The sequence below is a fragment of the Pleurocapsa sp. CCALA 161 genome (genome assembly GCF_003003995.1).
Taxonomy (GTDB): Bacteria; Cyanobacteriota; Cyanobacteriia; order Cyanobacteriales; family Xenococcaceae; genus Waterburya.
In genome coordinates, this window is the sequence record NZ_PVWF01000002.1 from 57517 (window position 1) to 115187 (window position 57671).

Below are 57671 nucleotides of genomic sequence, written 5' to 3' on the forward strand. Positions count from 1 at the left end.
AAACTTTGAATTATTGAAGATAATAAATCTTTTCTCCAGATTGCGGCTGATCAAAAAAAACGCCTTTCTTAGGAAAAGCGCCTTTGAACCCAATCAATTAAAGTTATAAAGAGGTAAGAAAAATCTTTAACCGTTGATAGCAGGGGCAGTCATTGCTACAGGTGTAGCTTCACCACTAGCTAAATCAAGAGGAAAGTTGTGAGCATTGCGTTCGTGCATTACCTCAAAACCAAGGTTAGCGCGATTGAGTACATCAGCCCAAGTATTGATTACATGACCTTGAGAATCCATTACGGATTGGTTAAAGTTAAAACCGTTAAGGTTGAACGCCATGGTAGAAATGCCCATCGCCGTAAACCAAATCCCAATTACAGGCCAAGCACCAAGGAAGAAGTGTAAAGAGCGTGAGTTGTTAAAAGAAGCATATTGAAAAATCAGACGACCAAAGTAGCCATGAGCAGCAACAATGTTGTAGGTTTCTTCTTCCTGACCGAATTTATAGCCATAGTTTAAGGACTCGGTTTCGGTTGTTTCACGAACTAGAGAAGATGTTACCAACGAACCGTGCATTGCCGAGAACAAAGCACCACCAAAAACACCAGCTACACCGAGCATATGGAAGGGGTGCATCAGGATATTGTGTTCAGCTTGGAATACAAGCATGAAGTTGAATGTTCCGCTGATTCCCAAAGGCATTCCATCTGAGAAAGAACCTTGTCCCAAAGGATAGATTAAGAACACGGCGGTTGCTGCGGATACAGGTGCAGAATAGGCTACGCAGATCCAAGGACGCATACCAAGGCGGAAGCTGAGTTCCCACTGACGACCCATCCAACAAAAAACACCGATCAGGAAATGGAAAATAATTAGCTGATAAGGACCCCCATTATAGAGCCACTCGTCTAAAGATGCGGCTTCCCAAATAGGATAAAAATGGAGACCGATCGCATTACTTGAAGGCACAACTGCACCAGAAATAATATTATTTCCGTAGATCAGTGAACCAGCTACAGGTTCACGAATACCGTCAATATCTACAGCGGGTGCTGCCACAAAAGCGATGATAAAGCAGATGGTAGCAGAGAGAAGACAGGGAATCATGATCACGCCAAACCAACCTACATAAATACGGTTGTTAGTGTTAGTGATCCAGCGGCAAAATTTTTCCCAAAGACTATAGTCTCTGTCTTGGCGAATAGTAGTTGTCATAGATTATATATAGCTGAATATGTTTTACATCATTTATTGACGATAGAGTAACTATCTTATTTTCTCAGTATATTTACATCTCTTCTAATTTAAACGTATAATTTAGTAAATTTTTTCTACCTTATATTAAGTAATTAAATTACCCTGAAATAGTTAGTAATATATCGACATTTTGTCGTTGATAGTTAATAAAAATAAATGAAATAAGATATTTATTTGAAGTTAAGTAACGCTTTTGTTTCATTAGCAGATAATTCGCGCGATTCTCCAGGGTTTAAGTTAGTTAAATCTAATTTAATCCCATTACCACCGATCGATACTCTCACTAACCTTAAGGTGGGAAAGCCAACCGCAGCCGTCATTCTTCTTACCTGACGATTCTTGCCCTCGGTGAGAATCATTTCTAGCCAGCACGTAGGTATAGATTGGCGATCGCGTATTGGTGGCATACGCGGTGGTAAATTTGGTTCAGGAGATAGTAAGCGTACCTTAGCTTTTCGAGTACGATAGTTTTTAATTATTACACCATTACGCAGTCGATCTAGTACCGATTCATCAGGAATCCCCTCAACCTGAACATAATAAGTACGGGGGTGGGCAAACTTAGGATTAGCTAATCGGTTTTGCAGTTGACCATTATTAGTTAGTAATAATAGTCCTTCACTGTCTCTGTCTAATCTACCTACAGGATAAATTTCAGGAATAGAAATATAATCTTTTAGAGTTGAACGAGGATGATCACTATTGTCGGTAAACTGACACAATACTCCATAAGGTTTATAAAACAAAAGATATTTCATAGCGATCGCTGATAATTAGATACTCATATCACTAACGCTTATGAAGGCAAAATTTCTCCTTGCTCTCCCAGTTGAGGATATGTTTTTCCCTGGCGATAATACATAGCTGCGATCTCAGGATATCCCCATTCAAATGCCGTTTGCTGGTAAATTTCTGGAGTTAAACGAACTTGATCGTAAAAGCCAGCCTGCAAACGTTGTCGTTGGGCTTCAAACAACACTACCGCATTAGCAACGGAGACATTAAGAGACTGCACCATACCCTGCATGGGAATAATAATATGTCCATCTACCAAATCCGCAGCTTCATCGGTAACACCCCATTTTTCTGTCCCCAAAAGAATTGCCGTGGGTAGGGTATAGTCAACTTCTCGATAGTCAATAGCGATCTCGCTTAAATGAGCAGCGTATACCCGATACTGCTGCTGTTGGAGATGTTTAATAGCAGTTTTGATTTCAGGATAGGAATGCAACTTGACCCATTTCTCGCTTCCTTGGGCAACCTGAGAATAGGTTGGTGTCTCACTATAGCGATTTACGGCATGAACGGCAAAAATACCCACTGCATCACAGGTGCGCATAATTGCCGAGAGGTTATGAGGCTTATGAACATCCTCCATTAATACCGTCAAATCTGGCTGTCTTTGAGCTAAAACTTGTTTGATACGTTCATATCTGCGAGGAATCATGTACTTTTAATAACTTTGATCATATTTTTAAAGTCTTACACTGAGCTTGGTTGTACAGTAAGCGATCGCATAATACTAAAGCTACCATAGCTTCAACCATCGGTACGGCTCTAGGTAATACACAGGGATCGTGTCTACCTTTGGCAGCTAAGACAGTTTCTTCCCCACCTTGAGTAACGGTTTTTTGTTCCTTCCCAATAGTTGCCGTGGGTTTAAAGGCCACCCGAATAACAATATTTTCCCCGTTAGAAATACCGCCTTGGATTCCGCCAGAACGATTGGACACCGTGCGAGCCTCACCATGTTCGTCAATATAAAATTCATCGTTGTGTTCACTTCCTGTCATGGTAGTGCCAGCAAAACCTGAGCCGATTTCAAACCCTTTGGTAGCAGGAAGAGACATCACTCCTTTAGCCAGATCTGCTTCTAACTTATCAAAGACAGGATCGCCTAAACCCTTGGGTACATGACGCGCCACACATTCGACTACCCCACCTAAAGAATCTTGTTCTTTTCTGGCTTGCTCGATCCGCTCAATCATTACTTCTGCGCATTCGGCATGGGGACAGCGGACAATATTGCTTTCCACTTGTTCTAGGGTAACTGTATTAGGATCGACTTCTGCCTCCAAGTCTTTGATCCGTTTAACGTACCCCACGATTTCCACCCCAGCAACTAGATGCAGAATCTTTTTGGCGATCGCTCCTGCTGCCACTCGACCAATGGTTTCCCGCGCCGAAGAACGCCCACCACCTTGATAATTACGAAAACCATACTTGGCATCATAGGTAGCATCAGCATGGGAAGGACGATATTTAACCGCCATCTCATCATAGTCTTGCGATCGCGCATCTTTGTTTCGCACTAAAATTGAAATTGGCGTACCCGTAGTTCTACCCTGAAACACTCCAGACATAATTTCACAGGTATCGCTTTCCTTTCTAGGGGTGGTGATTTTACTTTGACCTGGTTTACGGCGATCTAAATCTATCTGGATTTCCTCTGCGCTAATCTCTAGCTGTGGGGGGCAACCATCAATGACTACCCCAACGCCTCCACCGTGAGATTCACCATAAGTTGTGATGCGAAATATCTGCCCGAACGTGTTCCCCATGATGCCTATTGCGTCGTATTAAAACGACTTGTATTGTATCGCAACTTCAGCAGTCGTTGTTATTTTACAAGGTGAACTCGATCGTGATTTTGTTAGTTCTTGAGGGCATATACATGTAGTTTTTAGTTTTAGTTCTCATGATTAATTTGTGGGCAAAGAGCCAATCTTAAAACGTTGTTGCTCTCAGTTATTGTTTGTCCATCCTCCCAAAGCGCGATCGCTCTATGTTTATTTTTACTGCTTTTACTAATAGTGCGATCGCCAATTCTTTTTAATGTATCAACACAGTAAAGTATTCTTAAAAAAAATACTTAATCAAAATCTTAAATAAATATAAATAAGTAATAATACGGTTGATTTTAGTCTTAATAAACAGCTTAATGTAAACTATAATATTTGGTCAAAACGAAGTTTTCGCGCAAAAAATTTAGCTAAATATGTATCAAAAGATAGATATCTTTTGATTCTTGAAAAACCCCAGAATATTAATTGAGTTAGAAATCGAACTATGGCGATCGCCTTTAATTAGTAATCCGTTGTTTGATCAAAAAAAATTACAATTTTAGCAATTTATTCATTACAAGCAGTCTATTATGAAAATCCACAACGTAATCGGTATTGATGGCTATACATTGATAGTTTATTGTTCGCTCGATCAGCTATATCGTTTCAGCATTATTGACTGTTCGGGAATTGCTTTTAGCTTTGATAATCTTTTTTTGACTGCAGAAGAAGCAAGTATTAAAGGACGTGCTGCTATAGAAATTGCTTTTGATTTTGATAGATATCCTCAGTACTAAAACTAATCAATTGTTCAATCTTGAATGAGCGTGCGCTCATTGATAAGTAATGCTGCTACAAAATAATTAAGATATGTGAGTTTTTTGAAGTAACATTTTTTATATAATTAAAACGATTAAAAGCAAATTTTTATTCGGCAATTTTATAAGATATGGTTTTTACGGTTAAATCAGCCAAATCAATTGATTATAGTCAAATTCGCCCTGAAATAAACAAGTTGCAGTCCAACTTAGTTGAGTGGCGACGCAAGCTACACCAAAAGCCAGAGTTAGGTTTTGAAGAACAAATAACCTCCGAGTTTATTCAGCAACAGCTTCAAATCTGGAATATTCCTCATCAAGGGGGAATTGCCAAAACAGGTGTTGTGGCAGTGATTGAAAGCGATCGCCCAGGCAAAGTATTGGGCATTCGTGCGGATATGGATGCCTTGCCCATTCAAGAAGCTAACGAGGTAGCTTATAAATCTCAACATGAAGGTAAAATGCACGCCTGCGGTCATGATGGTCATACAGCGATCGCTTTAGGAACAGCTTATTATCTCCAGCAGCATCGCGATCGCTGGCAAGGAACGGTGAAAATTATCTTTCAACCTGCGGAAGAAGGACCTGGAGGCGCAAAACCGATGATTGAGGCGGGAGTGTTACGCAACCCAGACGTTGATGCAATTATTGGTCTACATCTTTGGAATAATTTGCCTTTAGGGACAGTAGGAGTTCGTCCTGGGGCATTAATGGCTGCGGTGGAATGTTTTCGCGCTTCTATTTTGGGACAAGGTGGTCATGGGGCGATGCCAGATCAAACCGTAGACTCGATTGTAGTTGCCAGTCAGATTGTTAATGCGCTGCAAACTATTGTGTCTCGTAACGTTAAACCATTGGATGCTGCGGTGGTCACAGTGGGGGAATTTCAGGCAGGGACAGCTTTAAATGTGATTGCGGATACAGCCAAGATCGGCGGGACAATTCGCTATTTTAATCCTGAACTAGAAAGCTTGATTAGAGAGCGCCTAGAGGCTATTATTGCTGGAGTTTGTCAGATGCATGGTGCAGCATATCAACTCGATCACTGGCAACTATATCCTCCCACAATTAACGATCGCGCGATCGCTGAATTAGTTTCTTCTGTAGCTATGGAAGTAGTCGAAACTCCCGTAGGAGTAGTTCCAGAGTGCCAGACTATGGGGGGAGAAGATATGTCTTTCTTTTTGAATGAAGTACCAGGATGTTATTTCTTTCTAGGTTCGGCTAATCCTGAGAAGAAGCTAGCTTATCCCCATCATCACCCTCGCTTCGATTTTGATGAAACTGCCTTGGGGATGGGAGTAGAAATGTTTGTCCGCTGTGTGGAAAAGTTTCTGGTCTGATTTATGATACTAATGGTTTTTAGCTATAAACTATAAGCTTTTAAAACATTTTACCCTTGTCCTAAAGGACAAAGGCTTGAGCTGCATGTAGCTTCGAGACCGTAGGGAATCCTTTAGGGCAAATGGTATACCTTAAATCAGCAACGCCTTAATTTCTAGTCAGCCATTTTTGAGCATTTAGGCGCTGAATCGTATACATTACCAACAGCTCTAAATTAACTCTCTTTTCGTCAATCATAAAAGATTCAATCGTACTAGGAGCATGACCATAAGTAGAACTAGAAAATGCTTTTTGTCCTGAAATGTCTTCATCAGGAAAGTAAATATTAAATTGGCGATCGCCGTTTTGCCACTTACCCACTACCTGCCAACAGGGTTGGTTAGAACTTGCTCCTTTGATGGGAACTTCTTGCTGAACAAAAGTTAAATTTACATGATCAATTCCTGCTTTTGCCATTGCTTCTTTGAGACTAGGCAGATAATGCTCTTGAATAAATTCGTGGAAAGGCTTGTCTTCAAGCTTAGGCGGTTTTTCTTTTTTTGCTTTGGCAGCAGGTTTAGCATCTGCTTTCACTTCTGTCGTCGGTTTTACTTCTTGCTTGTTTGTTTCCTCTGCCATGTTTCACCAAATTTACAGCTTAAGCTACAGTATCCATTAGATGTAAATTATTCTATCACGGCTGTTTATAACCAAATTGATTTAACCAGAATCCAAGGTGACTTAACTAGCTTTTAAAAATAACGTGGCGATCGCTTCTCGAAAAAAGAAATATGCATCCCAAATAATCAAGCTATACAGCGCAGTTAGAGCGATCGTCATTCCTAGCTTTTTTATTGTTAATATGCCTGCACTGGCATAAGCCAACCAGTAAATCATAAAAGGAGTGGTTAAATAGCAGAAAAAACCATAACCCAAAGATTTAAGAATTACTTGAACTATTGTATAGTCGATGCTGTTGGCTATTATTAGGACAATGCCAAGAGATAAAATACCAGCGACAAACTGCAGAATATTGTTTTTTAGCAGTATAAATAAAATACTTGGATTACTTGGCGAGTTTTTCATGAGTAAATAGCTCTCTATCCCTAGCTTTTAACCAAAAAAGATACTTGTATTATTTGTAGTTACTCAGTAATTATATCTAAGTATTTCTCGGTATTTTTTGAAGAGTTGAACAAGTTGATTAAGCGGATGTATAGTTGTGATGAGGATCTATCTAAGTAGATTTAATTAGATAATTAGACACAAAAAAAACCGAACTTAGAAAGGATTTCCAGTTCAGCTTGATTAATTAATTGAAAAAATATCTAATCTTTGTTTGTCTCGAAGCTGATTAGACTTGGCTCGTATTTTGTAGACTTTGAATACAGACCGCACAAGAACAGCCAAAATGATTCATTGAGGTATCTGTGTTGCTGGCTTGCAGAACAGGACTAACAACATTTAAGCTAACAACAGACGATCGCCAGTGATGATCGATGGTTAGAGGAGTAGTGGCGGTCGCTGGATTAATTACCAACAATAAAGCTACGAAGCTAGCAGATGCAGCCAGTAAACGTAAAATGTTTTTAAGCATAAAAATTTAATTGAGGAAATACGTAAAGTTATTTATAGGTTAATGCCAATAATTATAGCGGTTGCGCTCAAAATTTCGTAGTTCAATTTAGACGAATATTATAGTTATATGATGCACGGCTTTATTCCTCCTCAACGCTATTTTCCCTATCTTACCTGGTCAGAAATTGAGCAGATGCCTGACAAGGAGAATGTAGTAATTATCCAGCCTCTTGGGGCGATCGAACAACATGGACCTCATTTACCCATTGCCGTAGATTCCGCGATCAGTTTGGGAGTATTGGGGAAAGCTTTATTAGAATTAAACGATCATATTCCTGCCTATGCCTTGCCCTGTCTTTATTATGGGAAATCAAATGAACACAGTGGTTTTCCTGGCACAATTACTCTTAGCACCCAGACTCTTTTAGCCGTAATTAGCGAGATGGCTCTGAGTATCTATCGTTCAGGCTTTCGCAAGCTCGTACTGATGAATTCCCATGGAGGACAGCCTCAAATTATGGAGATCGCTGCTCGGGATCTCCATCAAGAACATCCAGACTTGGCGGTGTTTCCTTTGTTTACCTGGCGTGTTCCTCATGTTGTTGGGGAGATGTTAACACCACAAGAACAAGAATACGGCATTCATGCAGGAGATGCTGAAACCAGTATTATGCTGTCACTATTGCCACAGCAGGTTCAAATGGACAAGGCAGTCAAAGAATACCCCCAAGGCTTACCAGAAAACAGCTTACTCGACATGGAAGGCAAACTGCCATTTGCTTGGGTAACCAAAGAATTGAGTAAGAGCGGAGTCATGGGAGATGCTACCGTTGCGACTAAAGAAAAAGGCGATCGCATTTTAGAATCTTTAGCTAAGGGTTGGGTTCAAGTAATTGAAAATGTCTATCAATTTCAACAACCCAATGTTAATTGATAATCCTTTAGGAATGATTATCAATAGTTGTTTATTGCTCATTGCTCATTGCTAGTTGCTCACTATCCGCATCGCAATGTTGTTGAATCACGGCATAACATTCCTCGACGGAGGCTCTAGCTGTCATTGCTGCTACTAAAGCTTCATAAGATTGCTGGTGTCGAGTCAAAAGATTAGTCGCTTGTAGTTGCGCCCAACGTTCTTTTTGAGGATATCCTATCTCTGGTAAACCCGCCATCATTAAAGCCTGCTGGAGCTGCTGTCTGTCTTCTGCACCTCCTTGGGAGTCGCCATAAACCATTTTTTCCGCAGCAATTCCTGCCATCCAAACAGTACAGAAGCGTTCTAAACTGAGACGCATTTTTTCTAGTTCAAAAGGTTGAGCAGTTAGAGATTTGGTATCAAACCCCACTCCACCTCTACCTAACTTGCCTTGTTTGAGAACTTCCCAAGCAGTTAAGGTGTAACCAGTGATGGGAATGCCCAAAAAATAAGCGGTCAAGAAATGCCCTGCTTCGTGATTGATGATGCGTTGACGTTGTTCGGCAGAAGCAAATAAGTCTAACAGCAAAGAAACGCCTCGACTATTCCAGCTTAAAGTATCTGCGGTCGCTAAACTGAGGATACCGAAGGTAAGAGCAGCAGGAACTACAGGAGAAATATGAAAAATCGGCCCGAGTAAAGAAATCATAGTCATCAAAAAGATTCCTATGGCAATTAGATTTAGAGCAGTTTGGGGCATTATTAATATATTTATTTAAAATTTTATTTCAAATCTTATACATATATTAAGTATATTGATTTTAGCTAACAAACTGCATTTAATTAGTTTTGCCCAGGTTCTTTAGTCGGGAGTTGATTCTGAGTTCCTGTTTCTGGCTGAGTTTTAGTAGTTTGATCTAGAGGAGCCGATTTAGTTGGGGTGGTTTTGGGAACAGGAATCATAAACAATGCACCCGCAGCAAAAGCTAAACTCGATATACCAATGGCAATGGGAGTTAACCTTTCGCTTAAGGGTTGTTCTGGTTTACGATAGCGTTTGCTAACTGGCTTTAGTTCTAGGGTCATATTCGGCAAAACAGAACGATCCGCATAAAATTGATCGATCGCATCAACTAAATCGAAAAGTTCTACAGTGGTAATGTCAATTTCGGTTTTGGCTTCCCCCTGATCGGGTTGAGGTTGTAGGGTCAGACGATGTAGATGTTGGTCTGGTACTTTGCTAATAGATACTTGAGGATATTCAGCAGTAGTTTTATCAGTGTCGGCTGAAAATAACCCGCTTAAAAATCCTTGAGCATAATTACTGACGGCGTAAGCAAGATTAGTTAAAAAAACGCTCCCACCACTCAACTTTTGATTCGACTTGAGTAAATGACATTCAGCATTGATGAGAATAGACATTGGCAGTTGTCCGCTCAAAATGTCAGCACTTTCTGCATGAACATCTTCAATACCTTCTAAAATCAGATTGCAGCTAGGCAAACTATACTGTCTTTTGGTACTCATAATTAAGCTACTTCTCCATCAAACAAACTATACCAAACACGCTGCATACCCCTCGTCCCAGTACAAAACAAAAGCTTGTCCAACAAGGATAAAGCCAATTCGTTGAGCTGTTCTTCAGAGGCAATATAGGCCGATACTTTAGCACGACGAGAGTTCATCCGACTACGAAAATGAGCGCGAAATCTTTCTAAATATTCAGAGAGACGAAAATGATTATCTAAGGGAAGATTTTTTTCGCGCATTTGTTGTTCTGCCAACAATAGCTGTCGAATTACGACCATTAAATCTTTAGCTCTAAAGCCAGCAATAATTACCAGCGCCTTTGCCTGATCTAAGCTCAAATAATCTCTAGTGTAGGAACGCCGCCAAGGATTACTACAGCGCAAACGCCAAAGATTAACCCGATGTTTGACAACTCCATCAATGCCCAATTGTCTGGCTGTCGCCAGCATGTGTTCTGATGCCCCTAATTCCAAAGCTTCTAATGCGAGTAACAGCAGATCTATTTGCTGTTGAGTGCGAGGAGAACAAACCTTAGTAGGAAGAGATATGTCTGGTAAAGTAGTTAAAATTGAGGCTGGGCTGTCTTCTAAAGATTGATGTTCCGATTCTAAACTTGCAGATTGGCTCATTATAAAATTAAGTCCAAATTTAAATTGCCGATGATTGTTCTTTGTCGAGGATAACAAATAATTCTCTGGTGTTATGATGCCATAGCTATTCGACTCAAAAACCAGTCTAGCCTGATTTTTTGCAGTTTATCGATCAAAAAAAGTATGCAACTTCACTCTTTAATCCGCGATATTCCCGACTTCCCCGAATCAGGAATTTTGTTTCGGGATATAACTACTCTTTTAAACGATGCCCAAGGTTTACGCCATACTATTGATCGCCTGTGTGAAGAATGCCAAATAGCTAATTTAACACCTGATTATATTGTTGGCATGGAATCAAGAGGATTTATTTTTGCCACTCCCCTGGCATATCAACTCAACGCGGGGTTTATCCCTGTACGTAAGCCAGGAAAACTTCCTGCCCCTGTTTACTCAGCTACCTATGAGCTGGAATATGGCACAGATCGACTAGAAATTCATCAAGACGCGATCGCTCCTGGAGCAAAAGTGCTAATTGTTGACGACTTATTAGCCACAGGAGGAACGGCTAAAGCTACGGCACAGTTGCTGTCACAACTGCAAGCTGAAGTGGTTGGATTTGCCTTTGTGATTGAGCTATTGGCGCTTAAGGGAAGAGATAAATTACCGACTGTGCCGTTGATTAGTTTAGTTAAATACTGATTTACCTCAAGCTGTAACTTGTTTGGTTGTATATTATTTCAAGCAAATAAGTTACAAAATTTTGACAGTTTAATCTTAATCTAGAAGCAGTGATCATAAAACTTGGCAAAGAGTATAAAATTGTCTATGTTTTAAGGCCATAGATTTTATTATCTGGCAGCGGAATCAGGTTAATCGAGACAAATCATTGTTCAAAAACAAGTAGAATTTGCTGCCCAAACCGTCGCCTATTTTAAGATCTTCAGTCAAAAATTATGTTAATTATTAAATTGAAGGAGTGAGGAGTGGGTCAGAAAAATAAATTCATCAAAGTAGTTGGGGTTAGCACAGCGATCGCGCTAAGTAATATTATCACCACTGTTGCTCAAGCACCTAATGTTACTGCTCAACAGATTGCTCAAGAAAGTGATCTGCCAGATACAGATCGAGAAATTGAATCTGGTCAACAGCCTGTCTCAGATGTTAAAAAGCTTAATCCTAGCGGTAATCCCCTGTCATTTCCAACTACACCAGAAGAAGTTCAAGTAGATGCTCAAAAACCGATTACCTTAGAGCAAGCACTACAACTATCCTTGAAAAACAATAAAGAAATTGAAGAAGCGAGAATACAGGTAGAACGAGCTGAGGCCGAATTAAAACAGCAAAAAGCAGCTCTGTATCCTAATTTAGATTTGACGAGCGGATTAAGTTATGGAAACGATCTGTTTCTCGATAGTGTTACTGAGCAGAGGATCGATCAAGATGTAGAAGATACCTTAGATCAAGCCCGCGCTCAGGATCCTAATCTTACAGATGCAGAACTTGGGCAGATAGAAGACAATGTCAGACAGAGCGCAGAAGATCAATTTACTGATACTAGCTCCGCTAGCTTTGATTTCCAGGGTGGTTTGGGCATCAACTATGATATCTATAATGGTGGTCGAAGAGGAGCGTCGATCCGTGCTGCGGAAAAGCAATTACGCAGCACAGAGCTGGATTTAGAGAGAATTGTCGAAGAGGCTCGTTTTGAAACTGCCAGAGATTATTTCAATCTACAGAATGGAGATGCTCAAGTCGAGATCCAACAAGCAGCTGTGCAAGACGCGACTCAAACCTTAAAAGATGCTCAACTTCTACAAAAAGCAGGACTAGGCACTAAATTTGAAGTATTGCAGGCACAGGTAGAATTAGCTCAGGCAGAACAACAGTTAACAACGGCGATCGCTAATCAAAATATTGCTCGTAGACAGTTGGCAGAAACATTGAGCGTATCCCACAGTACCGATCTTGCTACTGCTGATCAAATCGCGGAAGCAGGAATTTGGAATTTAAAACTACCTGAAACTATTGTCCAGGCTTTTAAAAACCGTGCTGAACTAGAACAATCCTTGTTACAAAGAGAAATTAGCCAGGAACAGCGCACTATAGCTCTATCCCAAACTAGACCAAACCTCAGTGCTAGTGCTAACTATAGCCTTAATGATGATTTTGAAGATGATTTTGATATTACCGATCAATATCAGCTAGGCTTAAATTTACAGTGGCGACTATTTGACGGTGGCGCGGCTAGTGCAGGAGCAGAACAGGCGGACAGAGATCGTGAAATTGCCGAAACACAGTTTGCTAACCTGCGCAATCAAATTCGTTTTGCCGTAGAACAAGCCTTTTATCAATTGAGGTCTAATCAAAATAACATTATTACTACTACCAAGGAAGTGGAGTTAGCAACAGAAAGTCTGCGTTTGGCTAGACTACGTTTTCAGTCAGGAGTTGGAACTCAAACTGACGTAATTGATGCTCAGACTGCGTTAACTAGAGCTCGGGGAGACAGACTTAGCTCGATTATTGATTACAACCAGTCCTATGCTGATTTAATCAGACAAGTTTCGAATACTCCTGATAATGGCTTACAGGATTTACCATAAAGTCTTGTAAGCTCTAAGCTCTAAGCTTGTAGTTCATAATAAAATGTGGTTGAGTAAATTAAAAAATACGAATAATTGGACATGGCGCTGTTTTTGTGTCAGTGTCCTTTTTTTGCCGCTTTTTCCTGCTTTAGGAGCATTAGGATTAGTAATTGTTTTGGGCATAATTTGGCGAGATAACTATGAGCAAATTGTCCACAATGATCTTAATCGAGCCTTCGGTATCTTAGCTGGTCTATTAATTATTAGTTCGGCATTAGCAAAATATCCTCAGTCAGCATGGTTAGGGTTAGCTAATTTCCTGCCTTATTTTGCCTTATTTATGGCGCTTAGATGTTTGATTACCGAACCTAGACAGCTTCGCTACTTATCTTGGCTTTTAATACTTCCTTCTTTACCGATAGTGCTGCTTGGTTACGGACAACTTTTCTTGGCTTGGGATACAAACCCTTTAATAGAAAGTATTTTTGGTTGGCAGTTAATTCCCTTGGGAGTGCCTACTGGCAGAATGTCATCGGTGTTTATTTACACTAACTTTCTGGCAATTTATCTGGCGATCGCCTTTACTCTAACATTAGGACTATGGTGGTCAACTTGGCGAGAAAAAACAACTAAATTAAAAGCTGCTACTCTATTCTCTTTGTTGCTACTGACGCTAATTTTATTTGCCGATATTAGTGGTTTAGTTCTGACTAGCTCTCGCAATGCTTGGGGATTGGCTGTATTTAGCTTTATGGCTTATGCTCTCTACTTAGGGTGGAGATGGTTAGTATGGGGCGTTACTAGTGCTGCTACGGCTATTCTCTGGGCTTCTTTTGCCCCGAATCTTGGCGGGACACAATTACGTCGAGTAGTACCTGCTTTTATTTGGCTCAGGCTATCAGACCAGGCATATGAGCGTCCTGTAGAAACTTTGCGCCTTACTCAGTGGCAGTTTTGCTGGGATTTAATTACAGAGCGTCCTATTTTTGGTTGGGGACTCCGCAACTTTACACCCCTTTATGAAGCCCAAATGAATCTCTGGCTAGGGCATCCCCACAACTTATTTTTGATGTTTGGTGCAGAAACAGGAATTATCTCTTTACTGTTGTTTTTAGCAATTATTGCCACAATTATGTTTCCAGTTGTTAAGCTATGCTCAACCTGGTCTAGTCAAAAATCTGACCTGATTGTATTTAGCTATTTAGTGGCTTTTATAGCCTATATTTTTTTTAACCTCACAGATGTTACCGTTTTTGACCTGCGCGTAAATACTATTGCTTGGATCTTATTAGCAGCGATGAGTGGCGTAACTAATGCCAAATTAAGCAAACCTAAAATCAAATAGTCGAGAATCAAAGGTAATATTTTTTTATGGTCATACTAGTAGAGCTATCAAAATTATCAACAGTCTAGTACTAAATTTGACTCTAATGGAAATTCTAATTATTGAGGACGAACAGGAAATCGCTCAATTAATTGAACAAACCTTAACCAAAGAAAGTTTTTCCTGTCGTGTTGCTAACGATGGATTGACGGCATTAGCTATTTTGAAGCAGCAACAACCTGATGTCGTTATTCTCGATTTGATGTTGCCTGGTTTAGATGGATTAGAAGTCTGTACCCGTATTCGCCAGCAGCCTTACGATAAAGATCCCTACATCATGATGCTGACTGCTAGGGGGGAAGAAATTGACCGAGTTATCGGACTTTCTACAGGTGCAGATGACTATTTAGTCAAACCCTTTAGTCCCAGAGAACTAGTTGCTAGAGTCCGCGCCTTGCTGCGTCGCAGTCTGCGCCACGAAGTATCTGAAGACAATCAAACTTATCGCACCAAACATTTTACTGTCGATTTAGATCAGCACCTAGCAACTAGACAGTTAGATTCTCAAACCTCGGAAGAATTAGATCTGACTACCTTAGAATTTAATCTTCTCTCTACTTTTCTTAGCTATCCTGGACGAGTTTGGAGTCGTACCCAGCTAATTGATCGACTTTGGGGTAATGATTTTTTTGGGGATGAACGAGTCGTGGATACTCATATTAGAAGACTGCGTAAGAAGATTGAGCCAGATTCAGCAAATCCCACCTTTGTCAAAACTGTGGTTGGTGTTGGTTATAAGTTTGAAGATGACCACGTTTAACAACTTTAACGTCAGACAATTTGTGCAAAGTTTGTAAAGTTTTCACCGCTTCTGCAATATCTCCTCGAAAATCATTAGATTTGTTTATGATTTCTTACCAAATAGTCTGATTTTTAGCGAAAAATGAACGATTTAGCTATGGTAAGAATAGGTCTGAGGGTCAGCTTATTTTTTATCTTATGAATAATAGTCTATATCAAGATATTCGCGAGTTTTATGATGCTTCTAGTGAACTATGGGAGTCTATCTGGGGCGAACACATGCACCACGGTTACTATGGTAAGAATGGTAACTACAAGCTTGATCGCCGTCAAGCCCAAATTGAACTAATCGAAGAGCTATTACTTTGGAGTGGTTATCACGACAATAATCCTCCGCAAAACATTATTGACGTTGGCTGTGGTATTGGCGGTAGTACTCTACATCTAGCACAAAAATTTGGTTGTAAAGCCACAGGCATTACTCTTTCTCCTGTTCAAGCATCAAGGGCAAAAGAAAGAGCCTCCACCGCTGGTTTAGAAAGTCGAGTAAATTTTGAAGTGGCTAACGCTCTAGCAATGCCTTTTGGGGACGACACTTTTGACCTCGTGTGGTCGTTAGAAAGTGGCGAGCATATGCCAGATAAGGCTAAGTTTCTGTCTGAATGTTATCGAGTTCTCAAACCAGGGGGGAAAATGATTTTTGCTACCTGGTGTCATCGAGAGACTGATTCCTTAGCAGGAGATTTGACTCCTAGTGAGGTGGGTCATCTTAAAGAGATTTATCGAGTATATTGTTTGCCTTACGTTATTTCTCTTTCGGAGTATCGGAAAATTGTGACAGAGTGCGGTTTTCAAAACATGAAATCCGATGATTGGTCGATCGCGGTTGAGCCATTTTGGGATGTGGTGATCGATTCGGCGATCGCCCCTCAGGCAATTGCTGGTTTGTTTAAAGCAGGTTGGCAAACGATTCAAGGAGCATTATCTCTGGGCTTAATGAGTCGTGGTTATGCTAGAGGATTGGTTCGCTTTGGCTTGATTTGTGCGAGTAAATAAAGAGGCTAAATAAACACGCCAGCGGTATTTTTATGAAGATCGATCATGTTCATTTCTACACCAGAAATGCAGCACGAACAAAAGACTGGTTTATCCGCAATGTTGGCTTTCAAGCGATCGGCAACTGTATTAGTCAACATACCCATACAGAGTTAATTGCTATCAATTCAGCTTATTTTGTCATTTCTTCTCCCCTCAATTCGACAAGTCCAGTAGCTCAATATCTCAATCATCATCCAGAGGGAGTTGCCGATGTTGCTTTTAGGGTCAAAAATTTAGCTGCCACGATTGAGCGTAGTTGCCGTTTAGGAGTAAAAACTGTCCAGAATATTCAGCTATGGCAATCATCTTTAGGCAAGTTTAAATTTGCGCAAATTACTGGGTGGCAAGATCTACAGCATACTTTGATTGAAGAGACAGGACAACCTGACTGCTGTATTCCCATTGCTTTAAAACCCTATGAAATTAAGCATACTAGTAAGTCTAGTCAGTCTCATCTTACTCAGATTGATCATATAGTTTTAAATGTGGGTCAGGGTAAATTAGACCCTGCGGTTAAACTCTATCAAGAGTTATTCAACTTTGAAGTTCGACAAAGCTTTGAAATCCAAACTAGTAGTTCGGGATTAACTAGTCAGGCTTTAATTGATGATGAGGGGGAAGTGCAGTTTAATATCAATCAACCCACTACAGCTAATTCTCAAATTCAGGAATTTATCAATTTTAATCGCGGAGGGGGTATTCAACATTTGGCATTGCGATCGCAAAATCTAATTGCTGATGTTGCTCAATTACAGCAGAAATTAAAGTTTTTAACTGTTCCCCAGGCTTATTATAATAACCTCAAACCATTGTTGTTTTTGAATGGGGCAGAAAGAACAGCCGTTATTGAACAGCAAATTTTAGTAGATAGCGATCGCCGCACTTCTCCCCAGTCGTTATTAATGCAGATCTTTACGCAACCTATTTTTGAACAGCCAACCTTCTTCTTAGAATTGATTGAACGAAGACATTCTGCTCAGGGTTTTGGTCAAGGTAATTTTAAAGCATTATTTGAGGCAGTAGAAAGACAAAGCAATGCTAACTTAGAAATCTCCTAGTAATGAAATATCTCAATCAACACGCGATTATTACTGGTGGTTCTAGCGGGATTGGCAAAGCAGTCGCTAAATTACTCACACAGCAAGGAGCAAACATTACCTTAATTGCTCGCGATCGCCATAAGTTAGCCCAAGCGCAGCAGGAATTGCAGCAAGTAATGGTTAATCAAACTCAGCAAATCAATATTGCCCAGGCTGATGTGGCAGATCGAGCATCGATCACCTCTGCGTTAGAACAAGCGATCGCCACTTTAGGCTCCCCTAAATTATTAATTACCTCCGCTGGGATAACTCATCCTGGTTATTTCACCGAAATTCCTTTGGAGATTTTTGAACAAATTATGTCGGTCAATTATTTTGGCTCTCTATACAGTATCAAAGCTGTCTTACCCGCTATGATTGAGCATCCCCCAGGGCAGATTGTGCTGATCTCTTCGGGAGCGGGCTTGATCGGTATTTACGGCTACAGTGCCTACTGTCCCTCAAAATTTGCCCTGAGAGGGTTGGCAGAATCTTTACGGGGAGAACTCAAACCGAAAGGAATTAAGCTCACGGTGGTTTACCCCCCCGATACCGATACCCCTCAGTTAGCTGCGGAAAATAAAATTAAGCCCCCAGAGACGAAACAAATTACCGCTTCAGCTCAAGTTTTGACTGCTGAAGCGGTAGCTCAAGAAATTTTGCAAGGAGTAGCCAAAAATAAATTTGCGATCGCTCCTGGCATGGAACTAATGACTCTAAATCGTTGGCATAGCTTACTTTCTCCCTTACTTAATTGGTACTTTGACAGAATTGTCGATAAAACTGTAGATAGAACTAATCAATAGTAGATCCAAGGTGATTAATTATTAATAGGGGCAAAATATACACATAAGATATATATCGAGACATTAGCATCGCCAACTATTCTAAGAAGAAGACTTATTTACCTCAAAGCCTCCAAAGTTTTGGTCAAATTTCTGTTTGGTCATTGGCTGACTAACCATAATTCCTTCTTCTCCTAAGTTTTCCAGCGGCTCCCCTTCAACACTAATCCAAATAGGGTCTTGATCGGTAGCAGCACTGGCAGTATAAATAATCTGAGCCAGTCGACTACTCATCGAGGCACTACCTCCACCAGAGACAAATTCTTGAGATAAGTTAATATGAGTTCCTTTTTGATCCTTGGATAAGCTCAGTAAATTAGTTCCTTGAGGTATGGCAGTAGTATATTTGGCATCTGCGGGCGGTTGAGCCAGCAAAGTTTCTAATGATGCTTTTAAAACGCTCTCTGGCTTAACTGATTTTTGAAAAGTCATTGGTTTAGAAACCAATTCAATACTCTCTTGTGTGGGATTGAGCCAGTAAATTTCGACCATTAGATCTTGCGTAATGGCTGCTGGTGCGGGGAGATCAGTTTCTTTTTTCTCGATAGGAGAAGGAACGGGTTGAACATTTTGCGTTTTTTGGTCTAAATTAGATTTTGCCCACCAAGCAACCCCCCCTCCTGCTGCTAAGATAACTCCTGTGATGGCAGCCATCACGGTGATTGAAAGACGATTTTTATTGCGATCCTGCATGGACTATGCTCCTGATACAAGGAAATGTCTGGGTTTAAACTGAAGATTATGGCATCTTTGTTTCTAGTCTAACGAAACTGATTAGCTGTAAATTATCTTCATTGATTTCTAATTGTAGGATACGGGCTAGAATTCCGTCTGCTGACAAAGTATTTAGGTTCAAGCGATCGCTAATTCCAGTCGCAAAACCATTGAGCAGTCTAGACGACATCGGACGACCATTAACTGTTCCCTGGGGATCGAGCAAACGAACCCGTTCGCCGTCAATAACTTTGAGGGTTAATCTTAGACTAATAGCTAATTCTCTAGAGGGATTTTTTGCCTCAGAAGTTCCAATTGAACTCGTCGTTAGAGGAAGACTTGGTCTTGGTCTACTCAATTTAAAACTTATTTGCAGACGATTTTGAGGTCTTAGTTCAAGCTGCACATCTGATAGTTGATAACTAATGTTAGTTGAGCCAGCCTTGCTCGCTATCAGCCGATTAAGAGTGTTTTGGAGTTGAGCTTGAATCTCAGTTGATTGCAGAGCTTGATTGAGATCTTTTTGGGTAAATACTACCTTGACTGCTCCCGCAGCAGGCGCAGCCAACGATTCTCTCAGGCGATCGATGTTGCTCAACTTTATTTTTGCCAGCTTAACGGCTAAAGGATCGGTTTCTAAATCGAAGGAGGCAATCCGAATCCCTGGCTTGATTCTAATCCCTCTACTAGCAATTCTGATCCGAGCTAATTTTCCCAGAGCAGCATCATAGTTGGGTTGATTATCAATTCTAACTGCCTGTTGCTCGACACTAATTACCTGAGAGCTAATTTCGCCTTGAGCAATTCGATCTAGGATTATTCCTCCGCTAGAACCTATGCCCAGCAATCCTGCCAGCACAATCGTGAGAATTTCCATAACCTTAAGTTCCTAATTGAGGCAGAAGATTATTGTTGATGTTATGTTTGCTCTGTTTTAGCCTCATCCTTACTATTTAGCCAGGCTTGACTCGCATTAAAACTTGACCAAACTCTACCGGTTCGCCATTTTGTACCATTATTTCCATAACTTGTCCCGTCACCTCTCCTTCAATTTCATTCATGAGCTTCATCGCCTCAATGATGCATACTGTATCCCCTTTAGTAATGCGATCGCCTACTGCGACAAAGGGATCTTCATCAGGAGCGGGTGCGGAATAGAACGTCCCCACCATTGGGGAGGTAACATCAACCCATTTCTTGTCATCTACCGTCGGTGTGACAGTAGTTTCTGGAGACGAAAGTGTTGGGGTTGCGGGGGGTGTTGGCGCAACAGACGGTGCAGCTTCAACAAGCTGAGGCGAAATCGCCGGGGGGGCTACTGCCACCAAGCCCTTTTCTTTGCGTACCGTTAATTCAAAATCATCATTTTTGAGAACCAATTCGGTGATGTCGGTTTGAGCGATCGCCCCTAACAGTTCACGAAGTTCTTGGAAATTTATAGACACAAACTATACAGCCGTTATTAAGAGTAATGTTTTCTTTCTCAAAGATAGTTGTGTAGTATTTATACGTATCTAAGAGATTTCGGAGATTGCTAATGAATTTCTTAGGAAAGATCGAGATTTAATTTTCTCGACCCAGATAAGAACCATCACGAGTATCGACCTTAATCTTTTCACCAATGGCAATAAATAAAGGTACCATTACTTGAGCGCCTGTTTCGACAATAGCAGGCTTAGTGCCTCCTGTGGCAGTGTCGCCTTTAACGCCTGGGTCAGTATCAGTGATTTCTAAGACGACAGAGGTGGGTAATTCTATCTCTAGCACCTTCTCATCCCAAAAAATGACGTTAACCTCCATTTCTTCTTTGAGAAAGTTAATGCGATCGCCTAAATTATCGCTACTCATGCGCGTCTCTTCATAGGTTTGCATATCCATAAAGACAAATTCTTCTCCATCTTTATAGGTATATTGCATGGTGCGCTTTTCTAAATTTGCTTGGGGAACGGTTTCTCCAGCACGAAACGTTTTTTCGATAGTGTTTCCTGTTTGGACGTTTTTGAGCTTAGTTCTGACAAATGCTGAACCTTTACCTGGTTTGACGTGCAGAAACTCTACTACTCGCCAGACATAACCATCCATCTCAACAGTAACTCCCGTGCGAAAGTCATTACTAGAAATCATGCAGCTAAAAATATGTGCTTAAAGATCGACATTTAATTGTACCTGATGGCGGGCTTCAACAAAGATGTGTCACCAGGGATGAAGGATAAAGCAGTGATGATGGGATGGGCGATCTTCAAGTATGACAGTCTCTAGTCGCCTATTCTTCTGTGTTCTTAAATTAAAAGCAATTGAGTACCAACAGAAGTAAAGAAATGTTGACAAGGGAGAGCAAATACTAAGAACATACACCTTAGTAGTTTTGGTTGGGCTGAATATTTTCGGGCGACTGTCAAGATTAGATTTACGGACATATTACATATTTATGAACATTAAGAAAAGTACTTTTTTAAGCAGATGTCAGCTTGATCGCATTGTTACCTTGATTTTAGCAGTGATGATTGTGGTAACTGGTTTGGTTGCTTGGCAACCGCAAGCATCGGCTGTTCTAGCTCAGGGCGATGCTGTCACCGATCCCCAGGCTATTTTGCGCTATGCACTGCCCATTGAAAATGATTCCGTTAGGAAACTGCAAAAAAGTTTGGAAGAAATTTCTAACAAGCTCAGGGCTAAACGCTGGAAAAATATTAGTCGTAATATTACAGACGCAAGTTTTGTCTTATCTGCTCGTCGTCAGCAGCTATTGGCGACTATTCCTGATGAACGAAAGTCTCAAGCAGAAGAACTAATTGACCAACTAGCTCAGGGAACTACCGAACTGCAAGAAATTGTCGCTGCTAAAGATCGCGAAGCTACCTATCTTAAAAGAGCAGAGCTGCTAAATTTAGTCACTGATTTAGAAGAGCTAATGGTCGTGGGCTTTCCTTATGAAGTTCCTGCTGAGTACTCTGATTTACCCCAGCTTTTAGGGAGAGCAACTGTAGCAATGGAGACAAATAAAGGCGATCTTACCGTCGTGGTAGATGGTTATAGTGCGCCCGTTAACGGGGGGAATTTTGTTGATTTGGTTAAACGAGGTTTTTACGATGGTTTAGAATTTAATCGTGCCGAAGATTTCTATATTTTGCAGGCGGGAGATCCACCAGGAGAAGCCAATGGTTTTATTGACCCTAAAACTAATGAATATCGAGCAATTCCGATGGAAGTATTGGTTAAGGGGGACGATTTACCCGTATATGGAGAGACTTTAGAGGAACTAGGTCGCTACCTAGACCAACCAGTAATTCCTTTTAACTCTTATGGTGCAATGGCTTTAGCTCGTCCAGGAGACGATCCTAACGGTGGTTCTTCTCAGTTTTTCTTTTTCAAGTTTGATACAGAAGTTACGCCTCCTGGATATAACCTAATGGATGGGCGTTACTCTGTCTTTGGCTATCTTACCGAAGGCAAGGAAGTTTTAGAAGAATTAACCGCAGGAGATAAAATTATTTCTGCCAAGGTAATTAAGGGAATTGAAAACTTGAAAGAACCTGACTAATGAACAATAGGTAGTCAGTAGTCAGGGGGATGGGTGTAGGCCCATCTCCTCCTAGCTAAATAGTTGACGCTTTTAAACTAAACAACTCTCCAGTAATTAACCATGACTGACGAACTTCTGGTTAAAGATTTAGGTGAACATGGTCTGTTAGAGAGATTACAGCGTTTTTGTCCTGTTGATGTGGTGGGGGACGATGGGGCAATTTTGGCGATCGCCGACCAGAAATCCTTAGTGGTGACCACAGATGTTCTAGTGGATCGAGTTCACTTTAGCGATCGCACTACCAGCCCTTTTGATGTGGGTTGGCGAGCCGTAGCCGCCAATCTTTCTGACCTGGCAGCAATGGGGGCAAAACCCATCGGCATTACCGTTGGTTTGTCACTTCCTGGGAGTAAGCCAGTAAGCTGGGTTGAATCAGTTTATCAGGGAATGAGCGCCTGTCTTAAAGCTTATCAGACCCCTTTAGTGGGGGGAGATATTTGTCGTTCAACGGTAGTTAGTTTGGCAATTACCGCCTTAGGAGAAGTATTGCCCCAGCGAGCGATCTGTCGTCATCAGGCGCGACCAGGAGATGCTATTGTAATTACTGGTTTACATGGTTTATCGCGGGGTGGATTGGAGCTACTGCTAAACTTTGATCAAGCACATAATTTGACCAGAGCAGAGCAGGAACGCTTAATTAAAGCTCATCAACGACCCCAGCCTAGATTAGATGTCATGCCTTATCTAAGAGAGATTCCTGAATCAGTAGCGATCGCAGGAATGGATAGCAGCGATGGTTTGGCAGATGCGATTCAGCAAATTTGTCAGCGGAGTGGGGTTGGGGCAATCATTGAACGTTCAGGAATCCAAGTTTTTTCAGGGTTGACGAAATTGGCAGGAAAAGAGACAGCCTGGTCATGGGTGCTGAATGGTGGCGAAGATTTTGAGTTGGTTTTGTGTCTTCCCCAGTTTTATGCCATCAAACTGGTGGAGATGTTAGGCAATTACGCAGCAATAATTGGCACAATTACGGCAAATACCGCCATCCAGATGGCAGACTCCCCTAATTTAGCCTCTCCTAAATTGCTAACAGAATTTTTAAATCAAGATCGGGGATTTCAACATTTCTAGGCAATAAACGTGCGTAACATCAGTTATTCATCCATACCACAGGGAAAATGGTTATCCTGTTATAGATTTGTTAGTTAATAATGGGAATCATAATGCTGTAAGAGAAGATTGTGAGCTATTTAGCCTAATAATTTTTTTTCTCTGACCGCGGAAGGCGGTCAACGTTACACCGTCGTTTTACGACGGTGTAACGTTGACTCATCGGGAATAGCTCATTGAAACTGCCATGAATCAACTCGATCACGGTTCATTAAAACTAATGCCCCTTTCAATTTCTCACCCAAATATAGAGCAGCGATTGCCTAAGATGATGCAACAAGCCCGAGGTAGCGAACAGTTGGCAACCGCTATTTTGCAGATTGCCTTAAATAACTCAGATAGCTCAACAATTTTGTCAGATTTGGCAACAACGATCTGCCAATCATTTACTGCAAATGGATGTGTTGTCATTTCCCAGGGGACTAATTCTCTGGAGACCAATCAAATTGGCTATTGGCAAGAAACAGGCTTATTTACAGAGTCAGCAATTGAGCAGCTATCCCGCTTATCAATCCATCAGGATTCAACCCCATCTTCTTTAGTCGAAACTACATCTCCTTTATACAAGACGATTGATTGTTTAATCGAAAATATTTTACCGACTCGAACTTGGCTGGGAATCACAACCCAGTTTCAAGGTCGAACTAATGGTTTAGTTTTGTTGTTCAAATCTGGTTCAGCTTGGAGTCATGATGAACACCAGTTGCTTACCCAAAGCTTGAATCCGCTGGCGATCGCTATTGCTCAAGCACAACTTCAGCAGCAATCCTGCACTAAATCTCGCTATCAAACTTTACTCAACAATTTGAGTCAACAAATTAGCCAGGGGTATCGACTAGAATCATTCTTGCAGAATTGTCTGAGTGAGATTGGTCATGCTCTTAAGCTAGATCGTAGCCTGATTTTGATGTTTAAATATCGCAATCCTTTAAGAGCTAAAGATCGCGATTACCCTTCGGGTACGCTTCGCGATCGCGATTTAGTTAAGGGTACTGCTAACATTAATTATCAATGGAGTTCTGAACAAGCTTCATTACCAGCAGAATCCTCATTTAACCTCAATCACTCAAATCTGTGTCAGCAAGCCTGGCGTAATGCCCCAAACTGTCTTTACCTCAATCATGCCTCTTTTCCTGATGTGACGGTAGACTCAGTTCCCACCATAGGTAGCGCGCTGCTGATGATGCCCCTGATGGGTAAAAAAACCAGTGAAACCGATTCGGCAATGGTGCTGGGTTTTCTCGTCTTACAAAGTAATACTATGCGTAATTGGTCACAAGATGAACTGGAGTTAATCAGTTGGGTTGGAGTACAGATGAGTACGGCAATTATTCATGAGCAAACCCTCAATCGAGTTCAGCTAGTTGTTGATGAGAGAACAGCACAACTCAAGTCTAGTATGGATATGCAGGGCAAACTTTCTACTAAAATGCGTCAACACATTAAACAACTGCAAAAGCTCAATCAGCTTAAAGATGACTTTATGAATAGCATGAGTCATGAACTCAAGACTCCTTTGACCAGCATGAAAATCGCTATTAAGATGCTTCGTCAGACAGAAATATCCCCCCAAATGCGAGAGAAGTATCTCGATATTCTGGAGGAAGAATGGAATCGTGAATATAATCTGATTAAAGATTTGCTAACCCTGCAACAGGTGGAATCGGGAGAATTAAGTTATAAACCTCAAGAACTACATTTGGGTAAAACTATTGAGGATTTGAGGCAATCTTTTGTAGCCAAATGGCAGACAGATCGCAATCTTAATTTAGTTTGTGCTGTCGAGCCACCAAAGTTAAAAATTCATACTGATGCGGAAAGTTTAGAATATATTTTACATGAACTACTTTTGAATGCTGGTAAATATTGCGATGCTCAGACGACAATTGAACTATCTGCATCTCATCAGCTAACTGCCACACAATCAGAAATTGTCATTGCGGTGACTAATGTTGGCGCAGGAATTACTCCAGAAGAACTGCCGTATATTTTTGACAAGTTTCGACGAGGTAAGGGCGTAACGGATCGTGCTGTGCCAGGAACGGGTCTGGGACTAACATTAGTTCAGTATCTAGTAGAACATTTAAACGGTAAGATTGAAGTTACCAGTAATCCTGTGGATGATGAGAAGACAATATTCGTGACTACTTTTGTGTTGAAATTACCACAAATTCAACCATCTATTGGCTAGGCTGATGATCGGCTATTTAATATTAGTTGATCGCTTGAAAATTAATTTTATTTCTAACTTGGTCGGCTCTTTGATATCTCTATGAAATGGCACAAAAGTAAACAGCCTGTTTCTCAAAAAAGATTGTTATCTCCTCCTGATAGCTATCATTATTCGCCATTTTTGCGCCGATTTAAAATTTTTGGTATCTCGATTAAATTACTTTTTTCTCTCTGGTGGGATAAAGTTACGGGTAATAATTCTGCTCAACGCAGACATCGAATTGCCAAATGGTTAGTAAAAAATATTTTAGCATTAGGTCCGACTTTTATTAAAATTGGGCAGTCTTTATCCACCCGCGCCGATTTAATTCCTATTGAGTATATTGAAGAATTTAGTCAGTTACAGGATCGAGTTCCGCCTTTTTCTTCCGAGTTGGCGATCGCTGTCATTGAACAAGAATTAGGTAAACCCATCTCAGTACTATTTGCCGAATTTAATCCCACACCCCTGGCGGCGGCTAGTTTGGGGCAGGTACACAAAGCCAGATTGCATACGGGAGAAGATGTAGTAGTCAAAGTACAGCGCCCAGGTTTGGCTCGTTTGTTTAACCTAGATTTTGAGATTCTACATCATTTGGTACGCTGGCTCAATCGACTGCTCAAAGGCATCCGTAAGTTTAATTTAGAAGCAATTTATCGCGAATTTTTTGAGCTTTTATATCAAGAAATTGACTATATTCACGAAGGCAAAAATGCCGATCGCTTTCGCCAAAATTTTCAGGACTATCAGCGAGTTGCGGTGCCTCAAGTATATTGGCAATACACCACCTCAAAAATTCTCACTCTAGAGTACTTACCAGGTATCAAAATTGATAATCGACCAGCATTAGAAGCCAGTCAAATTGATACCCAAGCAGTGATTCAGTTGGGCATTACCTGTTATTTAAAACAGCTTTTAGAAGACGGCTTTTTTCAATCTGACCCCCATCCAGGCAATATGGCGGTAAGTCCGCGAGGGGATATTATCTTTTATGACTTTGGCACGATGGCGGAAGTTAAAACTATTGCCAAAGATCAGATGATCAAGACGTTTTTTGCCGTGTTGAAAAACGACACTGATGAAGTAGTGGAAACTTTGATCTATATGGGTTTGATTGAACCTGTGGCAGATATGACCCCTGTTAAGCGGATGATTGCCTTTATGCTCAAGGAGTTTCGTGATAAGCCCGTGGATGTTAGAGCTTTTGAGCAGATCACTGAAGAAGTCTACGCCATTTTTGAGCAGCAGCCCTTTCGCTTGCCACCCCAGATGACTTTTGTGGTCAAATCCTTAACTACTCTAGATGGCATCGCTCGCGCTCTAGATCCCCAGTATAATCTCTTGGCAGCAGCCCAACCCTTCCTGAAGCAAATTGCCTTTCAGCAGCAGCAGGGGAGTATGTTAGGTATCTTGGCTCGACAAACTAAAGACTTTATTCAGTACAAACTTAGACAGCCTAACCGTACTCAAACCTCGATCATGCGTCTAGAATCTCGTTTAGATCTAGGTGAGTTACAGGTTAAGGTTAAATCCATCGAAAGCGAGCGATCGCTTAAACAAATCCAATTGGGCATCAAAAGCCTTATCTATACTTGTTTATCGGGGTTTTGCCTTTTGTCAGGCTCAGTATTGCTAGTTGGTCAAATCAAAGGGGTGGCGATCGCTCTTTTTTGTTTTGCTACCTTTTGGTTTATTCTGCTGCTGCGCTCTTTAACCAGTATGGCAGCTAGAGAAAAGATGTATAAGATGGCGCAAAAGTAGGTAGTGGGTAGTGGGTAGTGGGTAGTGGGTAGTGGGTAGTGGGTAGTGGGTAGTGGGTAGTAGTTACTCTCTCAGGCTGCGATCTGCACCATTATTAAGAGCGATTACGTTCCGCGTACCTTACGGATCGCTTGTTTTTCGAGAGGATTGGTTGGTGGGAAATGATTGAGTTTGCTACCAGAGAAATCTCTCAGTAAGCCCATAATGGCTGGAACAACTGTAGGAGTAAGAATAGTTGAGAATGCCAAGCCTCCTGTTAAAACGATTCCCAATCCTTGATAGAGTTCTGCACCTTGTCCTGGAATGATTGCTAGGGGTAACATACCTAAAACGCTAGTTCCCGCCGACATAAAGATTGCCCGTAAGCGATCGCGAGTTGCTTCATAAAGAGATTTGTCGTAATTCATCCCTTCTGCTTGTAGTTGTAGGGCGCGATCGACTAACAGGATCGCATTATTGACGACAATTCCTGTCAAAATAATAAATCCCAGGGCGGTAATCATATCTAAAGGGACGATTAAACCAGGGATGCGGTTGGCAATTACCAAACATAATAAAGCACCACTCAATCCCATCGGTACAGTCATCATAATCACCAAAGGATAGAGAAAAGAACGATAAAGGGCAACTAATAGTAAGTAAGTGATTAAAATGGATAGAGAAAAAGCTCTTATTAATTGAGCGATAGTTTCTGCCAAGCGATCGGCCGAACCAGCTAATTCTAGACGATAGCCAGCAGGTAAACTATTACGCAAAGGTGCGAGAACTTCATTTTCTGCTTGCTCGACTAAAGAACTCAAAGGTGCATCGGGTGCTAAAGAAGTAGTTAAAGTAACAGATCGCTCTAAATCAACGTGATTAATGACATCTGCACCAGTTGTTTCTCTAATTTCGGCTACGTCACTTAATTGGATTAGTCCTTGACTTGTATATAAAGGTAATTGACGCAATTGTTCTGGGGTTTCAACGAAAGTATCTTGCAGTTCCACAGACACATCTAATTCTTCTTTCCCATCGATATAATCAGAAGCAAAACGCCCACCTAAAGCAGCTTCTACCATCGAGCCGATTTCTGCTTCGTCGATACCGACTTCTGCTAAACGTTCGCGGTTGGGAATAACTTGTAATTCTCCTGCACCAAAAACGAAGTTAGAACGGACATTTTCTACTCCTGTAAAAGAACGCAATTTTTCCGTAATTTCTCGGTCTAACTGACTTAATTCTGCCAAATCCGTACCAATAATATCAATTTCAAATTCTTTACCTGGATCTTGAAAAATAGAGAGACGAGTTGGCACTAAAAAGCGATAACCAGGAAAATTATTACTGGCAGCGCGCATCCGATCAACCATATCTGCAAGTCCTTGAGTAGTCGCAAATTCAGGCTTTAAAATTGTCGCAATACCCCTTCTCCCAGGTCGTTCGATCAACATAACCCGATCTACTTCTGGTTGTTGACGTAAAAATTCTCTTGGTGCTGCTGAAAGCTCAATGGCTTCGGGAATACTCGTTCCTGGTAAGGGTTCTGCTGCCCACAAGAGTAAATTGCGATTTCCTTCAGGTAAATAATCAGCAGGAGGTAAAAGAAACAAACAAGAAACTAAAAGAGTTAAAGGAATAGCTAGTAAAAATAATCTGCGTCCGATTTTACCCCTTCCTAAAGACCATCTGACCGTATTAGCTAGAAAATTCTCTAATTTGCCTTGAAATAACTGAAAAATAGCGGATGTTTTCGCCACAGATCGCTCTAACCAATTACCACCGATATATTCCCCTCCCTCCATCATTTGCATTGCTTCGGATTGTTTGAGAAATAAACCAGATAACATGGGGACTAAAGTTATCGCAGCAAGCAGAGAAAATAAAGAAGAAGCCGATAAAGCGATCGCCATATCGTAAAATAATTGTCCTGCTTCCCCTGTCACGATTATTAGAGGCAAAAATACCACCACATTAGTCAGAGTAGAACCTAACATTGCCCCCCAAACTTCCTGCGTGCCATCGATCGCTGCGGAGACTGGTCTTTTGCCTTGTTGTAGATGCGTAAAAACATTCTCAATCACCACGATCGCATTATCGACTACCATCCCCACAGCAAAGGCTAAACCTGCCAAACTGATAATATTCAGCGTTCGTCCTAAGAAAGACATGACGATAAATACAGCAATTAAAGTAGTTGGAATAGTCAAAGCAATCACAGCTACTGTTCGCATCGAACCGAGGAAAAGAATCAACACCGCCGTAGCTAGCAGCGCACCAGTCAGTAAATTTCCTTCGACTAAAGCGATGGATTGATTGATATATTCACTTTCGTCATAGTTATAAACAAAGCGAATTCCTTCTCCATCTCGATCAAACTGGGTTTGAAATTCCGAGATAATTTCTCTAACGCCTCTAGCTACATCTGGTACATTAGCCCCAACTCGACGGATAATCCCAATCGCCACGGCGGGTTCGCCATTAAAAATCAAAGCACTCTCTTGAACTCTTCGTCCCATCTGTACTTGGGCGACATCTCTTAAATAAACCGTTCCCGAAGCATCCCGTCGCAGGACAAACCCTTCCATTTCGGCTAACTGTTGCGATCTACTGACAGTCCGCACTCGATATTCTCTTCTACCCACTACCAAAGGGCCACCCCGAATATCGCGGTTATTATCTTGTAAGACCCGAACCACATCACTAATAGTCAAGTTGCGATCGGCAAGTGCTTGGGGATCGACTCTTACCTCCACTTCTCTTTCCCTACCCCCAGGGATAATAAACTGTCCCACACCTTCAACTCGACGCAATCTAGGCACGATCGTATCTTCAGCTAAATCTCGATAGCGATCGGGATTGCTTTGCTCCCCTTCCTTGGGGGCGATCACAATCCACATCATCGGCGAACTATTCCCGCCAACCAATTCCACATTAGACTCGCTGGTTTCTTCTGGTAATTCTTCTACCTGTTGCAATTTATTTAAAACATCTACCAGACGTTCGTTGAGATCGCTACTCCAATCAAACTCCAGAGTGATACTACTAATACCAGGACGAGAATTACTATCAATTTTTTGTACGCCTAAAACCTCCTCCATCCTTTCTTCGATAGGACGAGTTACTAAATCCTCCACTTCCGTCGGAGAAGCACCAGGATAAGGAGTCGTAATACTAATTTCTGGGCGATCGCCCCCTGGTTGCAATTCTAAGGGCAAATTTAAAAGTGAAAATATTCCTAATACCGCTAGCAAACAAAATAAAACAAAAGTTCCATGTCGCCAGCGCACCGCAGTTTCAATAAAATTCATAATAGTTTAATTTTTAGTTGTTAAATTTTCCCCTTTCCCTTTCCCCTTACCTACTACCTACTACCTATTTGCGAAGCTTATCCTTTAGGACTACCTACTACCTATTTGCGAAGCTTATCCTTTAGGACTAACTACTACCTATTTGCGAAGCTTATCCTTTAGGACTACCTACTACCTATTTGCGAAGCTTATCCTTTAGGACTACCTACTACCTACCGAACAACCTTAACCATCGCACCATCACTCAACCCATCTCCCCCGCTTAAAACGATCGCTTGTCCCGATCGCAATTGTGGGTTGTAAATAGCAACGCGATCGCCCATATCAGCCATCATTTCTACTTCAATTTCTTGAGCTTGGTTATCGGCTAGGGTATAGACTAACCAACGATCTTCTCTCCTGGTAATAGCATCCCGTGAAATAACAAAACTAGGGCGATCGCTCTGTAATTGCAGATTCCCCATGACAGCCATCCCAGATAATAAACCTGGAGGAGGATTGTCTAAACGCACTCTAATTCTTTGTCTTCTGGAGGCTGTATCTGTTGTGGGAACTATCCCTGTAATAGTGGCGCGCCCTTGCCATTGAGGTAAAGCACGGGTATTCAAGGTTACTGGCAATCCTGGTTGAATGCTGCTTGCTAGTTCTTCAGGAACTTCTAAAAAGACATCTAAGCTATCGCTAGCAACTAAAGTCGCGATTTGATCGGCACTTTCAACATAATCCCCCGCGCTGACGTGCCTTTGCTGTACTACTCCATCAGAGATTGCTTGAATTTGAGTACGTTCTAAATCTATTTCCGCGCGATTTACAGCTGCTTCGGCTGCTGCGACATTTGCTCGTTGTGCCTCAATCTCCTCACGAATCGGCCCAGCGATCGCTTCTTGCAAGGAGGCTTCTGCTTCTAAAGTATTTCCTCTAGCATCATCGACAGCCGAACGGGCTTCAATTAAGCTTCTTTGGGATTGCGCCCCTTGTGCGACTAAATCCGAAGTACGTTCGAGATTATCTTGTGCCTCTTGTTCTCTAGCTCGTGCAGAACTTAAAACCGCTTGTCTTTGAGCGATAATTTCGGGGCGCGTACCCACTTCTAAACGGGCGAGATTGCTTTGTGCTTGTGCCAAACGTGCCTTTGCCTGAGCAAGTGCCACTTCTCCGTCAGCATTATCAAGAATAGCGATCGTCGTTCCTCTTTCAACGCGATCGCCTGGTTCGACGAAAATTTCTTCCACTAAACCATCAATTCGGGAACGAATATTGGCTTGTTGTCTGGATTCTACTTGACCGAGAAGTTCTACTTCTCTAGTAGCATTACCAGTAGTTAAATTAGTTGTTGAAATTGGGCGAGGCGGAGTTGTCTGTTGCGCTACCGCAGCCTCAGGTGGGCTAGCGTCAGGTTCAAAAATCTGCCAGATTCCGCCAATCGCAGCGATCGCAATCAAGATAAGAATCCAACGCCAAGAATTTTGATGATGAGGTGGCTGAGATAAGGATGGCTCTGATTCTGATGATTCCTTCGTCACTTCAGGCTCAAAATTGTTCATCTTTATATAATGTAGTGTTAAATAGTCATCTAAATAAACATCCTGCCCGAAATAGTTCGGGCGAAGGTTTGACGAGCAAGATCTTAAGTCCTAGATACTGGAAATTATTTAATTTGTCATATCTAGAAGTAAGCTAATCGCGTCAAAAGTCTTATGTTTGAGGAAGATTACTAGGTTCTGTAGGATTTTCAGAATTGTTAGTATCTTTACTACCAGAGCAAGCTTGGGCAGATAAAGGTACGATTGTGGCAGCAAACATTAAAACACCTGCTAAGATTGGCAACAACTTAATTTTCATAGTCTTGATTTTCCCAAGTTTTATTGTTGGTTATTGACTATTATGAAAATAGAATGTGACAGAGAAATGTCAGCACAATTCAAAATTTAAAATTGGCAATTAATAATTTAATTAAGCTATTGGTCTGATTCTGTTACCTAGCAAAATAATTAATAATAAATTAACTCTCTTACTTGTTCTACAGATAAATTAAGTTTTTTAGCGATCGCCATTTCTAGCTGATCTGATTCAGTTATGGGTATTTTAAATTCTTGTTTCTGAATGGCACTTGTAGCTTGTTGGACTTGGACTTGAGAGGAATTGGATTGGCGATCGACTTTCACTTTAATTGATAAAATTTGCCCAGAGGGAGATGGTTGATTTTGGTTGACTTCTAATTTGCGATCGCTATAATTACTAAGACGTAAATTTTGGGCGGTAATAAATTGAATTATTAGCCAAAAAACTAGTCCAATCAAAGGTAAAGGTAGCCAAAATTCTACACCCAAAGAACCTAAAAAACGAAGCCATTGAAATCGACGCATTAAAATATTGTAGTTAAAAACGATAAATGTTCCATCATAGCCGTCGTCGTCTTGCCTATTGGTTTACCATCTCGATGGGTGGTATCCTGGCTTTGTTTGCTTTGACTCTTTACTACATTCAGTTGAGAGAGAAAATTCGCATTGTTGACCAAGCATTATATATGCAAAGCAAATATGTCACTTCAAAAACACAATATCAACTTCAGCAAGAAACATGGCAAATTGAAATTAGAGATATTTCACTTCAAGGAATGAAAGCCTTACCTCTGGGTATGGAAGTAGAGCTAGCTTACATTCGTTGGTACGATCGGCAAGGAAATTTACTAGAGTTAATCGGCAAAAATACCACCAAACAATTTGACGCAGTATCGAAATATCAAACTCTCAATCCTAGTCGCTCTTGTCAGTCAAGCGATCGCGATGAATTGGTTCGTCAATTAACATTGCCAGTTTATTATAATCAAGTGGCGATCGGTTATTTACAAATTGCTAATTCTCTGTGTTCGATTCAAAAAGATTTGGCAAAAACTCAATTGTTTTTAGCTTTAGGTGTACCATTAACTCTGGGTTTGACTGGTTTAGTGGGTTGGTTTTTGGGCGGAGTAGCAATGAAACCGACTCAGAAAGCTTACGAACAATTACAACGTTTTACGGCTGATGCTTCTCACGAATTACGCGCCCCGATCTCGGCAATTTTAAGTAATGCTCAAGTCGGTTTATTGTCTCCTGCGGATGATTCTAATCAGCCTCGTCAAAGGTTGGAAAATATCGTTACGATTACGAAGTCAACCAGTAGCTTAATTAGTAATTTATTATTTTTAGCACGTCATGAAGGAAGACTAAATCCTGATGATTTAGAAGCGATTGACTTACACGATTTGTTGCAATCTTTGAGCAGTGAATTTCAAACTTTAGCTACAGAGAAAAACTTGAATTTTGTTAGCGATCTTTCTCCCTCGACCGTTGTTTTTAAAGGCGATCGCGAACTTTTACAACAGGCTCTTAAAAACTTAATTAATAATGCTTATAAATATACACCTGCTGGCGGAAAAGTTGGTTTGACACTGGCGATAAAATCTCGTCAAGGAATTATTAGTATTGAAGATAATGGTATTGGTATTCCTCCCGACGATTTACCCCGCATTTTCGATCGCTTTTATCGAGTAGACATAGCGCGATCCAGAGAAACAGGAGGTTTTGGCTTGGGCTTGGCGATCGCCAAGCAAATTATTCAAGCCCATAATGGTCAAATTACCGTGGAAAGCTCTTTGGATAAAGGTACTAAATTTCAGATTTTTTTACCGATAGTTTAATTAGATTATTTAAGCGGTTCAAGACTAAAACCTTGTCTGACTCAAAAGCTTATAGCTTACAGCTTATAGCTGGAATCACCGACTGTTTACACCCAATGCGGTGGGTGCAAGCGGCGCTGAGCAATAAAATAAACTGACATAGAGAAAATCTAAAACAAATTTTAAAGCAGAGGGGGGTTCGATTAAACTTACAGGTATTCGCGCTGAGAAATATTTTATGAACAATATTGCACTTTGGCAACGCTATCAAGACTGGCTTTACTTCAATGAAGATTTAGGTTTCTATTTAGATATTAGCCGTATTAGCTTTGATGCAGCCCAAATCGAACAACTAAAACCCAAGTTTGACAAGGCATTCAAAGATATTGCAGCTTTAGAAGGGGGAGCGATCGCCAATCCTGATGAAAATCGTATGGTTGGTCACTACTGGCTACGAGATCCTGAGCTAGCACCAACTGCTGAACTAAGACAGGATATTATAGACACCATCAATAGTGTGCTTGATTTTCAACAAAAAGTACATAGTGGAGAAATCCATCCCCCTAACAGTGCCAAGTTCACTGACATCCTCTCAATTGGGATTGGTGGTTCGGCTTTAGGCCCTCAGTTTGTGGCTCAGGCTCTAGCTCCTAACGCTCCTCCCCTCAAAATTCATTTTATTGATAATACCGATCCAGCGGGAATTGATAAAGTTATTGCCGAGATTGGCGATCGCCTCTCAACTACTTTGGTATCGGTGATTTCCAAGTCTGGCGGTACGCCCGAAACTCGCAATGGGATGCTGGAAGTCAAAAAAGTTTATGCTGACCACAACCTCGATTTTGCTGCTCATGCTTTTGCCATTACAGGAAACAGTAGTAAATTAGAAGCGATCGCCGAACGAGAAGGCTGGCTGGCTATTTTCCCCATGCGTGATTGGGTTGGGGGACGGACTTCGGAATTATCTCCTGTCGGTTTAGTCGCTGCTGCACTACAGGGAATTGACATTAAACAGATGTTAGAAGGTGCAAAGGCAATGGATGCCCTGACTCGTAAGCCCAGCCTTAAGGATAACCCCGCAGCACTACTAGCGATGGCTTGGTACTGTGCAGGACATGGCAGGGGCGAAAAAGACATGGTAATTCTGCCTTATAAAGACAGTTTATTGCTGTTTAGTCGCTATCTCCAGCAGCTCATTATGGAATCCTTGGGCAAAGAGATGGATCTAGATGGCAAGGTAGTTAATCAGGGGATTGCGGTCTATGGTAACAAAGGCTCAACCGATCAACATGCTTATGTTCAGCAGCTAAGAGAAGGGGTAAATAACTTTTTCCTCACTTTTATTGAAGTCTTAGAAGATCGCTCTGGTGAATATGTCGAAATTGAACCAGGGACTACTTCGGGCGACTATCTCAAAGGATTTTTATTGGGTACTCGTACTGCATTGAACGATAAGCAGAGAGATTCGATTACGATTACTATACCCAAAGTCAATGAGCGCATTGTTGGTGCTTTGATTGCACTGTATGAACGGGGAGTGAGTATTTATGCCTCTTTAGTTAATATCAATGCCTATCACCAGCCAGGGGTCGAAGCTGGGAAAAAAGCAGCGGCAACGGTATTAGACATTCAGAAAAAAGTTGTTGATACTCTCAAACAAACCGATGATCCTTTATCTCTTGATGAATTATCAGCCAAGGCGCAAATTAAAGATGAGGTCGAAACGGTCTATAAAATTGTGCGCCATTTAAATGCTAATAAGCGAGGTATTATCGTCCACGGTAATATTGGTCAACCTAAGACAATTAAAGTTGCTTGGCAAAAATAATTCTCGCAACCTCGCAACTTAGGGAAATTATAGTCATTTCCCCTAAAAAACAGATGATTTGGTAAGAGCAAACCAACTTTCGCTCTTACCAGACAATTTTTTAATTAATTCGATTTAGCCTACTGACTATCAATAACTCCAATTTCTTTCAGCAAAAGATCTTAAGGACATTGTCCCTGGTGGTATAAACGATCGCGATCTAATTCTATTTTGATTACCAATAGTTAATAATAATCTCGATTTCTTCTCGATTGTTGCTTTGAATAAAAATTACAATTAAGAGACTTTTTAAACATTGGTAAAATCTATGCGTAAATCTACTTTGATATTAGCGATCGCCCCTTTGATTTTTATGCTCGGTGCTTGTAATAGTGAGTCAGACAAAACGAGAGATCCAACCAATACTGCTAGTAATACAGAAGCGCCCGTTGCGAGGAATACACTTAATACTGTTAATAATATTAAAAAACGTGGCAAACTGATTTGTGGTGTAAGTGGAGAATTACCAGGGTTTAGTTTCTTAGGAACTGATGGCAAATACAGCGGTATTGATGTTGATATTTGTCGAGCGATCGCTGTTGTCTTATTTGACAATCCAGATGCTGTAGAATTTAGAAATTTGAACGCTAAAGAACGTTTTACCGTCTTACAAACAGGAGAAATTGATATCCTCAGCCGTAATACCACTTGGATTCTCAGTCGTGATGCTTCAATAAGTTTAGATTTTGCCCCCGTGATTTTCTATGATGGTCAAGGAATAATGATTCGTAAAAATAGTGGCATCAAATCCCTTGAAGATTTAAAAGGTAAAGGGATTTGTGTGCAAACGGGGACAACAAATGAGCAGAATTTAGCGGATCAAATGCGCAAGCTTAATGTTAGCTATAAACCCGTTGTTTTTGAAGATGTTAATATTACCTTTGCCACCTATTCAGAAGGTCGTTGTGATGCCATTACCGCCGATCGCTCGGCATTAGTTTCTCGACGCACCACTTTACCGAAACCAGAAGACAATGTAATTTTGGATGAGTTATTATCTTCAGAACCCTTAGCTCCAGCAGTTAAACAAGGTGATTCTCAGTGGACCGATCTGGTAACATGGGTAGTCTATACCCTCATCAAAGCTGAAGAATTGGGGATTAATTCGCAGAATTTGGCAAAATTTTCAACTAACACTGATCCCAATATTAAACGCTTTTTAGGAACAGAAGGAAACTTGGGTGAAGGGTTAGGATTAAGCAATGATTTCGCTGCTAAAATTATCAAAAATGTAGGTAATTATGGTGAAATTTACGATCGCAACCTAGGTAAAAATTCTCAACTGAATCTTGCCCGTAATCAAAATAGGCTTTGGACTCAAGGTGGGTTACTTTACTCGCCCCCATTTCGATAAATTTTCAAGTGATAAATGAAGTAAAACCCATCAATAAGCTAACGAGAAACAAGAAATTTTCTTATCTTCTAAGCAATGACCCATTCAAAACCACCACTCTGGCGTGATCATCGCTTTTGGCAAATTATTGTACAATTAGCGGCGGTCATTTGCGCGATCCTAATCGTTGTTATTTTGGGGCTGAATTTGAACCGAAACCTACAGCAATTGGGGATCAAGTTTGGATTTAATTTTCTGCAACAAGAAGCCTCTTTTGATATTGGTGAAACGATTCTGTCCTATCAACCAACCGATACTTATACCCGTGCTTTATTGGTAGGTCTGATCAATTCTCTAAGAGTGGCGATCGCGGGAATTTTTCTCACTACAATTGTCGGTATTACAGCAGGAATTGCTCGCCTATCTGATAACTGGTTAGTGCGAAATATTAGCCTTGTTTATGTCGAGATCTTTCGGAATACACCGCTATTATTGCAATTGTTTTTTTGGTATTTTGCTGTTTTCTTGAGCTTGCCGAACGTTGAGCATAAAGCATCAGTTTTAGGGTTAATTAAATTTAGTCAAAATGGTATAGAACTATTAGGATTAAACTTTTCACCAGAGTTTTCAACATTACTGTTGGGATTAACATTTTATACAGCCTCGTTTATTGCCGAAATTGTCAGAGGAGGAATTCAATCCGTCGCTAAAGGACAGTGGGAAGCAGGGAGATCTTTAGGCTTAAAACCATCTTTAATTATGCGATTAGTGGTTCTTCCCCAAGCATTACGGGTGATCGTTCCTCCCTTGACCAGTCAATATTTGAATTTAGCTAAAAATTCTAGTTTGGCAATTGCGATCGGTTATCCCGATATATATTTTGTTGCCTCTACAACCTTTAATCAAACAGGAAAAGCTGTAGAAGTAATGTTATTAATCATGCTAACTTATCTTACCTTTAGTTTGATTATCTCTTTTTTGATGAATTTATTAAATCACACCGTACAAATTCAAGAAAAATAAACTCAGAAAATATTATTTTGCAGAAAATACAATTAACTTGGCTACGCAAAAATTTATTTAATAGTTGGTATAACAGTCTCTTAACAATCTTATGCTTACTGTTGATTATTCAGTTTATTCGAAAATTCGTCTGGTGGACAATTGCTGAAGCACAATGGCAAGTCGTTCAAGTCAATTTACCCCTGTTTTTAGTCGGTCGTTTTCCTCAAACCTCTTATTGGAGACTCTGGATTGTTTTAGGTATAATTACATTTTTAATTGTTATTACCTGGAGTGTATTTATAACTCAGAAAAATCTAATAAAACATAAATTTATAAATCTTCTTGTTCCTTGGCTTGCACCTACATGGTTATTATCTTGCCCATTAATTCTTTGGTTCATGGGTGGAGGGTTGGGACTACAGTCTATCTCCACAAATTTATGGAATGGCTTAATTTTAACCTTATTAATGGCAGTAATTAGTATTGTTATCTCCTTCCCCTTGGGAATTTTATTGGCATTAGGAAGAACCAGTAATCTATTTATTATTCGTTGGTTTTCTATTCTTTATATTGAAATTATTAGAGGTCTACCATTAATTGGTATTTTGTTTATTGCTCAAGTGATGTTACCCTTATTTTTACCCACAGAATTACGTTTAGATCGCTTGATTAGAGGCATTGCTGGACTCGTTTTGTTTAGTACAGCTTACATGGCGGAAAATGTACGAGGTGGACTTCAATCCATACCTAGAGAACAAATTGAAGCGGCAAAAGCACTCGGATTGCCAACCCCTTTAGTTATTATATTAGTTGTCTTACCTCAAGCTTTACGGGCAGTAATTCCAGCGATAGTAGGGCAATTTATTGGTTTACTGAAAGATACTTCATTATTATCTTTAGTAGGATTAGTGGAATTAACTGGAATGTCCCGATCAATCCTGGCACAACCACAATTTATTGGAAGATATGCTGAAGTTTATATTTTTGTGGGTTTATTGTATTGGGTCTTTTGCTATTCAATGTCTTTGGCTTCTCGACGATTGGAGAAGCAGTTGATTAATTAAAATTTAGGTTTTTTCTATCTCTATTAAAAAACAGAGAAAAGATAAAGACTAAGATTATTATATCTGATTGATTTGAAATTAAAAATGCAAGAACAAACACAAATTATTGTTGCCGAAAATGTTCATAAGTGGTATGGTAAATTTCATGTTTTAAAAGGGGTTGATTTAATTGTTGATCGAGGAGAAGTTGTTGTTTTAATGGGTCCTTCTGGTTCAGGAAAATCAACATTTATTCGAACATTTAATGCTTTGGAAGATTATCAAGAGGGTAGTATTCGAATTAATGGAATTACTCTTAGTAATGATTTGCGGAATATTGAACTCATTCGCCAAGAGGTAGGAATGGTATTTCAGCAATTTAATTTATTTCCTCATTTAACCATTTTAAATAATGTCACTTTAGCGCCGATTTGGGTACATAAACTATCTAAGATAAAGGCTAAAGAATTAGCGATGCAACTGCTAGAACGGGTGGGTATTTTAGAACAGGCTAATAAATATCCAGGACAATTATCTGGCGGACAACAACAACGGGTGGCGATCGCGCGAGCATTAGCTATGCAACCAAAAATCATGTTATTTGATGAACCAACCTCAGCATTAGATCCAGAAATGGTCAGAGAAGTATTAGATGTAATGAAAAATCTGGCGAGGGAAGGCATGACAATGGTTATAGTGACTCATGAAGTTGGCTTTGCGCGAGAAGTTGCCGATCGCGTTATCTTGATGGACAGTGGTTCTCTGGTGGAATCCGCAACGCCAGAACTCTTTTTTACCGCTCCAAAACAAGAAAGAACACGCAAATTTTTGTCCCAAATTCTTTAGGTTATACCAATTTTAAAAATAATCAAAATAATCTTTGCGCTCGTAATTCAATTTTTTTTGAGTTAGAAACCTTTGAAGTCGCGTACTTATGAGCTATCAGCTATTAGCAAATACCCTCCTAAGCCAACACCAATTAAATTTGGTAACCACGCAGCCAGCCAAGGAGAAATTACCCCTGTGATTCCTAATGAGCCTAGGGCAAAACCTAGGCAATAATAAGCAAAAACAATTCCTATACACAGAGCAAAACTTTTGGCACGATTTAACTCAAAGTATTTTATCCCCAAAGCAGAACCAATTAAGTTAAAAACTACGCAGATAAAGGGAAAAGCGTATTTTTGCTGTATTAGCACAGCAAATTGAGCAATCGTAGTTGGTTCAGCACTATCTTTGATTAAATTTACGTATGCTTTTGCCTGGCGGATGTTCATATCTTCAGGACTACGTTTTTGATTGACAATCTGGAAGATAGTTTCTGGAAAAGGTACTTGTACAGTGGTAAATTCTTCCGTAGTATTGATCTGAGGGTGATCATCAAACTGGGCGATCGCTCCTTGAGATAAATCCCAGGTTTGCTCTTGCTGATTCCATTGAGCAGATTGTGCAGTAATAATCTGTTTGACTTGTGCTTGTTTAAAATCAAGAATGGTTACTCTGATTAACCTTGGTTGGTCATATTGTTCGGCAAAGTAAATTCGCTGGAGTTTTTTGCTAGCATCTCTACCTGATGCATATTCAGCATAGTAGATATCTTGGTTTTGTAAGTTTAATTCCGTCTTTTCCAGGTATGGATTTTGCAGTAAATTTGCCTGATAGTTAGCAGCAGGAACAATTAGTTCATTGAGGAAAAACGTAATTCCTGTGACGATTAAACTAAACAACAAAGCAGGTAAAACAATTCGATAGCTGCTAATACCAAAACTAAACAGAGCAATTAATTCGCGATCGCTATTTAATTGACCATAAATAAGTAAACTCGTTAACAGAATTGAAATCGGTAAAGCATAAGCAGCATATTCAGGAATCTTATAGTAAAAGACGAGGATGGCGATCGGTATTGGTAGCTGGTATTCATTAATTTTGAAGGCTAAATCGGCAACTGTCCCAATAGCTACCCCGAGAGTCGTTAAGCAGCTTACGCTAAACAAGAAAACCCAACTTAATTGCCGAACTAAATAGCAATCCATCAAGGAGATTTGCCAGCTATATTTGATGCTGTGGTTGCGTCCCAAGGCTTAACTTTCCAGCAAATCCTTTGCCTTTTGGTAAACTAACTTTTCCGCTTCAGTAGCAGATGCTAAAGACTCAGCATGAATTTGTTCTAGACCAGCAATATAGTCGTGTTTCTGGCTGAGAACCCTGTTTGCTTTGGTTGCAGTAATAGTTGCTAGTTGCGCTCTTAAAGGAAGCTTGCGAAACACAGCCAAACGTTGTGATAAAGATGACATCAATAATTAAAATTAAAATGGGTAAAACTAGCGTAGTAAATTAGGCTTTATTTATACTTACCAGATCATTTGAATTTATGCTCGCCACAGTAAATCTCAAATTCTTATTTAATCTTCAAGCTCACGGAATGAGAACAAGTTCAAACAGAAACGAGATCAATTTAATAAATCTTATTATTAAGCTAACGAGAATTTTGCGATCGCAATTATTAGCCAAGAATAATTCTAATCATTATTATAGTTACAGTGCTATCTTGCATTCTACAATCTAAATAGAGTCAGGATTATGTCCAAGAACTGCAAATACCTATTTGATTTAATCGCTTTTTCTTTAGGGATATTGTTTGGCAATTATTATAATATCTGCTGGGATAGTTTAATTGTACGACGCTTATTTTTATCATTACCCTCCTGTCAGTTTTAAATAACGATGCTAGTATGGATGCTGAGAATCATAAGATTAACGATTAAGTTTGTATTCAGTATCGAAGGTTTTTTCCATAGAGTATTGAGATAATTCTTTTCTAATAATCATGTCTCATTAAACACAACAAGCATTGCATAGACAATTCAAATTATGTCAATTTACATCGGCAACCTATCTTACGACGTAAGTCAAGAAGACTTAAGTGAAGTTTTCACTGAATACGGAACTGTTAAACGGGTACATATTCCTACCGACCGCGAAACAGGGCGTGTCCGTGGATTTGCTTTCGTAGAGATGGAGTCTGAAGCCAACGAAGATAAAGCAATCGAAGCTTTAGACGGTGCAGAATGGATGAGCCGTCAACTAAGAGTAAATAAAGCTAAACCTCGCGAAAATTCTAATTCATTTGCTGGTGGTAGAAACAGTAGAAATAACCGTTTCTAAATTAACTAGCTAAATTGAATTATAAGCGCTTTTTCAAGACAGGCTAGATTTTCTAGATCGACTTTTAAAGGCGCTTTTTTTAGTTGTTATATGTTAAAAACAGGGTGAACAAGTCATATAATCATCTAAGGATATATTCTGATGTCGCTGGTAAATCGTAGAAGTATAGTAAAACGGACAATCTTACTGTGTAACTTTCTCCATAATTTCTTATTAATGATCTCTCCTCGTTATTGGTATCTCAGCACTGTTTTTTTAATCACAGTTTTAAGCACATTAATAAATCCATTGCCCTATTTGGTGGCTTTGCTGTTTTGCGGACTCGCTTTAATTTTGCTACTGAATAAAAATCCTTCGACCAGCAATTATTTGAACTGGCGCGTCAAAGGAGGAATTAGAGGCACGATTAGTTTAATATGTTTAATCGTAATCTGCTTGGTAGTTCCCCAGGTAGAAACAAATGCAGCGCTATTTACTACCCCGATCGATCACTTAAAAAATGATCTGCGGTTTACTTAAATTTTGCCTAAGCACACCCATAAAAGCTATACTCCAATCGGATTTACAAAGTAATTAAACTCAGAAAAGCATGGTAGCGGTAGCAATCTTAGCAGCAGGACGCGGCACTCGCATGAAGTCCGATTTACCCAAAGTATTGCATACATTAGCGGGGCGATCGCTAGTTGAAAGAGTACTTGATAGTTGTAGCCTTCTCGATCTTGATCGGCAGATTGTGATCGTTGGCTATCACGCAGAACAGGTAAAACAGGCGTTGAGTCATCGCCCAGAAGTCGAGTTTGTCGAACAAACCCAACAGTTAGGTACTGGTCATGCAGTACAGCAAGTAATGTCTGTTTTAGCAAGGTATCAGGGAGATTTATTGGTTTTAAATGGTGATGCACCCCTATTGCGTCCAGAAACTCTCCAAAAGCTGGTGGAAGCTCATCAAAACAAGCAAAATGCTGCCACATTATTAACGGCTAACCTGCCTAACCCTCAAGGATATGGTCGAGTTTTTTGTAATAGCGATAGTCTGGTTAGCCACATCATTGAAGACCGTGATTGTAACATTGCTCAACAACAAAATCGTCGTGTAAACGCTGGGATCTACTGTTTCAACTGGCAAAAGCTAGCAGAATCTCTACCTAAGCTATCAACCAATAACGATCAGCAAGAATATTATCTAACAGAAGTGGTTGATTATCTCAACCCCGTCATGGCTTTTGATGCCGAAGATTATCGCGAAACTAATGGTATTAACGATCGCCAACAGTTATCAGCTGCCTACGATATTTTACAAACCAGAATTAAAGATAACTGGATGAAGGCGGGGGTAACCATGATTGACCCTGGCAGCATTACTATTGATGAACAGGTTGAGCTTGAGCCAGACGTAATTTTAGAACCACAAACCCATTTGCGGGGGACTACTAAAATTAGCACAGGAAGTCGCATTGGCCCTGGTAGTCTAATTGAGAATAGCCAAATTGGCGCAAACGTTACGATTTTATATTCGGTAATCAGCGATGCTGAAATAGCTGCTAATACTAGAATTGGCCCTTATGCTCATCTGCGAGGTGGGGTCAAGCTGGGTGAAAGCTGCCGAGTGGGCAACTTTGTAGAAATTAAAAAGACTACTGTAGGCGCAAATAGCAATATGGCGCACTTGTCTTATTTAGGGGATGCAACTTTAGGCGATCGCGTCAATATTGGTGCAGGAACAATTACCGCTAACTATGATGGTAAGCAAAAACATCCCACCACCATCAAACAGGGAGCTAAAACAGGCTCTAATAGTGTTTTGGTAGCACCTATTACCCTGGGGGAAAACGTCACCGTAGCAGCAGGGTCAGTAGTGACTCAAGACGTTCAGGATAATGCTTTAGTAGTAGCGCGATCGCGCCAAAAAGAAATCCCTGACTGGCATCAGCCAGAGGAGTAGAGAGTCTCACCAGGGTAGTTTTGTTTACAAAAGTATGAGCAAGGAATCAAAAAGAGGGACTGTTCATCTTGCCCATTCTGTACTTTTCCAAATCATCAAAAATAAAATAGAGGAAATTAACGCACCAAAATTGCATCTAAGACATTGCTTCAAGAGCAAAGAGCGTTTTTGCTCTCTAAATGGTTGTTCCTGATTTTTTATGTTGTCTTGATTATTTTGTAGATTAGCGATGAGATCTGTCTTTAGCTTCTCAATGTTTGCCGACTCAGGGATATTCACTATTTGTTTAGCTTGCTGTTGTAAAAGCGCCGAAATCTCATTTTTAGAATTAGCTGCTGTCAACTGTTCCTTAAACTGCTGAATATTATCTTTAAGCATTACCAACTGACCATTAGCCGTGGCGTTATGTTGATGATAAATCTGCCAACCGTTGTTAATGTTCACAGGAATTACTAAGATCAAAACAACTGCTGCGATCAAGGAAAACCAAGATAAAAACTTCAATATAATTGCTTCTACAAAGGAGCGATCGCCTTTTTGCCCGTAGAAAATTAAGACCATACCCAGCAAAGCAACAGGAATTCTTTCCATGATTGCTATTATCGTTTGCAACTCCGACAAAGGGGTAATCTCAGCTTTAATCAGCAAAAATAATAGATTAATTATCGCTATTAACAGTAAGCCATAGCCAACTAAACGCCAAATACTGGAGTAAAATACTTGTCTGGCTTGACTTTGTAAAATGGTCATTGACTTATTTTAAAGTTTTAGTTGAATTTAAACCTGTCTAGTATAATCTTGTAAAGTCTAGATCGGCAGAGATTCGACCAATTTTAATCGTCATTTCAGCGCTAAAATAACTAACCTGTCGCAAGATAGCCATCCAGCTTTTTCGTTAAACGTACTCAAAAGCTCGGCAAAGCAGCAGACTAATTACTTTGAAGCTTAAACTGGTCAAACATAATTGCTGGAGTATCGGATTGGCGAAGATCATAACGATAGCTGCTCACTTTTCCCGTAGCGGTATCAAAAATACTAAAGACAGTAATCTCATTACTGGCAATATAGGGTAGCGGTTGTCCCAGGCGATCGCTCAAAGGTGCAAGACTCGGCACAATAGGCTGTAAACCATTAGGGTTGCCTATGGGAGCAAAATTTTGGGGGCTGTAGGGCGGAATTTCTCGTTTATTATCTCCTAAATGAGCGCCGTAACTATTACCCACGTTTGAAGATTCGAGAAAGTGCATTCCTGAAGCGCTTTGAAACCGATTCCAAAGATGGGAATGTCCATAATAAACTAGCCCGACTCCCGCTGATTCTAATAACGGAATTAGATCGCGGATAATATAGTCATCTTGGAGGGGGTAATCATAATAGCGAGATGTTAGCTTGCCATCTTCAGAGTAAGATTCCTGAGGCTGAGGATCGCTATAGGGGGGAACAATATTACCTCCTAAAGTATGAGGTGGATGATGAAACATAACTATTTTGTATTTAGCCTGCTGATAAGCCTGACTGGATAATTCTTGCTTCAACCATTCATACTGAGGGCTTCCTTTGGCGATCGCTTCAAAGATATGCTGTCCATAGCCCCAATCTTGCGGGCGATCAAGACTATCTTCGCTTTCTTTATATCTACCCTGGGCATCTGCTTCTAGGCTAGGACTACGCCAAACATTAGTTACATAAAGAGAAATTAATCTAATCTCGCCAAAAGTAGTGGCATAGTATTTCTTTCCCCCTGAGTCACTTTGAGGCAGAGTAAAAATTTCTTCATAGGTATCAGTATTAAACGAGTTGTTCTTAATCCATTCGGCTGCGGTTAAACTATTTGATCGCTTCATATTTGACCCCTCAAGTTGTGCTTTTGCTACCTGACGAGGCTGAGGTTGAGCAAATTCTTGCTTTAAACTGCGATTGGCTGATACTTTGCCCATCACTTCATGATTGCCAATTGCTGTAAACAAAGGGGCGTGCTGAATAATCTCGCCACCATGATAGGTAGTAGTAATACCGTTATGTTCTAGCTGATAGTTTGCTTTCCCCTGAAGACTAGGAAAGAATGCCCCCCCTCGGCGATCGTCAAACCACTCGGAAGCACGATCTGGAATGTTGACTAAATCCCCAGCAAAAAAGACGGCATCCATACGTCCAATTTTGGCAACTTGCTCTAGGTTAGCGGCAACCATGGGCATTACCTGATGGTCTGAGGTGAGCAAAATTTTGAGTGGGGTTTGTGGTGCAGGCATACCAGCCAGGGTAAAGACATCACTATTGTATACTTGTTCTTCTTGATTACTGACTACTTGATATGGCACCCGCGCACCAGGAGATAGATTTGTAACTACAGCTTCGTGTCGCCAGATATCACGCTGAGATTTGGCTGGAGGGTTAGAAATCTGCGAGTCTCGATCTTCACGTACTCTGCTTAGTTTTGTCGTTGTGGCGATCGCGATTTGCTCTAATTGACTACCGTATTTAACTAGATGGCGATCGCCCTGAAATTCTGTAAACCAAACTACATTTACCGTTGTTTTTGTCGGTAATTGTAACAAAGGATCGCTCAAAAAAGATGTATTCTTATGGATTACTTGCTGTTGTTCTTGGGCAAAACTCATGGATAAACAATTAATAACGATCAGGGCAAAGATTGTTATAGACAGCGATAGTAGTTTAACGATTTTCATTAAACAAATTAAAGGCTTAAACCTATTTACGACATTATATTCTTGTAGCTTAAATGAGTCTATTGATAGATGACTATTTACCGAATTAGAATAATACGTAAAAACCACTATTGCTTACTTTCTTAAACTAAAAATAAGATCAGAACTTAAGAATCAAAGCATTTCTAAGCTGTTTGAATTGTAATTGCTCTTACCCCTTTATTAAGTTAAGGTAATGATATCAAGCAGCTAAAATCTGATTAACCAACTAAAAATAATTTTCGATAATTACTGCTAAAAGCTATATGCTATAAAGATTTTAGCCAAGAACACAAATCTCTCTGCTGAAGCAAAGTAATCCACAAGAACCTTACCTAAACCCTTGATAAATAGACTTGTTAGCACTTTTTAAGCTAGCTGAACATGTTTTTTAAGCATATGATAAAGCCAAGATATAATTTAGATACTTTCAACTAAAAGTGTTTATAATAGCAGGTAAGAAACGAAGTAATTCTACTAGGTTATTCAAGCAGGAATATAGCCAAGCTAGTTAAGGCAATTACTGGCAGATAAGTATTTTTAGCTGTTTCAGAGTCCCTGATAGGTTATTGAATTTTGTGTGTTTTGTGGTATTTTTTCGATCCCACGCTCTTATGGTTGAGTCGTGGGATTTTTTTATCTTAATTGAGGATAAATTCCCTTAATTAGGTAATCTCTCAATGGTTATGAGACGATGGCTTGAACAATTGAAAATCCTCAAATTGACTAACAAAAATTACAGTGAGTATTGTCCTCGAAATACTTCACTGGCTGGACCCGTCATGTAAACGCGATTATCCGTAGCTGACCAATTTATTTGCAGACATCCACCAGGAAGCTCTACAGTGCAAAGGCGATCGCATTGATTATTTAACACTCCTGCTACCACAGAAGCACAAGCACCAGTACCACAGGCAAGGGTAATTCCCGCTCCTCTCTCCCAAACCCGCATCTTGATGTAATCTGGTTTAACCACCTCAATAAACTCGGTATTTGTCCGTTGAGGAAAAACAGGATGATGTTCAAACAAAGGGCCAATTTGCTCTAAAGCGATCGCAACACTATCTTCAACAAAAGTAATACAGTGAGGATTGCCCATACTAACGGTAGTAACCAACCAAGTGCGATCGGCAACTTCTAGTGGCTGGGCGATAACTTTCCCTTCGATCCCCGCTAGAGTTGTGGGTATTTTGGGCGCGGATAATTCTGGTTCGCCCATATCCACCGTCACTTCTGCGTTATTTTCCAGCTTCGGTACAATTAAACCTGCCAAGGTATCAATCTGGTAAGATTTATTAACTTCGGTATTTGCTTCAAGATCGGCGATAAACTTAGCGAGACAGCGGATGCCGTTGCCACACATTTCTGGTTCTGAACCATCAGAATTATAAATTCTCATGCTGTAGTCTGTGCTGGCTTTCCCTGGGAGGGCAAAAATAACTCCGTCACCACCAATGCCAAAATGGCGATCGCAGATGGCGATCGCTTGTTCGGGAGTAATGATCGGTTCGGCAGCATGACGATTATCAATCAAAATAAAATCATTGCCTAATCCTTGGTATTTGCTAAACTCGATTACCATCTTGATTTTTCCTCTATAGATACGAGAACTAAAAATATGACTGAATTTAATACCGAACTACCTGGGGTCAGACAAGTTCAAAACTATATTAAAAACAAGCAAGAAGTAGAACTAAAGCTAGTCACTGACGATTTAGTTGTCGGCAAAATTCTCTGGCAAGACGCTGATTCTCTCTGTATGGTGGATCACTACAGCCAGGAAACTCTAGTTTGGCGACAAGCTTTGGTCTATCTTAAGCCAAAAGCATGAGCCAGGGTGGGCAGCGCCCACCTAATACTTATACTTTTATACTTAATGACAACTAATTATCCAAGCTTACTTTTAACTAGTTCTTGGATTTTCTTCCCGTCGGCTTTACCCTTTAACTGTTTCATCGCCGGACCCATTACTTTTCCTAAATCTTTGATGCTGGTTGCACCAGAAGAGGCGATTAGCTGATCAATAATTTTTGCTACTTCTTCATCGCTAACCTGTTCGGGTAAGTAGGTTTCAATAATTGCTAATTCCTGGCTTTCTTTGTTGGCTAGGTCATCTCTACCCGCATTGGTAAACTGTTCAATCGAATCACGGCGTTGTTTTGCCTGTTGGGAAAGTAATTCGATTTCCTGTTCTGGAGTTAGGCTGTCTTGACCCTGGGGACGCAGTTCTACTTCTTTTTCTAAAATTGCCTTCTTAATTCCCCGCACCGTTTGTAAGCGCAGCTTATCCTTGGCTTTCATTGCCGTTTTGATGTCTTCGCCAATCTGTTCTTTAAGACTCATCTTTCCTTTCCTTTACATGAGTCATTTATTATAAAATACTTGTCAAGTAATACAAAAGAAATCTGATTAATTATCGAAAACAGAGCTAATGCTCTTTTTTCCAAGACTCAATTTGAGGATAAGTTATTTGTTGAAATAATATGTAAATCGACATTGTGAAGAACTTTAAGTAACTCTTGTACTGGAGAGCTTCGTAATAATAATTGCCAGCGCGATCGCTGTGTTTGTCCTAATACTACTTGGGTAATAAAATACTTATGAGCAGTTTCGGCGATCGCTTGAGTAATATTATTACTATTTACTCGAATGAATTCACCGCCAAATTGTTCGCATAGCTTTTCGCAGGTTTCCAAATAAAAACTTTCTTCTCTAGTTAAAAAGCGTTCTGGATTGTTAACATATAAAACATATAGACGCGATCGCATTTGACTAGCAAGTCTTGATCCTCTTCTTAATAAATGAGAGGAATTAGGATGAGTCGAAATACAAACTAAAACCCGTTCATGAATACTACAGTATTTGTCTTTAGGAGTCGTAGATTCGGCTATTTCTTCGAGATTATCGGCGATTTCTCGCAGTGCTAATTCTCGCAGCGCAACTAAATTATGTCGCTGGAAAAAATTCTGTAAAGATTGCTCGATTTTGTCGGGACTATAAATTTTTCCTTCTATCAAGCGTTCTTGTAGAGTTTCTGGAGTAACATCAACTACCACAACTTCGTCAGCTTCATCTAATAAACGATCTGGAATCCTCTCTCTAACTACTACCCCAGTAATTTTAGCTACCAAATCATTTAAACTCTCTAGGTGTTGAATATTAACCGTAGAAAAAACATCAATGCCTGCCGCTAAAACTACTTCTACATCTTGATAGCGTTTTTCTCGCTGCGAACCTGGCACATTAGTATGGGCTAATTCATCGATTAATACTAACTTTGGTTGACGAGCAAGAATTGCCTCTGTATCCATTTCCGTTAAAGTATTATTGCCTCGTATAATTTGCTGACGGGGAATTAATTCCAAACCTTTTGCTACTTCGGCGGTTTCTTCTCTACCGTGAGTTTCCAGTAACCCAATAACTACGTCAATTCCTTCTGCCAACAAACATTTAGCTTCCAGTAGCATACGGTAAGTTTTGCCAACACCTGGGGACATCCCAATATAGATTCGATGTTTACCGCGACGTTGAGAGTATTCGTAAGACAAAGAAGCGTCTATTTCATTACCTTCAATCATGATTCAAGTTGTTTGATTGCAACCAAACTGGTTTTATCAAATAGTTCATAAGTAAAATCTAACTCAATTAAGCGATCGCGTTTTTTTGATGAGGAAAATGATTAACTTAATTGCGATCGCTAACAAGGCTTAAGCGAACATCGCTCATCACCAGGTATTTTCAAATTGTTAATGGCTTATTATGCAACGTAAATACATTTAGCCAATCAGCTTGTCATATTCTGCATGAGTACCAATCCAAACCCATAAAATACCGTTTTTGACTTCGACTCCTAATGCTCTGTATCCTCTCCCCGCACGAATTGACCAGTATTGTCCAACTTTTTTGAAATGTAGCGACGGATGTGATGGATCTGTCTTGAACAATTCATAATTTTGGTCGGCTACTCTCTGAACTGCTTCTGGCAAAGCATCATAGCATTTCCAAAATCGCTGGGTTGTATAGTGCATTAAAGTGTTCGGCAGTTGCCTGCTTCAAATTCTGCCAGAGCTTCATGAGCCAGAAAGTCCAATTTTCCTACCGCTATATCCTGCTCAATCTGCTCATCCCAGCGTTGCTCATCTAAATCCAATACCCAATCAACAAGCTGACTTAATTCTTGAGGAGAGAGTTTCAGAATTTCTGCTTCAATCTGTTTGACTGTAGACATCACTCAATGAGGTTTGATTTAGTATTTTTCCATCCTAACAAAAAATATCAGTTAAAAATTGACTCGCGGTCTGCTTCGCTGCCCCAGGAGCGATCGCCTTTTTTTGATTAAGGAAAATGATTAGCGAAAGTCGCGATCGCTAATATTGTTTTCATTGGTCTCGAAATTGACTTGCGGTCAGCGAAGCTGCGCCCTTGGCGATCGCTTAACCAACATTATAAGGCAGAACATTTACGCGCTTGCACCAGTATCTAACTCAGATCTTGCATCAGTACAAAAAAACTAAATTATGGAGACTGGACAATCAATTTAATACCCTTTTCCCTTTGACCCTTCCCCTTTACCCGAATACCACAGTTAAATTACGCGGTAGGTGCAAGATCTCAGTCTAACAATGCCATCACTTCAATAGTACGCCTTTCGCTAGTGAGAGTTAATGGTAAATACGGCATGATACTTATTTATCCGCCCAATCTTATTGGTTCGTTCCGTAAAAGAAAAACGTTGACCATCAAGCATTGGCTTCTTTCTTGGCTGTAATTAGAAGATCTGATAATGCTTGAGCTGCTGTATTATCTGCTTGAGGAGACCAGACAACTGCTTCAGTTTCTGCTAATTGAGTCAAAAGCATATCCTTTGAATTACTATCTTGATTAGATTCCAAGCTGCATCCTTCCTCTTCAGCAACTGCAAGAAGGAGAAAATGAATTAGTCGCAGTTTGTCTTGATGAGATAGTTGACTGACAGTAGGTAGAACTTCGTTAAGAGACATATTAGTTTTCTTTCTACAAAGCTTTGAATACATCTGTAGCTTAGCTTAAAACATACAATCTCTCATGGCTCAATCGCGATCGCTAATATTGCTTTCATACTGCTAGAAACTGACGAGCGATCGCATTTTTAACTTTTAATTAAGCGATCGCGCTCATTGGCTCAAGCGATAGTATATCTTCATTATCAAAACTGCCAAGTCGTTGAATAAAGCAAAATAACGGGTCTATTTTACTGTGCTTCTACTCACAATTTATCAGAGCCTCAATATCTGTCGATACGATCTTCTCCAAATTGCGTGTAATCTTGCCGATATCCCAATTCCACCAAGCTATTTCAAGTAATGAGCGAATCACCTCATCGTCAAATCGCTGACGAATAAACTTGGCTGGATTGCCACCAAAAATTGTATAAGACGGAACATCACTTACCACTACTGATTTTGCCGCAATAATCGCTCCGTCTCCCACCTGCACCCCTGGCATGATCGCTGTTTCATAGCCAATCCACACATCGTTTCCAATTACTGTATTGCCTTTGTACGGTAGTTCTTCAGGTTGAGGGTCAACTTTTTCCCAGCCGTTGCCGAAGATCTCGAACGGATATGTCGAAAACCCATCTAACTTGTGATTTGCACCATTCATGATGAACTTTACGCCTCTCGCCAAAGCGCAAAATTTCCCAATGATTAAGCGATCGCCGACAAAGGGAAAGTGGTATAAAACGTTACGCTCAAAATCCTCCGAGTCTTCTGGATCGTCGTAATAAGTGTAATCTCCAATGATGATATTGGGATTCGACACAGTGTTTTTAATGAAGCAGATTTGCTCAAATCCCTTCATTGGATGCTTATCTTTCGGATCGGCTCCGTACAAAATAGTCTCCAGTTTTTATAGATAAATAAGTGCGTAATATCAGTTATTAACTTCAACGTTTATTCAAATTATCCAACGCCAAATTTAACTTTAAAACATTAACTCCTGGTTCGCCAAAGATACTTAAAAATCTCCCTTCAGTATTTTTAGTCATTAAAAGTTCAACTTGATTAGTATCCAAACCTCTAGCTTGAGCTACTCTCTGAATTTGTGTTCTAGCTGCTTCGGCAGTAATGTGAGGATCTAAGCTAGAACCAGAAGTATAAACTAAATCGGCAGTTGGTTCAATTCCTTGTTGTTTTAGTTGGGTAACAGTTTCTTGAACTCTTGTTTTTAATTCGGGATTACTTGGGGCTAAATTACTTGCACCACTAACCCCAGTTAGTTTAGCATCATCACCTGTGCTGTAATTAGTAGTACTAGGACGGCTAAAAAAGTAGCGATCGCTTGTGAAATTTTGTCCTATTAAAGCCGAACCGATAATATCACCTTGGGCATTAGTAATTAAACTTCCATTTGCCTGATTGGGAAAGATAAATTGCCCGAGCGCAATTAATAGAGAAGGATAAATTAAAGCCGTTAATAGCCACAAGATAAAAGTGGTACGAATTCCTGTAATTGTTTCTCGAAGTATAGACATGATTAAAAAGTCAAAAATAAAATATGTATGGGCGTAAGGCTTGCGACCTAAAACTTGCGTTCTAAAATCGTTCAGGTTGGAAAATAACCGTAAAAAGATAGACAGATAACGCCAAAGTTACGCAATATAAAATACCGATCGCGTAAGCGGTATTACGAGTTATTTCTGCACCAGAAGCAGCCATTACTACAGGAGCAATAATCAAATTCAAACTAATAGTTAAGAATAAGACTATCGCTAAAGGATTTTTGAGAAAACGATCGCCAATATTTTGGATTGTTTCGATCATATTTTGATTGAGTGAAAATTTATTTGATTTATCTAATTTCATAATCTTGACCTCAATAACGAAGAAAAAAACTTATTACCTACTACCTACTACCTAACTCAAACCAATTTTAGTAATAATTAAATCGATAATTTTAATGCCAACAAACGGCGCAATAATACCACCTAAACCATAAAGCAAAATATTTCTAGTTAATAATTTATTAGCACTCAAAGGTCTAAATTCTACTCCCTTCAAAGCTAAAGGAATTAAGGCAGGAATAATCAAAGCGTTGTAAATTAAAGCTGATAAAACTGCCGACTGAGAACTTGCTAAACTCATAACATTGAGACTACCAATTCCTGCTGCTGCAAACATTGCAGGGATAATAGCAAAGTATTTAGCAATATCGTTAGCCAAAGAAAAAGTAGTTAACGCACCACGGGTAATTAATAATTGCTTACCAATAGTAACTAAATCGATTAACTTAGTGGGATCGGAATCTAAATCAACCATGTTGGCTGCTTCTTTCGCTGCTTGTGTACCTGTATTCATTGCCAAACCGACATTAGCTTGGGCTAAAGCTGGCGCGTCATTTGTACCATCCCCTGTCATGGCAACTAACTTGCCTTTTTGCTGTTCATTTTGAATTACGGAAATTTTGTCTTCGGGGGTAGCTTCAGCGATAAAGTCATCGACTCCTGCTTCTTGGGCAATTACTGAAGCGGTAATGCGGTTATCGCCAGTTAACATGACACTTTTAACTCCCATGCGACGCAATTGATCGAAACGTTCGCGCATCCCTGGTTTGATAATATCTTTGAGATAAATTACCCCATACATATCTCCATCTAATGCCACACCCAAAGGCGTACCCCCAAGACGAGATACCCTTTCGTAAGCATCATCTAAATCAGAACTAACTTCGCCACCGCGAGAACGGACAAAACCTTTAATAGCACTAATTGCGCCTTTTCTTACTTCTTTGCCATTGGGTAGATCTGTACCACTCATGCGAGTTTTTGCGGAAAATTCAATACCTTCTGCGGAATTGGGTTCAAAATCAATTTTCGCCCCTAATTTCTCTGCGAGTTTGACAATTGATTTGCCTTCGGGAGTGTTGTCAAATAAACTAGCAGCCAGGGCAACTTGGGCTAATTCCTTTTCGTTATGCCCGTTGACAGGAATAAACTGTTCAGCTAAACGATTGCCTAAAGTAATTGTTCCTGTTTTATCCAAGACTAAAGTATTGACATCACCACAAGCTTCTACCGCCCTTCCTGAAGTAGCGATAACATTAAACTGTGCCACTCGATCCATACCTGCAATCCCAATGGCACTCAGTAAACCGCCAATTGTAGTGGGAATTAATGCCACCAATAGAGAAATTAAGGTTACTACTCCGACAGGAGAACCAGCATAATTAGCGATAGGGGGAATAGTTGCGACGACGATTAAAAATACTTCGGTGAGAACTGCAAGTAATACAGTTAAAGCAATTTCATTCGGAGTTTTACTTCTTTCTGCGCCTTCTACCAGGGCAATCATTCTGTCTAAAAAGCCTTTACCAGGATCAGAAGATACTCGAATCTTTAACTCATCAGAAATAATTTTAGTACCTCCCGTAACCGAACTTGCCATATCCGAACCTGGTTCTTTAAGTACTGGTGCAGATTCTCCAGTTATTGCCGATTCGTCAACAGAAGCAACCCCCTCAATTACTTCTCCATCAGCAGGAATAATATCTCCCGAAATCACTTGAATGATATCTCCTTTATGCAGACTGGTAGAACTAACTTCTTCAATTTCACCACTGGGCAAAACTTTTCTGGCGGTAGTATCGGATTTTGTAGAACGTAAGGAATCGGCTTGGGCTTTCCCTCTTCCTTCGGCTACAGCTTCGGCAAAGTTGGCAAAGAGAATGGTAAGAAAGAGAATAATCGTAACTAAACCATTAAAAAAGAGTTGATTTTCTCCTGGAGTAGCACCAAAAAGATCGGGATTAATAGTTAGTAAAGCAGTAATAATCGTACCCAGCCAAACCACAAACATGACAGGATTTTTCAACATCACTTTGGGGTTGAGTTTAACAAAGGCATCTTTAAAAGCGCGTTGGTAAAGTCCTTTAGTATTGACTTTTCTTTGTTTATTTTGTTGATAGCGTTTGCTTTTTTCTGCGATTGGGTGATTGTTAGTGGTCATAATTTTAAGGAAAAGTATTAATAACAATTTGAGTCGTTTTAAGTATTATTTAAGTCTGATAATAATTCATCTTCATTAAGATCAATCATCGAGACTCCATAGTCATTTAACTTATGCAGAAAAGTGACTTGATTAATACCAATTAAAACAGCCGCCATTTCAGAAGAAAGTTGTTTGAGTTCAAAAAGTTTGATTGCCATCGCCCATTTTGCTTCTTGTTCAAATTGTTCTCTAGTTTTACCGATCGCCGATGCGAAAGTTTTCAGGATAATCAATAGTTAATTGCAGAGACATTGTGTTTTTTCTTTAATTTCTGACCTTATCTTATATATTTTGAGCTATTTGAAAAGCTTCGGCGATCGTACCTAATGCCAAGACAGGGAAAAAGGTAAGTGCGCCGAGAATTAGAATTACTCCAGCGGTAACTCCAGTAAATAAAGTTGTATCGGTACGCAATGTTCCAGTAGTTTCGGGTACTGGTTGTTTGCGAGTCATGTTATCAGCGAGTAAAAGTAAGGCAATAATGGGAAGATAGCGTCCAATAATCATTGCTGCTGCTGCGGTAAGATTCCACCAAACAGTTGCATCCCCTAAACCTTCAAAACCCGAACCGTTATTAGCTGCTGCGGAAGTGTATTCATAAACAACTTGGGAAATGCCATGAAAACCAGGGTTACTAATACCAGATAAAGCATCGGGATAAGCTAAAGTAATCGCACTGGGAATCAAAACAGCAATAGGATGAACTAATAAAATTACACTAGCTAAAACTATTTCTTGTTTTTCGATTTTTCTCCCTAAAAATTCTGGGGTTCTTCCTACCATCAAACCGGTTAGGAATACAGTTAAAATTAAGAACACAAATAAGTAAGCTGTCCCCGTACCTTGTCCACCCCAAACTATCTGCAGAAACATATTAAACAACGTGGCAAATCCACCATTTGGCATTAAAGAGTCGTGCATTCCATTAACCGCCCCACACATAGTTCCTGTA

The 57671-nt window shown here is 40.2% G+C and carries 58 protein-coding genes and 1 pseudogene (2 of these 59 only partly in view); 25 read left to right on the forward strand and 34 right to left on the reverse strand.

What is annotated here, in order from left to right; genetic code table 11:
• Positions 1-17 carry the end of a M48 family metallopeptidase gene (locus C7B62_RS00905; RefSeq protein ID WP_106232719.1) on the forward strand. Its footprint begins 796 nt before the window's first position, so 17 of the gene's 813 nt are visible here — the last part of the coding sequence; the start codon falls outside the window, past its left edge; its stop codon occupies positions 15-17.
• A 109-nt stretch (positions 18-126) separates the two neighbouring features.
• On the opposite strand, the gene psbA is transcribed toward C7B62_RS00905, so the two are convergent.
• The 4 genes from psbA to aroC form a co-directional block, all read right to left on the reverse strand.
• Entirely contained in the window at positions 127-1209 is a 1083-nt protein-coding gene (gene psbA / locus C7B62_RS00910; RefSeq protein WP_106232720.1) for a photosystem II q(b) protein, read from the reverse strand.
• 212 nt (positions 1210-1421) lie between these two features.
• On the reverse strand, positions 1422-2009 hold the full coding sequence (locus tag C7B62_RS00915; RefSeq protein ID WP_199194013.1) for a pseudouridine synthase: 588 nt from the start codon (positions 2007-2009) through the stop codon (positions 1422-1424).
• 38 nt (positions 2010-2047) lie between these two features.
• Positions 2048-2698 carry a tRNA (guanosine(18)-2'-O)-methyltransferase TrmH gene (trmH, locus tag C7B62_RS00920; protein WP_106232722.1) on the reverse strand — a complete coding sequence of 217 codons (651 nt, stop codon included), beginning with the start codon at positions 2696-2698 and terminating at the stop codon, positions 2048-2050.
• A gap of 19 nt (positions 2699-2717) precedes the next feature.
• Complete coding sequence (gene aroC / locus C7B62_RS00925; RefSeq protein ID WP_106232723.1) at positions 2718-3812, reverse strand: chorismate synthase; 1095 nt, start codon at positions 3810-3812, stop codon at positions 2718-2720.
• Positions 3813-4405: 593 nt separating this feature from the next.
• Here aroC and C7B62_RS00930 point away from each other — a divergent pair.
• On the forward strand, positions 4406-4612 hold the full coding sequence (locus C7B62_RS00930) for a hypothetical protein (RefSeq protein WP_106232724.1): 207 nt from the start codon (positions 4406-4408) through the stop codon (positions 4610-4612).
• Positions 4613-4764: 152 nt separating this feature from the next.
• Positions 4765-5976 (forward strand): M20 family metallopeptidase, encoded by a 1212-nt coding sequence (locus C7B62_RS00935; protein ID WP_106232725.1) that lies wholly within the window; start codon positions 4765-4767, stop codon positions 5974-5976.
• Positions 5977-6124: 148 nt separating this feature from the next.
• On the opposite strand, the gene C7B62_RS00940 is transcribed toward C7B62_RS00935, so the two are convergent.
• The 3 genes from C7B62_RS00940 to C7B62_RS00950 all read right to left on the reverse strand — a co-directional run bounded on the left by C7B62_RS00940 (position 6125) and on the right by C7B62_RS00950 (position 7553).
• Entirely contained in the window at positions 6125-6595 is a 471-nt protein-coding gene (locus tag C7B62_RS00940; RefSeq protein WP_106232726.1) for a DUF2996 domain-containing protein, read from the reverse strand.
• A 102-nt stretch (positions 6596-6697) separates the two neighbouring features.
• The gene (locus tag C7B62_RS00945; protein WP_106232727.1) at positions 6698-7042 is read right to left on the reverse strand and encodes a hypothetical protein; all 345 of its coding nucleotides are present in this window, start codon (positions 7040-7042) and stop codon (positions 6698-6700) included.
• A gap of 268 nt (positions 7043-7310) precedes the next feature.
• Positions 7311-7553: a hypothetical protein gene (locus C7B62_RS00950; RefSeq protein ID WP_106232728.1), complete on the reverse strand. Its 243-nt coding sequence runs from the start codon at positions 7551-7553 to the stop codon at positions 7311-7313.
• A 108-nt stretch (positions 7554-7661) separates the two neighbouring features.
• Between C7B62_RS00950 and C7B62_RS00955 the strand changes: the two genes are divergently transcribed.
• Entirely contained in the window at positions 7662-8468 is an 807-nt protein-coding gene (locus C7B62_RS00955; RefSeq protein WP_106232729.1) for a creatininase family protein, read from the forward strand.
• A 31-nt stretch (positions 8469-8499) separates the two neighbouring features.
• On the opposite strand, the gene C7B62_RS00960 is transcribed toward C7B62_RS00955, so the two are convergent.
• The 3 genes from C7B62_RS00960 to C7B62_RS00970 all read right to left on the reverse strand — a co-directional run bounded on the left by C7B62_RS00960 (position 8500) and on the right by C7B62_RS00970 (position 10609).
• Positions 8500-9210, reverse strand: coding sequence for an ATP-dependent Zn protease (locus C7B62_RS00960; RefSeq protein ID WP_106232730.1), 711 nt, complete (start codon positions 9208-9210; stop codon positions 8500-8502).
• A gap of 83 nt (positions 9211-9293) precedes the next feature.
• Entirely contained in the window at positions 9294-9977 is a 684-nt protein-coding gene (locus C7B62_RS00965) for a DUF4335 domain-containing protein (protein WP_106232731.1), read from the reverse strand.
• A 2-nt stretch (positions 9978-9979) separates the two neighbouring features.
• The gene (locus C7B62_RS00970) at positions 9980-10609 is read right to left on the reverse strand and encodes a DUF3038 domain-containing protein (protein WP_106232732.1); all 630 of its coding nucleotides are present in this window, start codon (positions 10607-10609) and stop codon (positions 9980-9982) included.
• A gap of 144 nt (positions 10610-10753) precedes the next feature.
• Between C7B62_RS00970 and C7B62_RS00975 the strand changes: the two genes are divergently transcribed.
• From C7B62_RS00975 to C7B62_RS01005, 7 genes are all read left to right on the forward strand, one after another.
• On the forward strand, positions 10754-11272 hold the full coding sequence (locus tag C7B62_RS00975; RefSeq protein ID WP_106232733.1) for an adenine phosphoribosyltransferase: 519 nt from the start codon (positions 10754-10756) through the stop codon (positions 11270-11272).
• Positions 11273-11556: 284 nt separating this feature from the next.
• Positions 11557-13176, forward strand: a complete 1620-nt coding sequence (locus tag C7B62_RS00980) for a TolC family protein (protein ID WP_106232734.1) — start codon at positions 11557-11559, stop codon at positions 13174-13176.
• Positions 13177-13288: 112 nt separating this feature from the next.
• Complete coding sequence (locus C7B62_RS00985; protein WP_233219747.1) at positions 13289-14503, forward strand: O-antigen ligase; 1215 nt, start codon at positions 13289-13291, stop codon at positions 14501-14503.
• Between the two features lie 85 nt (positions 14504-14588).
• Positions 14589-15302, forward strand: coding sequence for a response regulator (locus C7B62_RS00990; RefSeq protein ID WP_106232736.1), 714 nt, complete (start codon positions 14589-14591; stop codon positions 15300-15302).
• A gap of 179 nt (positions 15303-15481) precedes the next feature.
• Positions 15482-16339 carry a methyltransferase domain-containing protein gene (locus C7B62_RS00995; protein ID WP_106232737.1) on the forward strand — a complete coding sequence of 286 codons (858 nt, stop codon included), beginning with the start codon at positions 15482-15484 and terminating at the stop codon, positions 16337-16339.
• A 32-nt stretch (positions 16340-16371) separates the two neighbouring features.
• Positions 16372-17439 (forward strand): 4-hydroxyphenylpyruvate dioxygenase, encoded by a 1068-nt coding sequence (gene hppD / locus C7B62_RS01000; RefSeq protein WP_106232738.1) that lies wholly within the window; start codon positions 16372-16374, stop codon positions 17437-17439.
• A gap of 2 nt (positions 17440-17441) precedes the next feature.
• Entirely contained in the window at positions 17442-18266 is an 825-nt protein-coding gene (locus C7B62_RS01005; protein WP_106232739.1) for an SDR family oxidoreductase, read from the forward strand.
• An 81-nt stretch (positions 18267-18347) separates the two neighbouring features.
• Here the strand turns inward: C7B62_RS01005 and C7B62_RS01010 are convergent, their stop codons facing one another.
• From C7B62_RS01010 to efp, 4 genes are all read right to left on the reverse strand, one after another.
• A complete protein-coding gene (locus tag C7B62_RS01010) occupies positions 18348-18998 on the reverse strand; it encodes a GerMN domain-containing protein (RefSeq protein WP_106232740.1) in 651 nt (216 codons plus the stop codon).
• Positions 18999-19044: 46 nt separating this feature from the next.
• A complete protein-coding gene (locus C7B62_RS01015) occupies positions 19045-19896 on the reverse strand; it encodes a DUF2993 domain-containing protein (RefSeq protein ID WP_106232741.1) in 852 nt (283 codons plus the stop codon).
• Positions 19897-19972: 76 nt separating this feature from the next.
• The gene (accB, locus tag C7B62_RS01020) at positions 19973-20464 is read right to left on the reverse strand and encodes an acetyl-CoA carboxylase biotin carboxyl carrier protein (RefSeq protein WP_106232742.1); all 492 of its coding nucleotides are present in this window, start codon (positions 20462-20464) and stop codon (positions 19973-19975) included.
• A 118-nt stretch (positions 20465-20582) separates the two neighbouring features.
• Positions 20583-21143 (reverse strand): elongation factor P, encoded by a 561-nt coding sequence (gene efp, locus C7B62_RS01025; RefSeq protein ID WP_106232743.1) that lies wholly within the window; start codon positions 21141-21143, stop codon positions 20583-20585.
• A 304-nt stretch (positions 21144-21447) separates the two neighbouring features.
• Here efp and C7B62_RS01030 point away from each other — a divergent pair, with 304 nt between their 5' ends.
• The 4 genes from C7B62_RS01030 to C7B62_RS01045 all read left to right on the forward strand — a co-directional run bounded on the left by C7B62_RS01030 (position 21448) and on the right by C7B62_RS01045 (position 27685).
• The gene (locus C7B62_RS01030; protein WP_106232744.1) at positions 21448-22560 is read left to right on the forward strand and encodes a peptidylprolyl isomerase; all 1113 of its coding nucleotides are present in this window, start codon (positions 21448-21450) and stop codon (positions 22558-22560) included.
• Positions 22561-22662: 102 nt separating this feature from the next.
• Complete coding sequence (gene thiL / locus C7B62_RS01035; protein WP_106232745.1) at positions 22663-23673, forward strand: thiamine-phosphate kinase; 1011 nt, start codon at positions 22663-22665, stop codon at positions 23671-23673.
• Positions 23674-23899: 226 nt separating this feature from the next.
• Positions 23900-25903: a GAF domain-containing sensor histidine kinase gene (locus C7B62_RS01040; RefSeq protein ID WP_233219748.1), complete on the forward strand. Its 2004-nt coding sequence runs from the start codon at positions 23900-23902 to the stop codon at positions 25901-25903.
• 81 nt (positions 25904-25984) lie between these two features.
• A complete protein-coding gene (locus C7B62_RS01045; RefSeq protein WP_106232746.1) occupies positions 25985-27685 on the forward strand; it encodes an AarF/ABC1/UbiB kinase family protein in 1701 nt (566 codons plus the stop codon).
• Positions 27686-27789: 104 nt separating this feature from the next.
• On the opposite strand, the gene C7B62_RS01050 is transcribed toward C7B62_RS01045, so the two are convergent.
• The 4 genes from C7B62_RS01050 to C7B62_RS01060 all read right to left on the reverse strand — a co-directional run bounded on the left by C7B62_RS01050 (position 27790) and on the right by C7B62_RS01060 (position 33341).
• Positions 27790-30975, reverse strand: a complete 3186-nt coding sequence (locus C7B62_RS01050) for an efflux RND transporter permease subunit (RefSeq protein ID WP_106232747.1) — start codon at positions 30973-30975, stop codon at positions 27790-27792.
• A 212-nt stretch (positions 30976-31187) separates the two neighbouring features.
• Positions 31188-32519, reverse strand: coding sequence for an efflux RND transporter periplasmic adaptor subunit (locus tag C7B62_RS01055; protein ID WP_106232748.1), 1332 nt, complete (start codon positions 32517-32519; stop codon positions 31188-31190).
• A gap of 151 nt (positions 32520-32670) precedes the next feature.
• Positions 32671-32817 (reverse strand): hypothetical protein, encoded by a 147-nt coding sequence (locus C7B62_RS25550; protein WP_158260608.1) that lies wholly within the window; start codon positions 32815-32817, stop codon positions 32671-32673.
• 149 nt (positions 32818-32966) lie between these two features.
• Entirely contained in the window at positions 32967-33341 is a 375-nt protein-coding gene (locus C7B62_RS01060) for a hypothetical protein (RefSeq protein WP_106232749.1), read from the reverse strand.
• Between the two features lie 26 nt (positions 33342-33367).
• Here C7B62_RS01060 and C7B62_RS01065 point away from each other — a divergent pair, with 26 nt between their 5' ends.
• The 6 genes from C7B62_RS01065 to C7B62_RS01090 all read left to right on the forward strand — a co-directional run bounded on the left by C7B62_RS01065 (position 33368) and on the right by C7B62_RS01090 (position 40727).
• Positions 33368-34654 (forward strand): cell wall metabolism sensor histidine kinase WalK, encoded by a 1287-nt coding sequence (locus C7B62_RS01065; RefSeq protein ID WP_106232750.1) that lies wholly within the window; start codon positions 33368-33370, stop codon positions 34652-34654.
• Between the two features lie 217 nt (positions 34655-34871).
• Positions 34872-36461, forward strand: a complete 1590-nt coding sequence (locus C7B62_RS01070) for a glucose-6-phosphate isomerase (protein WP_106232751.1) — start codon at positions 34872-34874, stop codon at positions 36459-36461.
• Between the two features lie 307 nt (positions 36462-36768).
• The gene (locus C7B62_RS01075) at positions 36769-37854 is read left to right on the forward strand and encodes an amino acid ABC transporter substrate-binding protein (RefSeq protein ID WP_106232752.1); all 1086 of its coding nucleotides are present in this window, start codon (positions 36769-36771) and stop codon (positions 37852-37854) included.
• A gap of 75 nt (positions 37855-37929) precedes the next feature.
• Complete coding sequence (locus C7B62_RS01080; RefSeq protein WP_106232753.1) at positions 37930-38856, forward strand: amino acid ABC transporter permease; 927 nt, start codon at positions 37930-37932, stop codon at positions 38854-38856.
• A gap of 17 nt (positions 38857-38873) precedes the next feature.
• Positions 38874-39902, forward strand: coding sequence for an amino acid ABC transporter permease (locus C7B62_RS01085; RefSeq protein WP_106232754.1), 1029 nt, complete (start codon positions 38874-38876; stop codon positions 39900-39902).
• Positions 39903-39986: 84 nt separating this feature from the next.
• Positions 39987-40727, forward strand: coding sequence for an amino acid ABC transporter ATP-binding protein (locus C7B62_RS01090; protein WP_106232755.1), 741 nt, complete (start codon positions 39987-39989; stop codon positions 40725-40727).
• A gap of 86 nt (positions 40728-40813) precedes the next feature.
• On the opposite strand, the gene C7B62_RS01095 is transcribed toward C7B62_RS01090, so the two are convergent.
• Complete coding sequence (locus tag C7B62_RS01095) at positions 40814-41959, reverse strand: LptF/LptG family permease (protein WP_233219749.1); 1146 nt, start codon at positions 41957-41959, stop codon at positions 40814-40816.
• 3 nt (positions 41960-41962) lie between these two features.
• Complete coding sequence (locus C7B62_RS01100; RefSeq protein ID WP_106232756.1) at positions 41963-42175, reverse strand: hypothetical protein; 213 nt, start codon at positions 42173-42175, stop codon at positions 41963-41965.
• A 577-nt stretch (positions 42176-42752) separates the two neighbouring features.
• On the opposite strand from C7B62_RS01100, the gene C7B62_RS01105 reads away from it, so the two are divergent.
• From C7B62_RS01105 to glmU, 3 genes are all read left to right on the forward strand, one after another.
• Positions 42753-43046, forward strand: a complete 294-nt coding sequence (locus C7B62_RS01105; protein ID WP_106232757.1) for an RNA-binding protein — start codon at positions 42753-42755, stop codon at positions 43044-43046.
• A gap of 141 nt (positions 43047-43187) precedes the next feature.
• Complete coding sequence (locus tag C7B62_RS01110; protein WP_146132033.1) at positions 43188-43565, forward strand: hypothetical protein; 378 nt, start codon at positions 43188-43190, stop codon at positions 43563-43565.
• A gap of 70 nt (positions 43566-43635) precedes the next feature.
• Positions 43636-44988, forward strand: coding sequence for a bifunctional UDP-N-acetylglucosamine diphosphorylase/glucosamine-1-phosphate N-acetyltransferase GlmU (gene glmU / locus C7B62_RS01115; protein ID WP_106232759.1), 1353 nt, complete (start codon positions 43636-43638; stop codon positions 44986-44988).
• A gap of 63 nt (positions 44989-45051) precedes the next feature.
• On the opposite strand, the gene C7B62_RS01120 is transcribed toward glmU, so the two are convergent.
• From C7B62_RS01120 to dapF, 3 genes are all read right to left on the reverse strand, one after another.
• The gene (locus C7B62_RS01120) at positions 45052-45738 is read right to left on the reverse strand and encodes an HpsJ family protein (RefSeq protein WP_106232760.1); all 687 of its coding nucleotides are present in this window, start codon (positions 45736-45738) and stop codon (positions 45052-45054) included.
• A 179-nt stretch (positions 45739-45917) separates the two neighbouring features.
• Complete coding sequence (locus C7B62_RS01125; protein ID WP_233219750.1) at positions 45918-47606, reverse strand: metallophosphoesterase family protein; 1689 nt, start codon at positions 47604-47606, stop codon at positions 45918-45920.
• Positions 47607-48429: 823 nt separating this feature from the next.
• A complete protein-coding gene (dapF, locus tag C7B62_RS01130) occupies positions 48430-49275 on the reverse strand; it encodes a diaminopimelate epimerase (RefSeq protein ID WP_106232762.1) in 846 nt (281 codons plus the stop codon).
• 36 nt (positions 49276-49311) lie between these two features.
• On the opposite strand from dapF, the gene C7B62_RS01135 reads away from it, so the two are divergent.
• Positions 49312-49524 (forward strand): RNA-binding protein hfq, encoded by a 213-nt coding sequence (locus tag C7B62_RS01135; RefSeq protein ID WP_106232763.1) that lies wholly within the window; start codon positions 49312-49314, stop codon positions 49522-49524.
• Between the two features lie 56 nt (positions 49525-49580).
• On the opposite strand, the gene C7B62_RS01140 is transcribed toward C7B62_RS01135, so the two are convergent.
• The 11 genes and pseudogenes from C7B62_RS01140 to kdpA form a co-directional block, all read right to left on the reverse strand.
• The gene (locus tag C7B62_RS01140) at positions 49581-50036 is read right to left on the reverse strand and encodes a GatB/YqeY domain-containing protein (protein WP_106232764.1); all 456 of its coding nucleotides are present in this window, start codon (positions 50034-50036) and stop codon (positions 49581-49583) included.
• 107 nt (positions 50037-50143) lie between these two features.
• Positions 50144-51271 carry a histidine kinase gene (locus C7B62_RS01145; RefSeq protein ID WP_106232765.1) on the reverse strand — a complete coding sequence of 376 codons (1128 nt, stop codon included), beginning with the start codon at positions 51269-51271 and terminating at the stop codon, positions 50144-50146.
• A gap of 198 nt (positions 51272-51469) precedes the next feature.
• Positions 51470-51721: a hypothetical protein gene (locus C7B62_RS01150; protein ID WP_106232766.1), complete on the reverse strand. Its 252-nt coding sequence runs from the start codon at positions 51719-51721 to the stop codon at positions 51470-51472.
• A complete protein-coding gene (locus tag C7B62_RS01155; RefSeq protein WP_106232767.1) occupies positions 51721-51921 on the reverse strand; it encodes a hypothetical protein in 201 nt (66 codons plus the stop codon). Before C7B62_RS01155 ends, C7B62_RS01150 begins: the two co-directional genes overlap by 1 nt.
• Before the next feature lie 511 nt (positions 51922-52432).
• On the reverse strand, positions 52433-52693 hold the full coding sequence (locus C7B62_RS01160) for a hypothetical protein (protein ID WP_106232768.1): 261 nt from the start codon (positions 52691-52693) through the stop codon (positions 52433-52435).
• Positions 52694-52934: 241 nt separating this feature from the next.
• Positions 52935-53570: a Vat family streptogramin A O-acetyltransferase gene (locus C7B62_RS01165; RefSeq protein WP_370303712.1), complete on the reverse strand. Its 636-nt coding sequence runs from the start codon at positions 53568-53570 to the stop codon at positions 52935-52937.
• Positions 53571-53619: 49 nt separating this feature from the next.
• Positions 53620-54207: a K(+)-transporting ATPase subunit C gene (gene kdpC, locus C7B62_RS01170; protein ID WP_199194014.1), complete on the reverse strand. Its 588-nt coding sequence runs from the start codon at positions 54205-54207 to the stop codon at positions 53620-53622.
• A gap of 61 nt (positions 54208-54268) precedes the next feature.
• Complete coding sequence (locus C7B62_RS01175) at positions 54269-54496, reverse strand: potassium-transporting ATPase subunit F (RefSeq protein WP_199194015.1); 228 nt, start codon at positions 54494-54496, stop codon at positions 54269-54271.
• Positions 54497-54589: 93 nt separating this feature from the next.
• Entirely contained in the window at positions 54590-56677 is a 2088-nt protein-coding gene (gene kdpB, locus C7B62_RS01180; RefSeq protein WP_106232771.1) for a potassium-transporting ATPase subunit KdpB, read from the reverse strand.
• A gap of 38 nt (positions 56678-56715) precedes the next feature.
• Positions 56716-56971 (reverse strand): annotated as a pseudogene (locus tag C7B62_RS01185) (UPF0175 family protein).
• Positions 56972-57001: 30 nt separating this feature from the next.
• Positions 57002-57671, reverse strand: the 3' portion of a protein-coding gene (gene kdpA / locus C7B62_RS01190; RefSeq protein WP_106232772.1) for a potassium-transporting ATPase subunit KdpA. It continues 1016 nt past the right edge of the window; 670 of the gene's 1686 nt are visible here — the last part of the coding sequence; its start codon lies beyond the right edge, outside the window — the gene reads right to left on this strand; it ends in the stop codon at positions 57002-57004.

Coding starts and splice junctions, on each gene's coding strand:
- C7B62_RS01015 (WP_106232741.1), bottom strand. CDS start 19,896: ATGGAAATTCTCACGATTGTGCTGGCAGGATTGCTGGGCATAGGTTCT.
- C7B62_RS01070 (WP_106232751.1), top strand. CDS start 34,872: ATGAACAATATTGCACTTTGGCAACGCTATCAAGACTGGCTTTACTTC.
- C7B62_RS00970 (WP_106232732.1), bottom strand. CDS start 10,609: ATGAGCCAATCTGCAAGTTTAGAATCGGAACATCAATCTTTAGAAGAC.
- C7B62_RS01060 (WP_106232749.1), bottom strand. CDS start 33,341: ATGCGTCGATTTCAATGGCTTCGTTTTTTAGGTTCTTTGGGTGTAGAA.
- efp (WP_106232743.1), bottom strand. CDS start 21,143: ATGATTTCTAGTAATGACTTTCGCACGGGAGTTACTGTTGAGATGGAT.
- C7B62_RS00990 (WP_106232736.1), top strand. CDS start 14,589: ATGGAAATTCTAATTATTGAGGACGAACAGGAAATCGCTCAATTAATT.
- C7B62_RS00955 (WP_106232729.1), top strand. CDS start 7,662: ATGATGCACGGCTTTATTCCTCCTCAACGCTATTTTCCCTATCTTACC.
- C7B62_RS00940 (WP_106232726.1), bottom strand. CDS start 6,595: ATGGCAGAGGAAACAAACAAGCAAGAAGTAAAACCGACGACAGAAGTG.
- C7B62_RS00915 (WP_199194013.1), bottom strand. CDS start 2,009: ATGAAATATCTTTTGTTTTATAAACCTTATGGAGTATTGTGTCAGTTT.
- C7B62_RS00960 (WP_106232730.1), bottom strand. CDS start 9,210: ATGCCCCAAACTGCTCTAAATCTAATTGCCATAGGAATCTTTTTGATG.
- C7B62_RS00945 (WP_106232727.1), bottom strand. CDS start 7,042: ATGAAAAACTCGCCAAGTAATCCAAGTATTTTATTTATACTGCTAAAA.
- aroC (WP_106232723.1), bottom strand. CDS start 3,812: ATGGGGAACACGTTCGGGCAGATATTTCGCATCACAACTTATGGTGAA.
- C7B62_RS01045 (WP_106232746.1), top strand. CDS start 25,985: ATGAAATGGCACAAAAGTAAACAGCCTGTTTCTCAAAAAAGATTGTTA.
- C7B62_RS01105 (WP_106232757.1), top strand. CDS start 42,753: ATGTCAATTTACATCGGCAACCTATCTTACGACGTAAGTCAAGAAGAC.
- thiL (WP_106232745.1), top strand. CDS start 22,663: ATGACTGACGAACTTCTGGTTAAAGATTTAGGTGAACATGGTCTGTTA.
- C7B62_RS00975 (WP_106232733.1), top strand. CDS start 10,754: ATGCAACTTCACTCTTTAATCCGCGATATTCCCGACTTCCCCGAATCA.
- C7B62_RS01100 (WP_106232756.1), bottom strand. CDS start 42,175: ATGTCATCTTTATCACAACGTTTGGCTGTGTTTCGCAAGCTTCCTTTA.
- C7B62_RS01125 (WP_233219750.1), bottom strand. CDS start 47,606: ATGAGTTTTGCCCAAGAACAACAGCAAGTAATCCATAAGAATACATCT.
- C7B62_RS01140 (WP_106232764.1), bottom strand. CDS start 50,036: ATGAGTCTTAAAGAACAGATTGGCGAAGACATCAAAACGGCAATGAAA.
- C7B62_RS01160 (WP_106232768.1), bottom strand. CDS start 52,693: ATGTCTCTTAACGAAGTTCTACCTACTGTCAGTCAACTATCTCATCAA.
- C7B62_RS01010 (WP_106232740.1), bottom strand. CDS start 18,998: ATGCAGGATCGCAATAAAAATCGTCTTTCAATCACCGTGATGGCTGCC.
- C7B62_RS00930 (WP_106232724.1), top strand. CDS start 4,406: ATGAAAATCCACAACGTAATCGGTATTGATGGCTATACATTGATAGTT.
- hppD (WP_106232738.1), top strand. CDS start 16,372: ATGAAGATCGATCATGTTCATTTCTACACCAGAAATGCAGCACGAACA.
- C7B62_RS01155 (WP_106232767.1), bottom strand. CDS start 51,921: ATGTCTACAGTCAAACAGATTGAAGCAGAAATTCTGAAACTCTCTCCT.
- kdpC (WP_199194014.1), bottom strand. CDS start 54,207: ATGTCTATACTTCGAGAAACAATTACAGGAATTCGTACCACTTTTATC.
- C7B62_RS25550 (WP_158260608.1), bottom strand. CDS start 32,817: ATGAAAATTAAGTTGTTGCCAATCTTAGCAGGTGTTTTAATGTTTGCT.
- kdpB (WP_106232771.1), bottom strand. CDS start 56,677: ATGACCACTAACAATCACCCAATCGCAGAAAAAAGCAAACGCTATCAA.
- C7B62_RS01120 (WP_106232760.1), bottom strand. CDS start 45,738: ATGACCATTTTACAAAGTCAAGCCAGACAAGTATTTTACTCCAGTATT.
- C7B62_RS01075 (WP_106232752.1), top strand. CDS start 36,769: ATGCGTAAATCTACTTTGATATTAGCGATCGCCCCTTTGATTTTTATG.
- C7B62_RS01175 (WP_199194015.1), bottom strand. CDS start 54,496: ATGATCGAAACAATCCAAAATATTGGCGATCGTTTTCTCAAAAATCCT.
- trmH (WP_106232722.1), bottom strand. CDS start 2,698: ATGATTCCTCGCAGATATGAACGTATCAAACAAGTTTTAGCTCAAAGA.
- C7B62_RS01005 (WP_106232739.1), top strand. CDS start 17,442: ATGAAATATCTCAATCAACACGCGATTATTACTGGTGGTTCTAGCGGG.
- C7B62_RS01150 (WP_106232766.1), bottom strand. CDS start 51,721: ATGCACTATACAACCCAGCGATTTTGGAAATGCTATGATGCTTTGCCA.
- C7B62_RS00995 (WP_106232737.1), top strand. CDS start 15,482: ATGAATAATAGTCTATATCAAGATATTCGCGAGTTTTATGATGCTTCT.
- glmU (WP_106232759.1), top strand. CDS start 43,636: ATGGTAGCGGTAGCAATCTTAGCAGCAGGACGCGGCACTCGCATGAAG.
- C7B62_RS00950 (WP_106232728.1), bottom strand. CDS start 7,553: ATGCTTAAAAACATTTTACGTTTACTGGCTGCATCTGCTAGCTTCGTA.
- C7B62_RS01055 (WP_106232748.1), bottom strand. CDS start 32,519: ATGAACAATTTTGAGCCTGAAGTGACGAAGGAATCATCAGAATCAGAG.
- C7B62_RS01135 (WP_106232763.1), top strand. CDS start 49,312: ATGACTGAATTTAATACCGAACTACCTGGGGTCAGACAAGTTCAAAAC.
- C7B62_RS01040 (WP_233219748.1), top strand. CDS start 23,900: ATGAATCAACTCGATCACGGTTCATTAAAACTAATGCCCCTTTCAATT.
- C7B62_RS01110 (WP_146132033.1), top strand. CDS start 43,188: ATGTCGCTGGTAAATCGTAGAAGTATAGTAAAACGGACAATCTTACTG.
- C7B62_RS01030 (WP_106232744.1), top strand. CDS start 21,448: ATGAACATTAAGAAAAGTACTTTTTTAAGCAGATGTCAGCTTGATCGC.
- dapF (WP_106232762.1), bottom strand. CDS start 49,275: ATGGTAATCGAGTTTAGCAAATACCAAGGATTAGGCAATGATTTTATT.
- C7B62_RS01145 (WP_106232765.1), bottom strand. CDS start 51,271: ATGATTGAAGGTAATGAAATAGACGCTTCTTTGTCTTACGAATACTCT.
- C7B62_RS01065 (WP_106232750.1), top strand. CDS start 33,368: ATGTTCCATCATAGCCGTCGTCGTCTTGCCTATTGGTTTACCATCTCG.
- C7B62_RS00965 (WP_106232731.1), bottom strand. CDS start 9,977: ATGAGTACCAAAAGACAGTATAGTTTGCCTAGCTGCAATCTGATTTTA.
- C7B62_RS00935 (WP_106232725.1), top strand. CDS start 4,765: ATGGTTTTTACGGTTAAATCAGCCAAATCAATTGATTATAGTCAAATT.
- psbA (WP_106232720.1), bottom strand. CDS start 1,209: ATGACAACTACTATTCGCCAAGACAGAGACTATAGTCTTTGGGAAAAA.
- C7B62_RS01050 (WP_106232747.1), bottom strand. CDS start 30,975: ATGAATTTTATTGAAACTGCGGTGCGCTGGCGACATGGAACTTTTGTT.
- C7B62_RS01080 (WP_106232753.1), top strand. CDS start 37,930: ATGACCCATTCAAAACCACCACTCTGGCGTGATCATCGCTTTTGGCAA.
- C7B62_RS01090 (WP_106232755.1), top strand. CDS start 39,987: ATGCAAGAACAAACACAAATTATTGTTGCCGAAAATGTTCATAAGTGG.